Origin of the sequence: Actinomycetospora sp. CA-053990, from assembly GCF_050948445.1 — a bacterium.
Classification (GTDB): Bacteria; Actinomycetota; Actinomycetes; order Mycobacteriales; family Pseudonocardiaceae; genus Actinomycetospora; species Actinomycetospora callitridis.
The window spans coordinates 5,780,939-5,835,802 of record NZ_CP192043.1; the positions used below are offsets into that span (position 1 = coordinate 5,780,939).

Genomic DNA, 54,864 nt, shown 5'->3' on the forward strand with positions numbered 1-54,864 from the left:
GGCCGCCGTGGGCGGGGCGGACCGGGTCGAGGGTGGCGGTCACGGGATCCTCTCCTGCTCCTCGTGGCCCGTCCACGTGTCGGCGACGGGCTCCGGTGCCGTGGCACCGAAGTCGCGGCCGTAGCTGCGGACGCGCTCCTGGTGGGTCTCGAGCTCGCAGAACAGCCACAGGCAGAACGCCACGGCGTCCGGCGCCAGGTCCTCGGGCAGCCGCCCGTGCGGCCGCAGGCGGGCGGCGCGCCCGCCGCGCAGCTGGTCGACCAGCGACGGGACGCCCATCTGCACCAGCCAGGCCGTGCCGTCGGGCTCGAGCAGCGTGCGCCGCGGCACCGCCTGGATGCCCCGCACGTCGCAGGTGAGCCTGCGGCCGTCGAGGTCGATCTCCCAGCGGGCGCGGTAGCGGCCCGGCAGCGTGCGGCGGGTCGCCCGGTGGCGGACGGCCCCGGCGCGGACGCTCGCGGTCAACGTGCCCCGCCCGCTGCGCAGGCGCAGCTCCTCGTCGGCGGTCTCGAGGAACCGGTGACGGTTGCCGTGCGCCGCGCGCTCGACGACCCGCGCGGCGTCCGGCACGTGGTCGACCTCGATGTGCAGGAGGACGTCCTCCGCCGGTCGGAGCCAGGAGGGCGCGTCGGGGTCCGGCGGGGGCGCGGCGCCCCGGACGGCCTGCCCGGTGCCGTAGACCCGGACGTCGTCGGAGACGCGGCGGCGGAGGGCGCCGACGAGCTCGGCGCCCGTCATCCACACCAGGACGGGTGCGAGGAGGCCCACGGCGACCACGACGGTCAGGGCGCCGGCGTCGGTGATGCCCGCGTCCGGCGAGTCGGTGGACCCGACGGCGATCACGACGGCGAGGGCCGCGAGCAGCACGGACCCGGCCCACCACAGGTAGCGGTGGTGACCCAGCCGTGCCGGGGACCACCGCGCGGCGCGGCCGCCGCCGGCCGGCCCGGGCTCGCGCGTCGTCGTCGCGGTCATCGTTCTCCTCCCTCGCCGGCCAGCCTGACGGCTACACAGAGAGACGACAAGTTCGAACAGTAGGCCGAACGGGTGGACGAGGTCCATGGATCACCGGCGGCAGCCACGGTGGGTACCGCTTCGGCCGAACAGCCCCGGCGATCCGACCGGCCGCCCTACCATCCGCGGCGTGGGGGAGATCGTCCGTCGAGCGGTGCGCGGGATGGGGGCGCTCGCCGCTGTGCCCCTCGTCGCGGTGGCGCTCGTCGCGGTGGCCCTCGTCGCGCTCGGCCCGGCCGTCCCGGCCGGCGCCGCCCCGTGCTCCGCGTCGACGCGCCGGTCCCTCCGCCTCCCGACGCGCGGGCGCTCGCCGCCCTCGACCCCGAGCCCCACCCGTTGCCCGGCGTGCGGTCCCGCGTCCCGTGCGTGCGCTCGGCCGCCGACGGCGTCATCCCCGCCGCGCCCTGGAGCCAGCAGCGTCTGCGGTTCACCGACGCGTGGCGCTTCACCCGCGGCGCGGGCCAGACGGTCGCGGTGATCGACACGGGCGTGAGCCCGCACCCGCGGCTGGCGGGACGCCTCGTCGACGGCGGCGACTTCGTCGGCCGCGACGGCGGGCTGCTCGACTGCGACGGTCACGGCACCCTCGTCGCCGGCATCATCGCCGCGGCGCCCGACCCGGCCACCGGGTTCGTCGGCGTCGCCCCCGACGCGCGCGTCCTCTCGATCCGTCAGTCGAGCCTCACGGTGAGCACGACGAGCCCGGACGGCACCACCGGCTCGGGCGGCGGGAACGTCGACACCCTCGCCGAGGCGATCGTGCGCGCGACCCGCCTCGGTGCCACCGTCATCAACGTCTCCGAGGCCGCGTGCGTGCCCGCGGCCTCGGCGGGTCCGGCGCTCGCGCCCTGCGTGCCGCGGTGCGGGCCGCGGTGGACGCCGACGTCGTCGTCGTGGCCGCGGCCGGCAACGCGGGGTCGGGGGCGTGCACCCAGGGCGCCGATGGGCAGGGCGCGGACGGCCGGGGCGCCGGCCAGGTGGTCGCACCGGCGTGGTTCGGCGACGACGTGCTCTCGGTCGGCTACACGCGCCGCGACGGCCTGCCGTCGCCGCTGAGCCTGCGCGGGCCGTGGGTGTCGCTCTCCGCGCCCGGCTCGGAGATCGTGTCGCTCGACCCGGCCGGCCCCGGGGTGGTCGACACCGTGGCCCCGATCGGCGCCGAGCGCAGCGTGCCGATCGAGGGCACGAGCTTCGCGGCGCCCTACGTCAGCGGTGTGGTCGCGCTGGTCCGCGCCCGCTATCCGGGCCTCGACGCCCGCCAGGTGATGGCGCGGGTCACCGCGTCGGCCGACCGTCCCGGCGGCGCGCCCGCCTCCGGCGGGGCCCACGACGACGCGGTGGGCGCGGGCACCGTCGACCCCGTCGCGGCGGTCGCCGACGTCCGTCCGGACGAGTTCACCGGCGACGGTCCGGTGTCGGTGTCGCCCGCAGGGGCGGGCCGGGTCGACCTGAGCGACGGCCGCGATGCACACTCCGGATCGCGCACGGTGGCGCTGGCCGGGTCTGCAGCCGCAATGGCGCTGCTGGGCGGAACCGGTCTGGTCGTCCTCGTCGCGCGACGGGCACGTCGGTCGCGCTGAGGCGACCGGGGGCCCGGGTGGAGTCCCCGTCCCCCACGCCGCGTGCGGCGACGATCCCGAGGAGCCCGCGTGCGCATCACGCTCGCCCAGACCGACGCCACGCTCGGGGACGTCGACGGCAACATCAAGCGCACCGAGCGCGTGGTCGCCGAGGCCGCCGACGCGGGCTCGGACCTCGTGGTGTTCCCCGAGCTCGCGCTCTCGGGCTACCAGGTGGGCGACGTCCCGCACGACCTCTCGATGGCCCCGGACGACCCGCGGCTGCTGCGGATCTCCCAGCGCGCCGGCGGCGCCGGGGTGCTCGTCGGGTTCCCCGAGGCCGGGGGCCACGGCCTGCACACCTACAACAGCGCGGGCTACTACGAGGACGGTCGGCTCGTCCACACCCACCGCAAGCTCTACCTGCCGACCTACTCGACGTTCGAGGAGCGCAAGCACTTCCTGCCCGGGCAGCACTCGCGGGCCTACGGCGTACGGGGCGGGCGGCACCGGGCGGCCACGCTCATCTGCAACGACGCCTGGCAGCCGCAGGTCGCCTTCCTGTCGACCCAGGACGGCGCGCACATCCTGCTCGTCCCGGCCAACTCGGCGCAGTCGATGTCGCCCGAGCGCTACGACTCCAAGGAGTACTGGCGCAACATCACCACGTTCTACGGCCGCATCTACCAGCTGTTCGTGGTGTTCGTGAACCGCGTCGGCGTCGAGGGCGGCCTGACGTTCTGGGGCGGCAGCCACGTCGTCGACCCCTGGGGCGAGGTCGTCGGCGAGTGCGGCGAGGGCGCCGAGGCCGAGGAGACCTGCACGGTCGACATCGACCTCGCCGACGTGCGCAGGCGCCGGCGCGACATCCCGCTCGTGCGCGAGGCCCGCCTCGGCCTGCTGCGCCGCGAGATCGACCGTCTCCTCGACGAGGGCGGCGACCTGTGAGCTCGGCTCACAGCAGTCCGACGACGACCAGCACGATCCCGAGGACGGCGACCGCCGCGCCGCCCCACGCCCACCAGCGCTGAGCGCCGGCTGCGGAGGCCTTGAGCTCCTCCTCGGAGCGCGTGGACACGATGAAGGGCTCCGACGACGACTCCGGCTTGCCGATCACCAGCGGGCCGATGCGGTCGTGGACCTCGCCGAGGACGTAGAGCCGCTGGCCCGGGCGGATGACCCACTCCGTGTAGGTCATGCCGAGGGACTGGCTGCCGCTGGTGAAGAACCCGCCGCCGCTCGGGCCCTGGCCGGGGACGAAGTTCTCGTGGACCTTCTCGGGGCGGTCGGGCGCGACGCCGTTCGGGTCGACGCCGATGATCCCGGAGTCGTCGACCAGCGCGTAGCCCTGGCGCGAGGTGTCGTCGAGGACGGTGTCGTTCTGCTCCCGGCGCCGCCAGTCGCCGTCGGAGTCGCGGTACTGCTCGCTGTACTTGTGGACCACCGTCTGGCGGAACCACACGCACTCGACGCCGCTCTGGGGCGCGCGCAGCGGGCCGTCGGAGTGCGGGTGGGCCGCGCCGACCACCTCACAGACCTTGCGGAAGCCCCCGACCGTTCCGAGGTCGGCCAACGTGCGGCGGTGCTCCTCGAGCTCCGCGATCGGCAGGGTCTCGGCCGCGATCATGGCGTGCCGGCGCGCGCGGGTGCGCTGCGCCATCAGGAAGCCCGCCACCCCGAGGGCGACGAGGATGAGACCGACGATCCACACGGCTGCCACTCCCGCTGTCCCCGGCCGGCGACGCTCGCCGACTCTGCTCACAGAGAGTGACACACGGCCGAGTGGGGCGCCAGTAAGAGACCCCTGAGGGACGAGACGCCTACCCTCGGTGAGGAGTCAGATCTTCGTCGCCTCGGCGAGCAGCTCGCCCCGGCTGACGGTGACCGCGTCGCCGCGCAGGTGGACGCGCTCGCCCGCGAGCTCGACGCCGACCTCGCCGCCGCGCGGGGAGAGCTGGGCGCCGACCAGGCGGTCCCGCCCGAGCCGCGACGACCAATACGGCGCGAGGCAGCAGTGCGCCGAGCCCGTCACCGGGTCCTCGTCGATCCCCACCGCGGGGGCGAAGAACCGGGAGACGAAGTCGGGGGCGCCCGGTGTCGGGTCCTCCTCGGCCCGGGCGGTGACGATCACGCCCCGCCCGCTGGCCGCCCGCAGCACCGAGAGGTCCGGCTCGAGGTCGCGGACCTCCGCCGCCGAGGGGATCTCGACGAGCACGTCGTAGCGGCAGCGGGCGATCTCGACGATCGCGGCGCCCAGCGCGTCGGCGAACTCGTCGGCCAGGTGCCCGTCCGGCAGCGCGGAGACCGGCTCGTCCACGGGGAAGTCGAGCTGGATGCCGCCGCCCGGCAGCGCCTCGGCCCGCAGCACGCCGGACGCGGTGCGGAACGCGATCGGCGACTCGGCGAGGCCCTGCTCGAACAGGACGTGCGCGCTCGCGAGCGTCGCGTGGCCACAGATCTCCACCTCGACCTTCGGGGTGAACCAGCGCAGGCCCACCTCGCCCGTCGTCGCGAGGGTGGAAAGGTCGACGAAGGCCGTCTCGGACACGTTCACCTCGGCGGCCACCGCCTGCATCCACGCGGCGTCGTCGGCGTCGGTGAGACACACCCCGGCCGGGTTGCCGGTGAAGGGCGAGGACGTGAAGGCGTCGACGAGGAGGAGCTGCACGGGCTCCATGGTGCCGTGTGCGGCGCCGCTCGGGCAGTCGGATCGCTCGGCGCCCGCTGACATAGCTCCCCCGCTGGGCCGGCCCGGGGCGTGGGCCGCCCCACCACGCCCCGGACTCGGGTTCCGGCGGGGACGCCGGGGGGTCAGGAGTCCGCTCCGACCTCGAGGGGCTGCGACATCGCGCGCTCCGCTTCCGTGATCGTCACTTGCGTACCGACCGTCACATCCCACCCGCCCGAAGCCAAGCATCTGCACCCCGACGGCCGAAGATCGACACCAGGAGCGACGGGCGGATCACGGCGTGCCGCGGCTCGTGGGGGAGGAGGTCGATCGGGGACTGCCCCGACGGGGTGACGCGGACACGCCGCTACCGTGCCCGTCATGAGCACGGTCTTCCTCGTCACCGGCGCCTCCTCGGGGGTGGGGCGGGCGCTCGCCCAGTTCCTGGGGCGCCACGGGGTGTCCGTCGTCGGGCTCGACCGCCGCGATCCGCCCGACCGCGAGGTCTCGCACATCCCCTGCGACCTCGCGGACCCGTCGTCGATCGACACCGCTGTGGACCGCCTCGACGGCCAGGTCGACGCGCTCGCCAACGTGGCCGGTGTCCCCGGGACGGCCCCGGTCGAGACCGTGCTGTCGGTGAACTTCCTCGGCATGCGCCACCTCACCGAGCGCCTGGTGGGACGCATCCGCCGCGGCGGGTCGGTGGTCAACGTGTCGTCGTCCGAGGGGCGTCACTGGGTGGCCCACCTCGCGGAGCTGCGCCCCCTGCTCGCCACCCGCACGTTCTCCGAGGGCCTGCGGTGGTGCCGGGAGCAGCGTCCCGACCGGCCGATCTACGAGGTCTCCAAGGAGGCCGTCCTCGCCTACACGACGGCCTCGTCGACGCTGACCTGGGCGGACGGCGTGCGGATGAACGCCGTGGCCCCCGGCACCGTGCGGACGCCGTCGCTGCCCGAGGTCGAGCGCTCCACCGACCCGCGGCGTCTCGCGCGCCAGCGCACCGCGGCGGGCCGGGACGCGGAGGCGGCGGAGATCGCGTCGGTGGTCGCGTTCCTGATGTCGAACGAGAGCCGGTGGGTCAACGGCCAGACGCTCGCCGCCGACGGCGGGGTCTCCGCGGCGACCACCTGGGCGGCGCTGCAGTCGCGCTGACGCCTTCTCCGCCAGACCCACGATCGCGCGTCACCCGGTCGTGGGTGGCGGCGTTGGTCCTGGTGGACGCGAGTGGACGCGACGGACGCCCCGGGGAGACCACATGCCTGCACGACGCTCGGCCCGCCGCACCCTCGCCGCGCTGGTGACGGGTGCCGCCGTGGCGGCGGGAGCCTGGCTCGCCGTCGTGCCCGCGGACGCCGCTCCGGGTGACGAGCCGGTGCCCACCGCTCCGGGCGTCCACCCGGGCGTGCAGACCCGCACCGACGGCGCACAGTGCACCTCGAACTTCGTCTTCACCGACGGCGACGACACCTACCTCGGCCAGGCCGCGCACTGCTCGGGCACCGGGGGCTCGGACCAGGTCGACGGCTGCACCGCGGGCTCGCTGCCCCTCGGGACGCCCGTGGAGATCGCCGGCGCGAGCCGTCCGGGCACCCTGACCTACAACTCCTGGCTCGCGATGCAGGACGCCGGCGAGAGCGATCCGGACGCCTGCGCCTACAACGACTTCGCCCTCGTGCGCCTCGACCCCGCCGACGCCGCGACCGTGACCGCCGCCGTCCCGGTCTTCGGCGGCCCGACCGGCGTCGACACCGACGGCACGCGGCCCGGCGAGATCGTGCGCAGCTACGGCAACTCCGAGCTGCGCGGCGGCGTCACGCTGCTGAGCCCGAAGATCGGCACCGTCGTCGCCACGCGCGGCGGCGGCTGGAGCCACGACGTCCTCACCGCCACCCCGGGCATCCCCGGCGACTCGGGCAGCGCCTTCCTCTCGGCCGACGGCACCGCCCTGGGCGTGCTCTCCACGCTGCAGTTCGCGCCGGTGCCCGCGAGCAACGGCGTCAGCGACCTCGCGCGGATGCTCGACTACGCCCGCGACCACGGCGCCGGCGGCGTCCGGCTGGTCACGGGCTGACCGTCAGCCGCTGAGGACCTTGCGGCGCCGCCCGGCGCCGTTGCGCTCCGGCACCGGCGGCGCCGGGTACGCGGACGCCCGGCGCCGCGCCTCGGCGGCCAGACGCTCCGACCGCGTCGTCCACCGTGTCGCCACCAGGTACATCGGCAGGCCGATCACCATCACCGAGATGACCAAGAACGCCCCGACCGCCACGATCCACTCCACGCCGGTCCCCCCCTTCGACTCCACTGCCGCTTTCGCCGACCGTGTCGCTCGATCGGGTGACGGCGTTACGAGCGATTTCTCCGGCGTCGACGAACGTCCGCCCGTCTCGCTGTCCGGCATCGAGCACGGGACGAACGGTCGGCGGGCGCGTCCCGACGGGTCGTTGACGAGCGGGGCGACGCCCGCGACGCTGCCGCGGTGGCGCACCCGAACGAGGTCTTCGTCCGCGAGCTCTACGCGGCGATGGACCGGGGCGACGGCCGCGCGCTGGCGAAGGCGCTCCTGCCGGACACCCGGTGGGTGATCGCCGGTACCGGGGCGCTCGCCGGCACCCACGTCGGCCCGGATGCGATCTTCACGTTCTGGCGCCGGATGGCCGAGGAGACCGGCGGCGGGCTGCGCCTGGCGGTGCGCGACGTCCTGGCCAACGACGACCGCGCGGTCGCCCTGGTCGACGTCACGGGCGTGCGCGGCGACCGGACGTTCACGTCGTCCCAGGTGGTCGTCTTCGAGATCGACGGACGCCAGGTGCGCGAGGCGCGGTTCATCCACGAGGACCAGGCGGCCTACGACGCGTTCATGGCGTCGGGTGGGTGAGCCGGACGTTCCGCTAGCTCCACCGACGGTCCAGATCGACCGGCCGCTCGACGAGCGGCTCGACCGGCGCGCCGGGCCAGTCCGGCTCCGGCTGGGGTGTGGGCGCCGACGGCCTCCGCCGAGCCGCCCGCCGCCGGGCCACGAGCGTGACCACCCCGACGACGAGCCCGACGATCCCGATCACGAGGAACGGCACCAGCAGTCCGACGAGTCCCTCGCCCACGGCCGTCACCCCTGTCCGTCACGTTCCGGCTCGAGACCCTGCCACGGATCGGTCTCGAGGTCCCGACGACGGGGACCGTCCCGCGTGCGGGGGGGACGTTGCTGAAGTAGCCCGTTCTCAGCAAGAAGCCCACCGGGCGTTTCCGCTGGTGGGCAGGGGTGGCCAGGGGCGGGGTCGAACCGCCGACCTATCGCTTTTCAGGTGCCCGGGAAGGCCGTCAGCTCGTCTGGACCAGTGGCCTGAGCAGGGAAAATGTCATCGGCGGACTCTGGCAGACGGCCCTGGATGCGAGCCCGCTGCTGAAGTACTGCTGAAGTGCCTACTGCCTCGGCGGGTTCCAGCCCTGCGCGCTCCGATGCGGCTGCGAGGGCTGCTGCGGCGGGGCCCACTGCTGAGGCGGGGGCGCGTAGTAGATGGGCGGCTGCTGCCCCCGTCGACTGGATCGCACCACGAGGAACACCACGAGCCCGATCCCACCCAGCACGAGCACGAACGGCAACAGAAAGATCATCCAGCCGATCAGCGTCAAGATCACTGCGTCTCCCCCCGGGTTGATTGCTGCCGATGTCGCTCACGCCGGGCACCTCGTTACTTCTCGCTGAGGCTGCTCGGGGTCTCTCCCTCGGCGGCGCGGGGTCGCCTCGGACGGACCGGACGTGCGGGCGCAAGGGCCTGCCCTCGTCTCCCATGGGAACCGTCGTGCTCGAGCTGGGCCCTTGCGGCTGTGCGGCCGGGCTGTCAGACCCCGGAAGCGCCGGCGAGGGAGAGACCACGTCCCGACCACCACCGCACTCCCGACACGCTCGTCATCGGGACAACCTCTCCTGAGGTCGGTGTCCTGGTCCAGGGCGGAGCGCCTGGTCGCCGAAGGCTCCTCGCACCGCTCCCGCATCCGCTGATCCCGACCGCCGCCGTCTCGCCGCCCTGACCGCCAGGGCCGCGAGACGGCCCTTCTGACGCGCCCACCGCAGACCCACGCCGGGTCCTGTGGCGAGGCCGCGCGTCCGCATCCGGTCACACGCGCTGCGAGACGGCCTCTCCGAGAGGCCTCGTCGTGTCCTACTCCCCCGCCTCGAGCAGCCGGTCCCGCTCGTCCTCGTCGCCGTCGCCGGCTCGTTCGTCGCGTCGGTCGCTGCCTGCTCTGCCTGATCCGTGGCGCACGTACACGCCCGCGCCCGCCCCTTCGCTGTCGTCGTGGGCGGCCGGGGCAGGAGTGGCCGGCACGCCGCAGCGGGTCGAAGACAGGAGCGACCGGCGTAAGCCGGTCGCGACGGACCCGGCCGCCGCCCCGGCGTCAGCCGAGGGCCGGCCGCCTGGGCTTGTTCTATGTGCCATATCGGGCCGCAGACCCAGTGATCGCACCGACTCCGAGCCAGGCGAGCTCGCCGAGACGGCGGTTCCGGACTCGGTGGCGGGGCTGTGGGCTCCGGCGTTCCCCTCCCCCGAGCTCGTCGGCGCGGCCGCCGCGATGCTCCCCGCAATCCACGAGCCAGCGGGGACACTTGCGGAGGGACCGCGCTGGGAGCTGACAATCGGACCTGGCATGTTCGCGGTCGCCTGCCATGACTGGGCGCGCCGGGAGCGCACCGAGGAGCGAGCGCGCGAGACGCACGTGAAGGACGTCGACGCCGCGGTCGCCGCGCACATTGCCACCGGCGAGTGGCCCGAGCCGCCGATGCCGCGGACGGCGATCACCTCGTGGTCGCGTAAGAGCAGGGCGAACATGGTGCGTCGGCTCTGCGAGCTGGACTACACCCCGCTCTACGCCTCGGGCCGGCTCCCGGCGATGGTGACGCTGACCTACCCCGGCGACTGGCTCACCGTCGTCCCCGCCGGCCAGGTACTCAAGCGGCACATGAAGGCGCTGCGCAAGCGCTACGCCCGCGCCTGGGGCGAGGACTGGGCGTGCGTCTGGAAGCTGGAGTTCCAACGCCGCGGCGCCCCGCACGTGCACATGCTCTGCACGCCGCCGCACGGTCGGGCACAGACCACGGGCGAGACGTTCGCGGTTTGGCTGTCTGCGGTGTGGGCCGACGTCGTCGACCATCCCGACCCTGAGCAGCGTCGCCGACACGAACTCGCCGGCACAGCCCTCGACTACGCCGAGGGCCTGCGCGCTCGTGATCCCCGGCGGGTCGCGGCGTACTTCACCAAGCATGGCCTCATGGCGTCGAAGGAGTACCAGCACGACGTCCCGCCCGAATGGTCCGAACCCGGCACGGGCCCCGGTCGATTCTGGGGTGTCTGGACCCTCCAGCGTGCCGTTCGCACCGTCCACGTGTCCCCAGAGGACGGCATCCGTGCCGGCCGCATCGCCCGACGCTGGGCCCGTGCACAGCGTCGTACCCAGCAGACGTGGAAACCCCGGACGTCTGCACACACCGGCCGAGTGCGGTTCCGTCGCTCCCGGTCACGCGTCCGCCTCATGACAAACGGCAATCGGGGCTGGATCGCGCTCAACGACGGACCAGGGTTCGCACACAGACTCTCGCAGGACCTCCAAGGTCCGCGGCAACTTCTTGCCGGCTAGCCACAACGCCACGACCTACCGGTGTGTCTCTCGGAGCCGGAATCTTCGTTCCAACCACGTTCCACTGACGTCGTGGCCCCTAACGTGGTTCGGTGGCCCCCGTGGCATGGGGCGACAAGCTGGGACACAACCGGACTCGATGGGAAGTCTGGTCCACGCATGGACGGGCTGAACCTGCCGTCATCGTGGACATCGTCGATACACAGGTAGCGATCACCGCGCACGGCGTGCCCCTCGACGCTGACGCGCTTACCCGATTGATTCAAGGTATCCACGAAGCGGCGCAAACCGTCCAAGAGCCGCCGATGACGGACTCAGACGGGCGATCGTCAAGAGGTGGGACGGGCGCACCACCCGCACTTGTCCGGCTCGGCTCCGTCCCGGTCATCCCGGCCGGTTTGCACGATGCATGGTGCGACTGGCCAGACCGAGTTTCGCGGGCCGACCACCCTGAACTCGCCCACTGCGCCGGCTGCGGCCTGCTAGTTCTGACCGGCCACTTCGCCAGCGACGCTCGCGACGCCGACGAAATCGGCCGAGTGGACGATACTCTCTGGCCGCCGTTCGCAGAGGACCTTGCGAACCTGCCACGGCATCCGACGGAGCCATATTGATGATTGACGAGCTAAGGGCCCACCCCGGTCAACCGCGAACGGCGACGCCGCTACGGCTTTGGTCCGCGGTGTCCCAGCCCTGACCGAAGCGATCAGCGTCGATCCAACCACCTATACTGTTTCCAATACTCCTAGGACATTCATGAGCCGCGCGCGCATTCGCGCACGACGGGCTTCAAAGAAATTCATGAACGCCCCGAAGTCTCCGGGGACATCGATGAGATCGTTATCAACTATGTACTGGCTGCTCTGCTCTGATGTCATTCCGGAGACCTCGTGCAGCCACTCACCCGGCAGGACTGCCTGCTTCTCCATGTTCTGAACTCCTTTCAGAAGCTGGAGGTTCGGAATCATGTCCGCCACCGAGAGATGATCGTCTATTTGGTCCGCGGGAACACCCGCCTGACGCAGCGCCCTACGAGTAAATCGAGACCGCGGGAAGATATGATCCTCGTGGAACTGGCTCGATAAATCGAGTCCAGGATACAGTAGCGTTAGAACTGCAAAAGTCCGCTGTCCTCCCCACTTCAGCTGAAGCAGCTCGTCGATCTCCGTCGGCTCGAACGCCAACGACTTACCCAACGCGGCCATCTCGTGCTCCAATTTGAACACGGGAAACGATTGTGATCCGTGCTCGTCGAGAACCCCACGAATCCGAGCCAGTAGCCCATCCAAGCCTGAACCCCAGATGCCGCGCTTCACTAGTGACCGCGTCACCCATCGCTGAATAGCTCGCCGGTCCTCCGCGTACCTACCTGCGTCAAGATAACTGTCGTCAGCGCTTCGTTTGTACAAGTAGTACGCAATGGGAACCACAACGCTGTGGGCCGTCAAAGTCCGCCCCGAGAATCCGAACCCTGAGAGGAGATTCGCGGCGCGCACCAAGGCACGATGGCTTTCTTCCCAACCCTTCTCGACCCGCGCCATGTTCTGACGGGTAAAGTTCGAAACCTTGAAGCGAAGGTCGACGCCAGAAATCATAAGTGCCGTCTTTAGGACATGGTCCTTATTGAAGGCGAACAGACGCGCGCCCTTCGTGTTCAACTCCTGGACTGCGCTCCGGACTTCCTCCCGAGCATCCAGCGTGTCCCACTGGTTCGTCGCCATCGAAAGCAGGAGGTCCGAATACGACAGCTCGGTCCCGCCACTGTTGACTCGGACAAAAATATCCAGAACCTTGTCCGAGTCTTGAGAAGTTTCAAGGAAGTAGTTGAGTGGGGTCTTTACTCGGATCGCTTGGAAGAGCGCGTGGAGGCGCCGATACGCGCCGCGATCATTAAGATCAATGTGCCGCGCCGCGAGCTCGTCGTGAGCCGCTGGCCCCGAGTCTTCCAGAGTCAAGATGGCGCGTATTGGATACCATTTTGCCGCTTCGCCTTCACCTGGCTTCGCTTCTTCGTCAGTCAAGAACCTTAGATCGTAGTTTAGTCCAAGGTCATCTTGGTCGGAGTCTTCGAGCAAGTTCAGGTAGAGGCGCTTCCTCGGGAACGCTTCCGGGCTTGTCCACCACGCGTACTTCTTCTTCTCGGCATGGCTTCCGTATACGGCGATGTTGAGGGCGGTCAACCGTTGCTGGCCGTCGAGGATAGCTTTAGCGCCGTTTCCGGATGGTACTGTTGCTTTCGTCGCGTAGGGCGTATCGCGCTCGTGATAGTTGGTCACGAAATCATAGAACGTGTACCCGCGAGCCGTATCCGAATCCACATCCCACACTAGGAAGGAACCGATCGGATACCCGCGCATTAGGCTGTCGACAAGGCGTCGAATCTGCGTCGTGTCCCAGACGAACTCACGCTGGATCGCAGGAAGTACATACTCCTGCCTGTGAATTCCTCGAAGCATCTCTTCCACCGTAATTGGCGTCTGGAAGGCCACGGCGAGCGCCCCCTTTCTGTTACTCAATTCTGGATCAGACTCGGTCCAACGATCAGCCGGCCCCGTCTAGCCCGAACCCGCTTCTGGACTTGTGTCGTTGTATCGCTGCCGTCGTCGAGAGCCAGCGCAGGCCCACATTATTGGGGCGTTAGCGCCAACCAACAGATAACATTCACGTCGTCAGACGAAATCTCAGGCATCGGTTCCGGAGCCGGCGGCGCTTCCAAGCCCAGCTCTCTCACTAGGCGGGTGATCCCCGCAACGCGATCAGTAACCGAATCCGTCGCGAGCTCTCTGCGAAAAAGCCTCACGATCCGTTCGCCGTGCGGTGCCTCTAACGCCTCCACTAGGCGGTCGCCCTCCTCGACCGTGAAGTCGTTCGCGGAAGCTCGGATAACATCTGCGGCCCGACGCATCGCCGGGGGAATTGATGGTGCAAGGTTAGCTGGGTCGGCGCCAGCATTCCATCGACTAACGATGTCCGCGCAAGCGTCCTTCCAAGCTTCGAATACACCCTCATACACGTCGCTCGTCAACCTGCGCCTGGTCGCCCAACCATCCGCGGGCCTAGCGAGGTCGAGGCAAGTTAACGTATCGTGTTCCACGACCGTCTCGCCCATCGCAGTCCTCGAAACGTATCGATAAACGGGGCGCTCGTAATCTGCGACGCGCACGCAGAACACGTAGCCAGGGGCATCCCCGCTTACGACTCGGTACGCCATACCGGAGCCGGAGCCCCACGGAAGGCCCTTGATTTGCTCCGCAGTCTCCGGGCTCTCTAGGGCCTGCCGTAGTTCCTGCCGATACTCTTCTCCGGAGAGCGCACCGCGCCCGACGCTCCCCCGTTCGAACAAGCCAGCATCTTCCGCACGGAGCTTCTCGAGCTCCTCCCGAGTCTCGGCGAAGGTAACGTCCACCGCAGCCGAGCCTGGAAGAATCTCGCTCACGCCAACCGCGGCCGCAGCCTGCTTAATCTTGGAATGTAGGCGCTCCTCCAACCCGAGCAGTTCGTCCAACCGGCGGTCCGGAAACACGCACCGGAGAAACACCTCGCGGTGCTCCGACCCGATCCTGTCGATCCTCCCGTGTCTCTGCACGAGACGCATCGGGTTCCACGGTAGATCGTAGTTCATGATATGCCGACATTGCTGAAGGTTCACTCCTTCTGCCAGCACGTCGGTCGTTACCACAAGGTCGTACTTGTCATCACCAGTTGGAGAGTCAGTCGTTCTCGGAGCGAAGCCCCATAGAACGTCGCGCTTGTCGGTATCTGACCCAGTCAATGAGGCAATCCGCCCCCGATAACAAGCTAAGCGGTCATCTGCATGCACGATGGCCTCGAGGTAACTCTTCACCCATTCAACGGTGTCCGCGAAGTAGCTGAATATTAGAACCTTGCGCTTGTCTCGAGTATCCGTTGGGCCGATCCCTTCGGCCTCCGCCTCAGCGGCAATCTCGGCAAGCTCGTCGACCACGGCCGAGAGAGTCGGATCATCCTCCTGCGAAACCCCGGAAGCACGTGTTGCGAAGAGCCTTAGCAGCTCACGGTCATGCTCTACATCGTTCCGTAGCGTGACAACGTCGTAGTCATCTGCGTCTTCAAGCTCTCCGGAGTAGCCACTAAGATACTCATCAACCTCGCTGGGATCGTCCGAGTCAGTCGCCACCCACTGCCTGAGTGCTTTACCAGTCGCGACCTTGCCAATATCGAGAAGACGAAGGAACGCGTCATGGCTCTCGGCCATCTTCTCGCATGTGCGGGCAAAAGCGTATGGCGACGACTCGAACCTTTTCAGGAGCCCGGAGCGCAACAGGCCTGCGAGCTGAATCTCTCTGGCATCCGCGCCGTCCTCCGTGTACCGAGAGGGAGCGTACCGCGCAAGCGTCAATGCTGGCGCGGAGCTCGATACGCTAACCGTCGAATGATCGTCAACGTCGAGCGCCGCCGCAAAGAAGTCGAAGAAGCCTGGCAGGACGCGATCGAGATCGTAGTACACGGCACGGACCCGAGGCGTTGGAAACGTGATCGGCACTTCTCGCCCTGCGACTCGAATCGTGTCCGTCGGGTAGAAGCGCTTCACAAAAGCTCGTGTCCGTCGAACCGCTACTGAATCCAAGATGTCAAAGAGGTACTCCGGCGATAGGTCCTCCGAACCTTTCGATAGCGCCTCCGCGAAGTGACCTCGCATCGAAGGGATGCCAACGTCAGTGAATACGGCATCGTTCCGAAGGAACAAGGTCAGGACGTAGTACAAATCCCATAGACTGTTGTTTACCGGGGTCGCGGTAAGTAGAACAAGATCTTTTCTGTACTGCCCGGAAAGCAAGCGGCGTAGCGCGGCAGCGCGATGAGTGTCCGGATTGCGCACATTATGAGCCTCGTCGATAACCACTAGGGCGTAATCGTCCGGCTCCTGGCTGAGGGTATAGTCACTCGCATCTGGATTCAGCCTGGCATCGTTGACCAATTCATCATACGATCTAAGCTCCACTGGCAAGTTGAAGTCGGAAACAAAGCGTCGCCACGGTCCGTCCCGCAACGTGGCCGGCGCGATAACGAGAACGCGTTGCCTCCGGGCAATCGCGGCTTCCTCGATCAACTTCCCAGCGAGGAACGTCTTGCCTAGCCCGACCTCGTCCGCGATTAGTACTCCGCGGCGCTCCTCAAGAATCCTGCGGGCCCGCCACAGACCGTCTCGCTGGAAGCCGGCAAGATGGACGACGCCGCGCGTGTCGACGCTAGCCTCTCGCTCTAATTCGGCACCATAGCGCTCCCAGAGCATGCGTAGGTAGACCAGGTAGGGAGAGTGAGGCTCGTACCGCTCCTCGTACACCTTCGCGAGATCGTATGGCTCGGCGGCGTCCCACAGCTCGTCGAACCAATCCTTCACAGAGGTAACGACCGATGGCTGGTAATGGCCCAGGTTCAACTCAAGGTTTGTAGCGAGGCCGGCGAACGTGAAGTTCGATGAACCAGCAATCACGCCTTCGTTGTGGTCAGTTACGGTGATGAATGCCTTGCCATGTAGGAACCGATCCGTAAGACGCCTGACCTCGACATGCGACTGGCCCAACCATTCGATAAGACGGACCGCACGCCGGTCGGACTCATGGGTGAAACCTGTTAAGTCGCGTTCGTCCGCTAGCATCTCGTCGTGGGTAGCGAGAGCGTTTCGCAGTCGGCGTGCCTCGGCCCTCTTCGCTGACCGCGGCTCGTCGAGGGCTCGAATTCTACTGACGTTCTCCGGCTCGGCTCCCAACAAGAGACGAACGACTCGCGGGTGATCTAGCTCTTCTGCTAGAAGACCGTAACCTCCCAGATTGAAGTATGCAGTAGCGATCGCAACCTCTGGCGGGCGAACCAACGACGTTCGAAGGTGTCGCAAATGAGCATTGACGCCATCTGCCACTCGCTGGCCGACGCGGTTTGTTACGAACTCGGGCTTTGGGTTCTCATCAGCGCTCATCGCACATCCCTCGGAAGTATCCAAGCACGCTGCCATGGTGCTGTGAGTAGTCGGCGCCGTAGTGGAAGGTTGTGTAGATATTTCTCAGGTCGTCCTCGTTAAGCCCGTATAGAACCGCGACGCACGCATCAAGCTCAGCAGTAAGCGCGCTTCTCTCAGGCTCTTCCACGGCACCGATCACGACTCCGAGTCGGTTCGCCCATTCCTGGAATCTAGAATCTGGAACGCTAAGCCGGGCGCCGATTTCAGCTACTCGCTTACGCACTGGGTCGTCTTCTTCTGGGTCTGGGATAGGTAGCGAGTTCAGGAAGCCGTATGAGACGTGGTTCTCAACCCAGCGACGTGCATACCAATCCAAGGGCATCGAGTTCAGAACCCCGAGCAGATACGCTTCGCTCGCTTCGTCCACTCCGCCCGGCCAAAGTAGATATGGATCGAGGTGTGTCAAGAAGACGTGAGGGGGCGCAAGAGCCGCAATAACAGTACGTGTATCCGTGGAGCGAGAAATGTCACGGAAGGTGATCCTTGGCCGAAGGCACGGCAACGATGTCTGATCAGCCGCCCAAGCCGCGGAGAATTCTGAGAAGGCGGACCTCTTCGTCCGCTGCTGACGCACCCGCTTCTTCTGCAAGTATGGCAAGACGGCATCCGGCTCGGCACGAGCAAGGTAGGCTCCGGTGTCGCCGTCAAAGGTTTCGATTGATTCGCCCTTGTAGACGGGCCAACCTCGATCGCTGTCGATCGGCAAGAAGAATGTCTTGTCGTCACTCGCGTGAAGCTCCCTAGTGGGCCGAACTCTTCTCCTGCGCTCGGTCGCATCGAGCCGTGGGTGGCTCCGAATCTTGAGGAAGAGGTTCGCCGCGTCAGCTGACGGGAGGGCCGGGAATGCTGCCTCGTCAGACCAAGTGAGAAAATCACTGGCCACCACAGAAACACGTTCCTTCAGCACGCCATGCTGGAAGTCAGCGTAGGACGAGAACGGCCCACGGAAGGATACCCTCGAATCCTCCGTCTGAGACTTTCGCAAAGATGTAAGACTCATCGTATATCGTGGGTCGGCGTCATCGAACGCCCATCCCCTTGAATTGAGTAGTAGCGTCGCGTCCTCGAATGCTCCGGAGTTGAGCACCGCAAGACGCCAAAGCTGCGTGCCGCTTGAGGTTAGTGCGGACCGCGGAAGCACGACCCCGATCGTGCCTGTTCCCTGACGGCAAGCCTCCCAGAACCTCCAGCAAAATGCCTTATAGAGGTCCGGGTCGCCGGTACCCATACCTTTGTAAGGGCCGGAAAAGAACAACCGCTTCACGCGATTGACTGTTGACAACTCCGATTGGAACTCGTCCTCGAGGTCCGGTCGGTCGATCCGCAAATTTCGGATCTCTTCCGCCCGTTGTTGCTGAGTTAATGACTTCAGCCCCGGGTACCGCAGACTCCAGAATCCATGCTCCTCGACTTTTACCTTCTCCCATGGTGGGTTGCCGAGAATACAGTCGAAGCCTGGACGTTCCCGGAGGAAGACCTCGGGGAATGCAACGGGAAGATGCAGCGACCTAAGTTCGGATGCTGTCGCAGCGGCGTTCGAAGCCCTCCATCTGTTGAGGACAGTGTCCTCATCGACATCAACCGGGAGGTGCGTATCGCCAACGCGGTGCGAGACGATCAGGTCGAATAGGGCCGTCGCTGTCCCAGCCTTCTCGAGCGCTTCCTGGTGAGCATCCGCGGACGCCTTCACGTCGGCCAGCGTTGCATCGGCGGTGGTGGCGAGACGGCGAAGTGCTGCCGACGTCCGGCTTAGAAATTCTGTGATCTGCTCACGGAAAAGAGTTGGCGCGTCAGGGTCGCCGCCAGTTAGAGCTTGGAGCGCATCGTCAATGCTACCGACTCCGGTAAGGCTATCGCCTTGAACCAGGTTGTGATCGAGGAAGGATAGCGGCAGACCTGGTACGAAGGTATGTATCCAGATTGCGAGTCGCGCTAGCTCAACCGAGATTCGGTTACGGTCTACTCCGTAGATACATCTCCTGGCGACTTGACGGCGAAGCAGAGAAGTCGTCTCCACTTCAACGCTATTCGAGAGGTCGCCGAGGGCAGCCCGTGAGGCATCGCGAAGCTGTTCAAGCTCTGCGGTGACGGCCGGGATCGGTCGCAGGGCCAGGAAGTCTGAGAGGCGGGCCTCGATTCGATCTATCGCGGCGACGAGAAAATGACCGGAGCCCATGGAGATGTCCGCGCATCTAAAGTCGAAGAACGCCGTGGCGGCCGCTGCTTCGTCTCCTTCGTCGAGGAGCACCGACACGCGCGCGATGTGATCTTTAATAGAGCGTTCTAGGCTATTGTCGAGCAGATGCTCAACTGCGAAGGGCTTCGTGAAGTAGCTTCCACTGGACTTGCGCGCACCGGATTTATTGTGCAGGTAGACCTCCCCAGCCCGCACCACCACGTCTCGTTCCGTCCGCGCCTTCTCGAAGTTCCCCTTTGAGTCGACGGTGAGGTCGGTTGGCGCTACCGAGAGTTGTGCCTCAAGGAGCCCCTCGTAGATCGTGCCAAACTCGCGGACGGACAGGCTGCGGAAGTCAACAGGGCCAGCGCCCTCTTCATTGACATCAACGAGCAGAGCCAACAGTGCTGGCCCGAATTCGGAGTCGGTCAGCGTTAGATCAGCGAGTGCCGTACCTGACTCGCTAACGTCAGGATCAGCGGAGAACAGCCCACCGTTGTACGGTGGTACCCCCCAGCTCTTATTCCCCTTATCTACGGCTCTCCAAAGTTGAGCCACGTCTTCCCAGAAGTCAATGGCGTCCGGATCGAACTGCGCGCCAGATTCGCTGTGGGCGTCCTCGCTGAGTCGTCGAGCGATTCGCTTAAGGCTGTGGTCCGCGTATCGACTGTTAGTCCGATACGGAAGAAGGTCCTTGTCCTCGCCGTATGCGACAAAAAGTAGGCGGAATAGAATTACAAGTGTCCGTTCGTACGCGGCAGAAAGGTCATCTTCCGTGGGAACAGCGCTAAGTCGAGTCGCCACCGCCCTTGCAAGGAATGGAATGACCCGCCCGTAGACGCGTTCGCGTAGACGAGTAGCCACGTCAGCTGCGAAGTCGGCTGAACGATCAAGGATTTGCTCGAACGTTCCGCCGTCCGCCAACGCGTCGGCTGAGAAGAGCAGCGGCAAGTAGCCACCAAGCTCCTCAGGCAGGAGGGCGAGATTCGCTTCAATGAAGGTGCTGGCGCGACCCTTGCGTCCTACACCGGTGTCTGTCTTCACGGCATAGAGTCGAATCTCGGCGGCGCGGGTTAGTATGACCCACGACAAGTGTTCACGGTCAGCTACGGCTAACGCGTGGGAAACGGGAGAAACGCCGTCGAATCGTGCACCCGGGGCGTCGAACGCTTCGCCCTCGTCAAGGAGGACCGCCACCGCCCGTCTGTCGTCTCCAACCTTGAGAAGCGATGTGTTGGTTGAGAGATTGTCGATTGAGAAACCAAGAGACTCAATGAGCGGGCGCCCGCGGAACTTCAACTTTGGACGTGCTTGGCGTCGTGACTCCTCCCAGTCTTCCCGGGCTGGAACGCCCTTGCGAAGCTCCTGAGTGGCCAAGAGTCCAGAGTTGACGAGACCCGGAAGCTCGCTGTCTATTTCAGTCAGGAGTCGAAAGAGGCATCTCTGGGCGGCGTGTCGATTCGGCTCGCTTAGCGCAGCGGATGCGATACGCTCGACTTGGTCAAGACCGAGACCAGTGTGCACTGGCGGCTCGTCACCAGCCGGCCCGCACACCGCCAGCTTGGTTGCGCCACGCTCCTCGTAGCCGACTACGAGCAAAACCGGCGCTGGACGTCCACCTTGTCTGGCTTTCCAGAGTGCTCGCAGATTGTTCTTGTTTGGGTGGTTGGCGGAGGTCGCGGTCGCGACCTCGAGCCCGTAGTCAGCCGCCTGGAGGAAGACATCCTGAGGCGCGAAACCCTGCTGGGACACTGACGGCAAGTTCCACCGACGTGGTTCCAGTTCCGGCAGGAAGTCCTCGAACCAGGCTGTCATCTGCGTCCTCTCCCCCGCGCCATGCTCAAACGACTCCCCAGCTTTGCTGGGCTTCGCGAGCGCGCACTCTATGTCACGGTATGGCTGGCTTCGCGCTGGGTGCGCCCGCTGCCCTCCAACGAGGTACTCCGTAACGCAAGAGCAAGGGATGCTGCGCGGACCGATGATCTAGTAGGTAGGTGGCGGCGTTGGGACGCTCTTACGGCTCACAAGAGATTGGTCCCGTCATGTGACCGGCTGGTTGGTTGGAGATCGCTCGACACTGCGTCCTGTACACGGACAGCGAAGGCTGGCAACATCCGCTCGACAGCATCAGCGACGTCCAACCACTCCACACAGGTGCTTTCGTCAGTGGGGCGTGGCTGGCCTGCAAGCGGGCGGCACTTGAAGACGATGGCCACAACTGCCTTGCTAAGATTCTTGTAGATCCCGGTGATTCGCTCGACCTCGACGCGAACGCCCGTCTCTTCGAGAACCTCCCTCGCGACACCCTCCTCTAAGGTCTCCTCGAGCTCGAGCACTCCTCCTGGAGCTTGCCACTGACCATTGTCCCGGCGCTTGACAACTAGTACTCGCCTGCGGTCGTCTACGACTACGCCGGCGACTGAAACTGAGTGCAGCGGGCCCACACTCATAGCGAGGTCACCACAGCGACGGTCTTGTCGTCGTGCCGCTTGAAGCGGGGCAGCTCAGTTGCGGTCGGGTCTTTCTCAATTTCCCACTCGTGAAGTTCGCGCAGAAGGTCGTCGAGGCGCTGACGATCGCGCTGTACGACGTCCTCCGGTGGTATTCCGAGGTGGCGTAACGGCTTGTCGGCGCCGTCAGTGAGCATAAGGAGCCACGGAAGGCCGACCGGTACGGTGCGTGTGATCGCCTCGTGCGCCGCACCCGGTGTGGCCTCTGCTATCCAGTAGCCACCGGGCTCGTTCAGCAGTGGTAGCTGCTCAGCGCGGACGGCGCGAACGAGGTCACGGTGCGTTTCGTCGTAGCCGGCGCCCGCAAGAAGACGCTCGTACGCCTTCGTCCTGCTCGGGAGGTTCAAGCAAGCGAGTCGGTTGTCTGTAAGCAGCTCGCCGGCAGGCCCAACGTAAATGGGGCTGTCACCTAGTACGAGGAGGTCCACCTCCGCGTCACGTCGGCGCGCGATACTTACGGTGGACGAAGGCGATTCCCCCGGCATGAGACGGAGCGCGGCGACGGTTGAGCGGATGGCGTCGGCGAGCGCGTGACGCAGAGGCATATCCGGCTCGGCGTCCAGCACCTCGATGAGGCCCGTAGCCAGGTGGTCGACGTAGTCCGTGACGCTAACTCGGGTGTCACTGCCTGAGGCACCGTCCAGGACCACGACAGCGTTCGTCCCGGTCCGGACCCGGTCTTCGTTAGGTGCGTTGGTGGCCGAGAGCTCGGAGCTGACGACCTGGAGGCCGGCGGGGCTCATTCGTCAGGCTCCTTGTCGGCACTGTCGTTCTCGGCGTTCCACTCGAAGTGCATGATCCACTGGTAGGTCGGGAGCACGTCCTCGCGGTACTCCACGGCGACGCCGTCCTTGAGGTAAGCGATGTGAACGATCTCGTAGACCTGCTGGGTCTCAGAGAGCGCGAAGAAGCGCTCCTCGGCGGGTAACGGGGTTCGGACCCGTACATCTTCGGTGAAGCGCACTGGGCCCTTGCCGATCTCGGCGAGGCGTGAGTAGGTCCCGCCTGGGCCAGTGTCGACGTCGGTCACGCCGGCCTGCTCGGCGAGATCCCACGGGAAGTACGAGGTGGCCAGCAGCACCGGCTCGTCCGACGCGAACATCTCGCGCTTGCGGACGAGCACCATCTCGCCGATCTCGAGGCCGAGGACGCCGCGTGCGGTCTCAGGTGGTGCGATCTGCCCGAGCTGGGCCAGCTTCGTCGACGGCTTGAGTCCAAGGCGTCTGATCTCGAAATCGAAGGCGCCGCGGCTGCCCTCTTCCTCGCGTGAGCTGCGGGCGTAGCGACGGCTGCTGTTGCGCCGGATCGGCGGGATCGCCCGGACGACGGTGCCCCGCCCGCGCAGGACGCGGACGAGCCCTTCGCCGCGGAGCAACTGGACGGCCCGGTTGATCGTCACACGGGAGACGCCGTACTCGGCGGCGAGCTCCGATTCCGCCGGCAGGGTCGATCCCGGGGCGTAGTCCTCGCGCTCGATGCCCTCGCGCAGCAGGTCAGCGACCTGCCGGTACTGCGATTTCGCCGCCTCGAGCGCCACCAGCGTGTCCCTCTCAGTACCCGTGAGTGCCTGTCAGTTCCTCTGACTGCCGCTGGTTCCCACTGTAGTGACAGGACGTCCTACGTCCTACTTGCCTCGCGCCACCTCGATGTGCTTCTCTCAGCACATCGGACGTCGGACGTCCGACGTCGTGTGTCTCGGAAGGCCGTGGTGGACGTGGACGACGCCAAGGCGGCGGCCGGTGGGCTCGTGCCCAGGCGGGGGATCGGAGGACGGACGGACCCCTTGACCGTCGCGCTGGACGATGGTGCGGAGGCAGTGCGCCTCGCCAACCACACGGCTCGTAGTGGCCTCGTCGAGGTGGTCGGTCTCTACGCAGCCTTGGGCTCGCTCGTGACCCTCGTCGACCGGCTCCCACAGTTCGTCCTGTTCGCCCAGCGCTGCGCCGTGGCCAACGGCGCCGCCGGCCTCCTTGATGACACCGGCCGCGATTCCGGCGAGCGCCTCGTCGAGTTCAACGCCTGGCTCGCCGAGGGCCATTCGGGGCTTCTCGGGGCGGGCCGGGCCCTCGGACGAGGCCACGCCGCGCTCTCCCACCTCAGCCACCGACCGGCAGACGCCTGACCCACCCCAGGAGAAGACATGATCCAGAACTTCGCCATCGATCAGGCCGCGACCTTCGAGTCGCTGCTGTTTCTGTCCTGTGAGCCCAAGACGGCGTTCGGGGACTCGTTCCGGCAGGAGACGACCAAGGACGGCACCCCGAAGTGGGAGACGCAGCTCGTGGCCCGGTTCCGTCAGTTCGGGCGGGCGACCAACGAGATCATCAAGGTCGGTCTCGCCTCGGAGCGTCAGCCCGCCGAGGACCTGACTCCGGCCACGCCGGTGGAGCTGGTCGGGTTCGAGATCGGGGTGATGGACAAGAAGGACCGCGACGGCAACGTCACCGGCGCCCAGGTCTGGTACCGCTGCCAGGAGGTCCGCTCCACCGCCTCCACCGCCCCGCGTTCGCGCCGGGGTGAGGCCGCGCAGTCCGAGGCGACGGCGTCATGAGCTGGCAAGCGGCTGCTGCGTGCCGTGACGCCGATCCGGAGCTGTTCTTCCCAGCCTCGGACGACTGGACGACCTGGGCGAACGCTAGGGCGCTCCTCGAGGCCGGTCGGGTGTGCGTCGGCTGCCCCGTCCGCCGCGAGTGCCTGACCTACGCGGTCGTGTCGGGCCAGGCGTTCGGCATCTGGGCCGGGCGCTCGCCGCTCGAGCTCCGGGCGATCCGCCGTGCCCGGGCCGCCGGGGTGCCGGACCCCGAGGTCGACCGGGACGCGATGTGCTCGGCGTGTTCGCTGCTGTTCGCGGTCCCGGCGGTGGACGGGTCGGTGTGCTGGCTGTGCGAGGAGATGGGGCTCGCGCCGTGACCGCCCTCGAGCGCGTCGACCGCGCGCACACCAGCTACCGCTCGGGCGCCCGTGGTCCCGGGTTGCTGTCGCGGATGCGGGAGCGGCGGGCTCAGCGCGAGTACGAGGCCTCAGTCCTGGCCTTCGCGCACGCGCTGCGCGGTGAGTTCCGGGAGGCGTGCACGGGTCTGGGCATCTGTCACTACGTCCAGGTCGCGGTCGGCGTCACCGTCCGCACTCCCCGCGTCGGGGAGGTCCGCCCCGGGCCGCCGCTGACGTTCACCGTCGAGCTGCTGCCCGGCCAGGAACCCGGCGACTTCGTCCGCAAGGAGAACGCACCGCGGCTCGCGCACACCCTCGGCGGGCACGGGCTCCGGGTCGAGCCTCTCGCCGGGCGGTGGGTGCGGCTCGTGGTCCTGCAGCACGACCCGCTGTGCGACGGCTTCGGCCTCCCCTCGCTCACCGTCGCGGCCGGTGCGGAGGCGGTGATCCTCGGGCGGACCGAGGACGGCGTCACCCTCGGCCACGCGATCGCCGACCCGGCCCACCTCGGGGTACAGGGCCAGAACGGGTCCGGGAAGTCCGCGTTCTGCTACGGGCTGCTCTCGCAGCTCGCCGCCGCGCCGGATGTCCTCGTGGCCGGCTCGGACATCACCGGCCTGCTGCTCGGGCGCGCCTGGGACGACACGGCTCACCGACCCCACCAGGTCACGGGCACGGCCGACATCGGTGCACACGCAGTGCTGCTCGAGGACCTCGTCGCCGAGATGGACCGCCGGCTCGAGGCCATCCCGCCACGGCGAGACAAGATCGAGCCCACACTGGCCACCCCAACGGTGCTGGTCGTGCTCGAGGAGTTCCCCGGCCTGCTCCGGGCGGCAGACGGGCTTCCGAAACCCAAGCGGGGTGAGGGTGTCCCGCTCGGGGACCGAATCCGCTCGTCGGTGCTGCGGCTGCTCTCCGAGGGCCGCAAGGCCGCGTTCCGGGTCCTCATGCTCGCCCAGCGCTTCGAAGCAACGGCGGTGGGCGGCGGCTACGCGCGGGATCAGTTCGCCCTGCGCTTGTCCTTCCGTGTGCCGGCGGACTCGCTCGAGATGCTCCACGGCACCGACGCCAGGCACCTCGGGCAGGAGCACGCCAACGCTGCGCCAGGCGTGGCCTACCTGTCCGGGCTCGGCCGCGACTGCGAGCGCATCCGGGTCCCGCACCTCGGGGAGTACGGCGAGTACTGCGACCGGCTCGCCCGGCACGCACGGCGGGTGCACCGATGAACCTGACAGCAATCGTCATCATCGCGGCGCTCGTCACCGTGCTGCTGGTCAAGTGCCACAAGGCCGCGCCCGCGCTGGTCTCCGGCGTCGTCACCCTCGTCCTGCTGTTCGCCGCCTTCCCTGTGCTCGGGCCGGCGGTGAGCAGCTCGGCCGGCGAGTTCGCCCACCAGCTCGGCGCCGCCACAGACCGCGCCGCTGACGTACCGGACGACGGACAGCGGCCATGACCGGCCGCGAGGGCGCCCAGGCGTTGAGCGTCCACCTCAGCGCGCTGGTCCGCCCGCTCGTCGGGCTCGACCTCGGCCACGAGGAGCGCCGCGCGCTGACCGCCGTCGCCTGCCTCGAGGGCCCCACCGCCACCACCGTCGCCGGGCTGCTGTGCCGGGCCCGGCAAGCACGACCCCTCCGCACCACCGACACGAGGAGCTGACACCCATGGACGCCCTGCTCTACACCGCCGAGGAAGCCGCCGAGATTCTCAAGATCAGCCGGTGCAAGGTCTACGACCTGCTCCGCAACCGCGACCTCCGCTCGGTCAAGATCGGCGGCTCGCGCCGCATCCCGCGCGCCGCGCTCGAGGAGTACGTGACCGCGCTGCTCGAGGCGGAGGCCGTCGCCTGATGGCTGACAGGGAGCGCAAGCGCGGCCGGAAGGTCAACGGCGAGGGGAGCATCTACCAGCGCGCCAGCGACGGAATGTGGCTCGGCTCGGCCTACGTCTACACCTCGACCGGCCGCATCGAGCGCAAGTACGTCTCGGCCAAGTCCTTCGACGACGTGAAGGACAAGCTGCTGCGGCTGCAGTCGAACAACGAGCAGGGCATCCCGGTGCCGGACCGCTCGATGACCGTCGCCGAGTACATGGAGCACTGGCTCTCGATCATCAAGGTCGAGCGGCGGCTCACGACGTATCACGGGTACGAGTCGGTGGTCCGGCTCCACATCGTCCCGATCCTCGGCAAGAAGCGCCTCGACCGGCTCATGGGCGCCGACGTCCGCCAGTTCATCAGCACGGTGCGGGCCAAGTGCCTGTGCTGCACCAACGGCCGCCACGCGCGACGGAAGCCGAAGCAACCGGCGTGCTGCCGACCCGGCCTCCCGTGCTGCGAGCGCCGGCCGACGCCGCGTCAGGTCCAGTACGTCCACGCCGTGCTGCGGAACGCGCTGGGCAACGCGGAGCGCGAGGAACTGGTGATGCGCAACGTCGCCAAGCTCGTGAAGGTCCCGACGCCGCGGTACAAGGTCGGGAAGGGCCTGACGGTCACGCAGGCCAAGACGCTGCTCGAGGCGGCCAAGGGGACGCGCTGGTACGCCCTCTACGTCACCGCCGCCACGCTCGGGCTCCGTCACGGTGAGCTGCTCGGCCTGCGCTGGCAGGACATCGACTTCGACCGGGCCACGCTGACCGTCGCTCAGACCGTCGCTCGCGCCGCCGGCCAGCTCTACGTCGGGCCGGCCAAGTCGGACGCCTCGGAGAGCACGATCCCGCTGCCGAAGGTGACCCGCCGCGTGCTCGAGGCGCACCGTCGCCGTCAGGACGAGCAGCGGGCCACCGCGAGCCGCTGGGAGGACCACGACCTCGTGTTCCCCTCGAGCCTCGGTACGCCGATGGAGCCGCGGAACCTCAACCGTCACTTCGAGGGGCTGCGGGTCACTGCCGGGATGCCCGACGTTCGGCTCCACGATCTCCGCCACACCGTGGTGAGCCTGCTGCTCGACCTCGGGACGCCACCGCACGTCGTCCAGGCCATCGCTCGCCACGCGCACATCGACGTGACGATGGCGATCTACGCCCACACCAACCTCGACGCCATGCGCCAGGCGCTCGACGCCATCGAGTGGGAGGACCTGTGAGGGTCGTTGCTGAAGTCGTTGCTGAAGTAGCCCTCTTCAAGCACGAAGCCCACCGGGCGTTTCCGCTGGTGGGCAGGGGTGGCCAGGGGCGGGGTCGAACCGCCGACCTATCGCTTTTCAGGCGATCGCTCGTACCGACTGAGCTACCTGGCCGAGAGGTCGAGGAAGAACCTCGACCGTGGAGCGACCCAGACGGGACTCGAACCCGCGACCTTCGCCGTGACAGGGCGACGCGCTAACCAACTGCGCCACTGGGCCTTGATCGTGCTGACCTACCGTACCCCCAACGGGATTCGAACCCGCGTTGCCGCCTTGAAAGGGCGGAGTCCTAGGCCGCTGAACGATGGGGGCGCGACCCTCTGGCTGAGGACCCTACCCGCCAACGGCGTACCCGTTGGGAGCGCACCAAGCATAGGTGACGGAGCTCAGACGTCCGCCACCCACCCCCTCCCGTCCCGGTGACCGTCCCTGTGGCCGTCCCGCCGGTCGTCGAGGAGATGCGGCCCGAGCACGGCCGCCATGCCGCCCTCGGCCCGGAAGCCCTCGAGCCACTCGGGGACGGCGGCGCAGCCCAGCAGGAGCTCCCAGTTCTCGCACACCCGCCGGCCGAGGTCGGCGAGGTGCGAGACGCCGAGGGAGACGACGAAGGCGCCGGCGCCGGTGTCGACGGCCATCCGGGAGAACGAGGCGGGGTCGACGCCGGGGCGCAGGATTCCTTCGTCGGCGGCCCGGGCGAAGAGGTCGCGGAAGACCTCCTCCCAGTACCGGAAGGGCCACCCGGGCCGGTGGGGCCCGGCGAAGCCCTCGGTGGACAGGCGCTGGCCGGCCCGCATCACGGACCCGCCGAGGGCGTCCTGGACCTCGCGGGTCACGCGGGCCGCGGTGCGCAGGGCGTCGAGGCCGAGCGCATTGCTGCGGTCGACGAGGTCGCGGCACAACAGGTCCATCTCGTCGACCACGGCGAGCGCGATGCTCTCCTTGGAGACGAAGTGGAAGTAGAGGGCGCCCTTGGTGACCTTGCTGCGCTCGAGGATCCGCGATAGCGAGGCCTCGTGGTACGAGGACCCGGCGAACTCCTCCGCGGCCGCGGCGAGGATCGCCCCGCGGGTCGCCAGCGCCCGCGCCTGGCGCGGCACGACCCCGCGCGTCCCGGCGGGATCGCGCGATGCGGCCTCGGCGTGGTCGGACATCGGCGGTCACGCTAGCGCGGGAGCGACCCGGGGAGAGCCGCCCACGCGCAAAGCCGTCTCTGTTCGGACGAATTCCCTCAGCGCCGGACGGGAGGCGGGTCGCCGCCCTCGCCGATGAGTCCGAGCATGTCGAGCAGTTCGCGGCAGTCCTCGGAGTCGAGGGAGTTGCGCGCCACGGCGATGCGAGCGCGGTGCACCTGGTTGTCGCTCACCCCGTAGACATCGGCCGCCGTGCGCTGGGCCGGCACCGTCGGCTCGTCCGGCGCGGTGCGCTCGGGATGCGGTCCGTTCGGTCGTCGGCGAGGTCCTGATGTCGCATTCATGCTGGCTCCCGGTGGCCGCCTGGTCCCGACCCGCTGCCACAGCTCACGCGGCGGGATCACCCGTCACGGCGACGGCACCGGTCACTGGCTGTGCCCGATGCCGTCCCTCGTCCGAGTCGCGACGACGCTACCCAGCCGCCCGCACGGACGCAGCCCCCTTCCCGAGTGACGATCGGAAAGATTTCCGTGCACTCGCTTCGTCCCGATCCGGTCACGCAGCGCAACGATCGGGGCCGGCACGGTGGCTGCGCACCCGGCCATGCGCCTCGGGCGGACGCTCTCAGTCGATCAGTGCCTGGTAGACGAGCCCGCGCAGCTGCGTGCGGATGGGGTGCGCGCTCGAGGGCAGCAACTGGGTGAAGAACATCGCCGAGATGCGCTCGAGGGGGTCGACCCAGAACGCGGTGCTCGCCGCCCCGCCCCACGCCATCTCGCCGGGGCTGGCGGGCGTGCGGTAGCGGACGGGGTCGGTCACCACCGAGAACCCGAGGCCGAACCCGACCCCGTCGAACGGCATCTCGGCGAACAGGGGCCGCCCGACCTGCTCGAGGTCGAGGCCGCCGGGCAGGTGGTTGCGGCCCATGTAGTCGACGGTGCGGCTGCCGAGCAGGCGGACGCCGTCGACCTCCCCGCGGCCCAGCAGCATGCGCGTGAACCGGTGGTAGTCCCCGGCCGTCGAGACGAGCCCGCCCCCGCCGCCGAGCCACGTGGGCTCGAGGGCCTCGCGCGCCATCGCCCCCATCCCGGCCGTCTCGGCGAGCAGGGCACGGCCCGTCGAGGGGTTCTGGAGGTACAGGGCGGCGAGCCGGTCGGGGTCGTCGACGACGAAGCCGGTCGCGTCCATCCCGAGCGGTCCGAGGACGTTCTCCTCGAGGAACGTGTCGAGCGGCTGGCCCGCGACGACCTCGATCAGCCGGCCGAGGACGTCGGTGGCGTGGCTGTAGTTCCACTCCGTGCCGGGCTGGAACACCAGGGGCAGCTTCGCCCACGCCTCGACGCAGCCGGCGAGGTCGAGACCCGCGGGCGCGGACCACTCGAAGCCGGCGGCGCGGTAGAGCTCGTCGACGGGGTGGGCGTGGTGGAAGCCGTAGGTCAGCCCGGCGGTGTGGGTCAGCAGGTGCCACACGCGGATGGGCTCGGTGGCCGCCTCGAGCAGCGGCTTGCCGGACGAGCCCTTGACGTACACCCGGGGCTCGGCGAACTCGGGCAGCCAGCGGCTGATCGGGTCGGTGAGCTCGAAGAGCCCGCGCTCCCAGAGCATCATCGCCGCCACCGAGGTGATCGGCTTGGTCATCGAGTAGAGGCGCCAGCGGGTGTCGTCGGTGACCGGGAGCCCGGCCTCCGCATCCCGGTGGCCGGCGCTCGACGAGTGCACGACCTTCCCGTCGCGGGCGACCACCGCGTGCCAGCCCGCGAGGCGCCCGTCGTCGACGTACCGGGTGAAGTGCTGCTCGATGCGGTTCAGGCGCGCCGGGTCGAAGCCCAGCTCCTCGGGATCGGCCTCGATCTTCAGGGGGCTGCTCACGTCCTCATCCTCCCTGCGCGAGGAAGCCTCGCAACTCCTCCAGGACCTCCGCGGGCCGCTCCTCGGGCACGAAGTGCCCGCAGCGCTCGATCGCCCGGCCCCGCACCTCGTCGGCGTACTCGCGCCACATGTCGAGCAGCGGCAGCGTCGTGCCCATGACCCCGTCGGCACCCCAGAGCGCGAGCAGCGGCTGGGTGACGCGCCGGCCCGCGGCGTGGTCCTCCTCGTCGTGCGCCGAGTCGACGGGGTGGGCGCGGTAGTCGTCGAAGCCGCAACGCAGCGCCCCGGGCTGCGAGAACGCGCGGACGTACTCCGCGATCGCCGACGGCTCGAGGCCCTCGCGCGCGTAGGTCCACTTCTCGAGGAAGTAGCGCAGGTAGCCCTCGACGTCGGCGCCGGCCAACCGTTCGGGCAGGTCGGGCTGCAGGTGGAAGAGCCAGTGCCAGTACTTCGTGCCCAGGTCGCCGTCCATGCGCTGCCACGTGGCGCGGCTCGGGGCGATGTCGAGGACGGCGAGGCGCGTGACCTGCTCGGGCCGGTCGAGCGCCCAGCGGTGCGCGATCCGACCGCCGCGGTCGTGCCCGACGACGGCGACCCGCTCGTGGCCGAGGTGCTCGACGAGCGAGGAGATGTCGCGGGCCATCGTGCGCTTGTCGAAGCCGCCGGTGGGCTTGTCGCTGGCCCCGTAGCCGCGCAGGTCGGGGACGATCACGGTGTGGTCGGCGGCCAGGGGGCCGGCGACGTGGCGCCAGCAGTGACCGGTCTGCGGCCAGCCGTGCAGCAGCACCACGGGAGGGCCGCTGCCCCCGACGCGGTAGTGCAGGCGCAGCCCGTCGAGGGCGGCGGTGTCGGGGGTGAGGACGGCGTCGGTGGAGCTCTCGGTGGGGGTGCTCACGCCGCCGCATCCTCCCGCCCCGGGCGTCACCCGGCCATCGGACCGGCGGGGCCGGAGGGATCCCGGGGTGGCCCCGCCGCGCCGGGACGGCCCGGGCCCGTCCAGCGGCCGTCGGAGGGCCTCGGGCGACCGGCGGGCCCGCCCGTGACCGGACCCCACCCGGTGGCGTCGACGACGGCGGCCGTGGCGTCGATGGCGTCGCTGCGCCAGAGCCGGTCGCGCATGCGGCGCACCAGGCCCTCGGCGTGGCAGAGGGCGGCGAAGTCGTGCGCCCGGACGGCCGTGGCCGCGCGAGGGTTCGCGCGCACGTGGGCGTACTCGTCGAGCGCCGGCACAATCCGGCCGTCCGCGTGGTCGAAGGCGCGCCCGAGCGCCGCCGCGTCGAGGAGATCGACCGCCACGGCCTGCGCCGTGTGCGGCAGCATGGGCTGGGCGGCGGCGCCGACGACGGTCATGCGGTGGCGCGCGCCCGCTGCAGCGGCACGTGGTGGCGCAGCACGCGCGGCGGGCGCGTCCCGACGGCCTCGCCGGCCGCCGCGCGGACGTCCGGCGCCGTGGCGGCCATGAGCCGACCGACGACGGCGGCGACCCCGTCGCGGTGCATCTCGTCGAGGGCGTCGACGCGCACCGTCACCGACACCGATCCGGCGCCGCCCGGGACCCCGGCGTGCGTGACGTGCAGGGACGGGGAGGACCACAGCCGCAGGACGCCGTCGGGCGGCGCCGGCCCGGGCGCGCGGTGCAGGAGGTAGGGCGCGGAGACGGCGTGACCGCCGCCCAAGTGCCCCCGGAGCCGGCTGCCGGGGCCGTCGGCCCCCACCACGGCCTCGGCGCGGTAGCTCCCGCCGGTGTCGTCGGTGACGAGCACGGAGTCGCCGAGGTCCTCGACCGAGGCCGCGGTGCGGCCGTACTCGACGGTGACCATCTCGTCGGCCGCGCAGGCCGCGACGAGCAGGCCGCGGAGCACGGCGTGGGGCGCGAGGACGTAGGGGCGGCCGAACCGGGTGCGGACGGCGCTCCCGAGATCGGCGACCCGCAGCAGCGCGCCCGTCCCGGCGTCCGCGTGCGTGAGCCGGACCGGCTCCCAGGCCTGGGCGCAGACGGCGTCGGCGAGGCCGAGCACGGCCAGCTCCCGCAGCGCGTGCGGGGGCAACACGGCGACGTCCGGGTCGCCGTCGACGGGCGGGTCGCGCTCGAGGACGTGCACGGGGAAGCCCTGGTGGGCGAGGAAGAGCGCCGTGGCGAGGCCGGAGACGCGTGCGCCCAGCACGAGCAGCGGTACGGCAACCACGGCTCACCTCGTTCACCCGAGCGGACGAGGTAAGGGTAGGCAGACCGTCTCGGACGGAGCAATCGGGCGCCGGTTGGTGACCAGTCGAGCCGGTCGCCACTCGGCCGAGTGTCAGTCTTTCGGGGAATCCGTCACGGGATCCCGAAGCCACGGGTTCGGGGCCGGGCTGTCGCCCAGCCGGTCCCGGGCGTCGAGCACCCGGGCCAGGGTGACGCACGTCGTGGCCAGCGCCGCGCCGAGGAGCCAGCCGGCGGTCACGTCGGTGGTCCAGTGGACGCCGAGGTAGACGCGGCTGGCGCCGACCAGCAGCGCGCCGAGGACCGCGAGCACGATCGCGACCGCGCGCACGAGGGCGGCGTGCCGCGTCCCGACGGTCAGGGCGATCACCGCGGCCGCGGTGAGCCCCAGCCCGAGGGCGCTCATCAGCGCGTGGCCCGACGGCAGGGACGCCGTCGTCTCCGGCGCGAGGCGTAGGTACTCGGGCGGCCGCGGACGCTCGACCGCGAGCTTGACCAGCCGGATCGTCACGGAGCCCGCGACGACGCCCAGCACCCAGATCAGCGCCGTGCGCCGGTGGCCGCGCCCGAAGAGCACCACGGCCGAGAGGACGGCGAGCCCGCCCGTGCCCACGGTGCCGCCGACCAGCGAGACGACCTCGGCGGCGGCGGTCAGCCCGGGGGTGCGGTGCTCGACCACCCAGCCCAGGACCGGTGAGTCCGCCGCGGCCAGGGCCTCGTCGGTGGCGACCAGGGCGAAGGGGACGCCGGCGAGGGCGACCAGGACACCGACGATCGCGGTGTCGCGCACCGCGCCGGGGACGGCGGCGAGGGCCCCGCCCGCGAGGCGGTCCGCGAGCGCCGCCAGCACGATGAGCAGTCCGAGGACCACCAGCGACACGGCGGTGGCGTCGAGAGCCACGGATGCTCCTCCTCGAGGGGTCGGGCACCGATCCGGTCGACGAACGATCGGACGCGCCGGTTCGGCGCCGGTGTGGGGCGATCATCCCAAGGCAGACTGGGTGTGTGCTCCTCCTGGGCCTGCTCTTCGCGCTCGCCTCGGCAGGGGCCAACGCGGGCGCGGCGCTGCTGGAGGCGAGCGCCACCCGTCGGGCGACCCGGGTCGCGACGGTGGTGCTGCACCCGATGTACCTCGGGGGGCTCGCCCTCGACATCGGCGGCTGGGTGCTCACGGTGCTCGCCCTGCGCTACATGCCGATCGTGGCCGTGCAGGCGATCGTCGCCGGACAGGTCGGCATCACGGTGATCGCGTCGCACTGGGTGTTCGACACCCCGCTGCGACGCCTCGACCTCTGGGCGGCAGGGGCCAACGTCCTCGGCCTGGCGCTGCTGGTGGCGAGCGCGAGCGTCGACGACGAGCAGGTCACGCCGAGCACGGCCGGGGTCGTCGCGCTGGTGGTCGCGTTCGTGGTCCTGCTGGGGGTGTCGGTACCGATCGCGATCCGCAGCCGCCGCGCGATGCTCGTGTCGTTCCTCGCCGGGCTCGCGTTCGGCGGCACCGCCGTGGCGGTCCGCATGATCGACCTGCGCGGGTCCTTCGGCGAGATCGCCGGCCAGGCGGTGGCGGACCCGGTGATCTGGAGCCTGCTCGGCTTCGCGGTGCTGGGGCTCGCGCTCTACACGGTCGCGCTGGGTCGGGGGTCGGTCGGCCCCGTGGTGGCGGTGCTCGCGGTGACCGAGACGCTGGCGCCGGGCCTGCTCGGCCTCGTGGCGCTGGGCGATTCCGTGCGGCCGGGCTGGACGCCGGCCTTCGTGCTGGGACTGGTGCTCGCGCTCGGCGGCGTCGTGGTGCTGGCCCGCTCGCCGGCGCAGGCGTCCCTGTCGGGCGACGACGGCGCTGCGCCGCCGCCCCTCAAACGACTGTGAGGGACCGACGGCGGGGTGGCCCGGTCCGGGCCGCCCCGCCGTCGGTGTTCGGCATCAGTCGCGGAAGGCGTCCTTGACCTTCTCGCCCGCGTTCTTGAGGCTGCCGGCGGTCTGGTCCTTCTTGCCCTCGGCCTCGAGGCGCTCGTTGCCGACCGCCTTGCCGACGCCCTCCTTGACCTTGCCCTTGAGTTCCTGGGCCTTGTTGTCGACCTTGTCTTCCTGCGCCATGAGAGCCTCCTCACCACGCGCCGCCTACGGCGCGCTGGACGGACGGCTAGGTACCCCCGGGCGGACGGCTCAATCCGCCGCCGGCGAACGGGTGCCCAGCGCGACATCGCGGACGACCTCGCCGGACGCCGGGACCGCGACCCAGCCCACCTCGGGCGGATGACCGTCGGCCCGGGCCACCAGCTGGAACGTGCCCGCCTCGCGCGGCTCGAGGTGGAAGGTCCCGTCCTCGCCCACCGCCGCGACGGCCACCTCGTGGCCATCGGCGCCCACGAGCGTCACCGTCGCACCCCCGAGGCCGTCCCCCAGCCGGTCGGTCACCCGGCCCCGCAGGGTCGACCCGTCGACCGCGACCGGGTGGTGCGGGACGGGGTGTGGGCGGGCGCCTCGTCGTCCGTCGCCGGCCCTTCGGCAGCGGCGGCGCGCCGACGACGGCGGTCGAGGGCGAGGTCGGCGAGCCCGAGCAGCAGCGCGAGGACGACGAACGCGACGGCGCCGATCAGGCCCTGGCTGATGGCCAGCGACCAGTCGCCGCCCGTCGCGGTGAGCTGGCCGAAGAACACCGCGCCGACCGCGGAGATGCCGACCGCCGAGCCGATGCGCTGCCCGGTCTGCAGGACGCCGGCCGCCGTGCCGCCCTCCCTCGGGGGCACCTCCTCGAGCGCGAGGGTCTGGTTCGGCGCGATGACGAAGCCGCTGCCGATGCCGGCGAGCAGGAGCGGCCCGGCGATCGCCCAGCCGACCTGCTGGGGGTCGAGCCGCAGGACCACGTCGACGGCGACCAGCCCGAGGGCGACCGCGAGGAGGCCGAGGACGACCAGCGACTTGCCCAGCCGCGACACGAGGCGGCCGCCGATCGCCGACGTCACGGCGGAGCCCAGCGCGAACGGCGTCAGGGCGAGCCCCGCCTCGAGCGGGGTGTAGCCGCGGCCGTTCTGCAGGAACAGGGTGACGACGAAGAAGATCGCGGTGAAGCCGGCGAAGTAGAGCAGTCCCAGCGAGGTGCCCAACGCGTAGCTGCGGGTGCGCAGGAGGCCGAAGTTCACCAGCGGGTGCCCGTGGGTGCGGCGGGCCCGACGCTCCCAGGCGACGAACGCGAGCAGCAGGACGAGGGCGACCCCCAGGAGCCACCACGGCGCGCTCGCCGGGTCCTGCTCGGAGAGCACGAGCGGGGTCATGAGCGCCACGACCGCGCCACCGAGCAGGACGGCCCCGACGAGGTCCAGCGGCCGCCGCTCCGTCGCCGCGGGCGCGTCCCTCGGGAGCAGGCGGACGCCGAGGACCAGGGCCGCGACGCCGATCGGGACGTTGACGTAGAACACCCAGCGCCAGCCGTCGGCCTCGCCGCCCCACTGCAGCAGCAGGCCGCCGAGCAGCGGCCCGATCGCGGTGGAGATGCCGATCGCGGCGCCGAACAGCCCGAACGCCCGCCCGCGCTCGCGGCCCGTGAACAGCTGCTGAATGAAGCCGATGACCTGCGGGTTCAGCATCCCGCCGGCCGCGCCCTGCAGCAGGCGGGCGGCGACGAGCGTCTCGGCGTTCGGCGCGAGCCCGGCCGCGGCGCTCGTCAGCGTGAACAGCGCGAGCGCGAGCAGGAACATCTTCTTGCGGCCGCGGTCGTCGCCCAGGCGTCCCGAGGCGACGAGCACCAGCCCGAAGGTCAGGGCGTAGCCCGAGACGACCCAGGACAGCTCGGCCGACGACGCGCCGACCCCCCGCTGCATCGCGGGGAGGGCGACGTTGACGATGCTGACGTCGAGCAGCGTCATGAACCCGGCGATCAGGCACACCGCCAGGGCGCGCCAGCGCCTCGGGTCGGGCTCGGGAGAACTCACTCCGCTGAGGTTCCCGCCGGTCACCGGGCCAATCGTGACACGAGACGGAGGGAACGCCCGTGGAGATCCTCTCGAGCCGCATCCTCGTGCGTCCGCGCGACTGGGAGCTCTCCCGGACGTTCTACGCCGAGAACCTCGGCCTCGCCGTGGCCCGGGAGTTCCCTGGCGGCGTGGTGTTCTTCCTGGGCACCGGCTACCTGGAGCTCTCGAAGGCGGGCGCGGTCGCGATCGGGGACGACGCGCTGTGGCTGCAGGTCCGCTCGCTGCCCGACGCCGTCGCGGAGCTCCGGGGTCGGGGCGTGAGGATCACGCGCGAGCCGGTCCGCGAGCCGTGGGGGCTCGACGAGTGCTGGATCGCCGACCCCGACGGCCGCGCGATCGTCCTCGTCGAGATCCCGCCCGGCCACCCGATCCGGACCGACACCCGTACGTGAGCGAAGTTCACGGCTATAGCCGTGAACTTCGCTCACAGACCCAGGGCGCCCGCCAGCTCGCGTAGGGCCGGGCGGGGATCGGACATCGGGTTGTCGCCCAGGGCCTGGACCAGCACGTGGTCCGCGCCGGCGTCGAGGTGCGCGGTCACCGACGCCGCCACGGTCTCGAGGTCGCCCATGCCCACCAGCGCCCGCGCGAGGCGCTCCGAGCCGCCGCGGACCAGGTCGGACTCCTCGAAGCCCTGGCGCAGCCAGGAGTTCCGGTAGTTCGGCAGGCCCGAGTACACCTCGAGGTGCGCGTGGGCGCGGCGCATCGCGTCCTCGGCGTCGTCGCCCACCGCGACGGCCTGCTCGGTGACGACCCACTTGTCCGGCCCCAGGGCCTCGCGGGTCACGCGGCTCTGCTCGGGGAGGACGAGGTAGGGGTGCACGCCGTCGGTCTCGGCGCCCGCGAGCTCGATCATCTTCGGGCCGAGGGCGGCGACGAGACGGGCGGGGCGGCCCACGCCGGGCTCGATCTGCTCGGGGACCGCGGCCATCCGCGCGAGGTAGTCGCGCATCGTGGCCAGCGGCTTCTCGTACGTGCCGCCGCGACCGCGCTCGACGAGCGGCGCGTGGCTGACCCCGAGCCCGAGGACGAAGCGCCCGGGGTGCAGCGCGGTGAGCGTGCGCGCGCCGGACTCGGCGGCGATGGGGTCGCGGGCGTGGATGTTGGCGATGCCGGTGCCGACGACGAGGCGCTCGGTGGCGGCGAGGAACGCGCCCGCCTGGGTCAGCGTCTCCTTGCCGTAGGCCTCGCCGTAGAACAGCGAGCCGTAGCCCATCGCCTCGATATCGCGGGCTGCCTGCTGCGCGTCCGGCATCGACCAGGTGTCGCTGGTCCACCAGACGCCGATGCGGGACGGGAAGTCGATCTGTGCGGCCACGCCCGGACGCTAGCGCTCCCCGCCCGGGGCCACCCGCCGGGCCGACGCCGACTCCTCGGCCATCCCGCGCAGCGCGGCGATGAGCGCGCCCCCGAGGACGATGCCGACGACGACCCTCTCGACCGAGCCCTCCCGCTCGTCGCGGTCGACCACCGCCGCGACCTCGCGGTCGCCGACCGCCTCCATCGCCTCGGCGTAGACGTCGAGCAGCCCGACGACCTGGTCGCCCCCGAGCCGGTCGAGGGTCGCGAGGACGTCGATCGCGGCGCGCCGGCCCGCGTTGTTCTCGGTCACCCGCCACCCGCGCCGGGCGACGAGGTCCGCGACGACCTTCTCCGCCCGCACCGAGGCGTCGTCCTCGACGGGCTGCACGCGCGCCATCACCGCGTCCTGCGCGGTCCCGAGCGCGTGGTGCAGGTCGACCTGCTCGTCGTCGACCGTGGCGAGCACGTCCCGGGCGCCCGCGACCGTGAGCCCGCCGACGTCGAGCAGCGCGCGCACCAGGCGCAGGCGGCGCAGGTGCTCCTCGTCGTAGTGCGCCTGGTTCGGGCTCGTGAGCTCGCCGGGCGGCACCAGACCCTCGCGCAGGTAGTACTTGATCGACGCGACGCTCACGCCCGACCGGCGGCTCAGTTCCGCGACCCGCATCCCGCTCCCCTCTGGACGTCCGACTCGGATAGTTCTACTCTCCGCTCATGGACAGCGCCACTATCCGATCATTCGCACGGGAGTCACGCTCCCTGGCCGTGTTCACCGTCGCCATGGCCGTGCTCGCCGCCGTGTGCCTGGCCGGTGTCGCGCTCGACCCCCGCCTCCTCGGTGGCCAGCCGATCTGGGCCAAGCCCCTGAAGTTCTCGATCAGCTTCGTCCTCTACGGCGCGACGCTGGTGTGGATGATCTCGCTCGTCGCCTCGCCGACGGCACGGCGGTGGGCCCGCCGCGCCGGCGCCGTCGTCGCCACCGCCGGAACGATCGAGATGATCGCCATCGTCGGGCAGGTGGTCCGCGGGCGCGCCAGCCACTTCAACGTCGCCACGGCGTTCGACACGGCCGTCTGGGCAGTGATGGGGACGACCATCGTCGTGCTCTGGATCGCCACCGCCGGGCTCGGCGTGCTGCTGCTGCGCGAACGGACGTTGCCCGTCGACATCGCCTGGGCGGTGCGCCTCGGGCTGGTCGTCACCCTGCTCGGGATGGCCACGGCGTTCTTCATGACGAGCCCGACGGGCGCGCAGATCGCCGCCGCGAGCACGACCGGGTCGATGCCGACGGTCGGGGCGCACGCTGTCGGGGTGCCCGACGGCGGCGCGGCCCTCCCCCTGGTCGGCTGGAGCACCACCGGCGGCGACCTGCGGATCGGCCACTTCATCGGCCTGCACGCGCTGCAGGGCCTGCCGTTGCTCGCCTTCGCGCTGCTCGCCCTCGCGCCGCGCGTGCCGGTGCTGCGCGACGTGTCGGTGCGGGCGCGGCTGGTCGGCATCGCCGGGGGGTTCTGGGCCGGGCTGACGCTGCTCCTGGTCTGGCAGGCCCTGCGCGGCCAGTCGATCATCGCCCCGGACGGCCCGACGATCGCCGTCGGCGCGGCGCTGGTCGTCGTCACCGCCCTGGCCACCGCCGCCGTCCTGCGTCCCCGCACCACCCCGACCGTCCTGGAGACCCAGCGATGAGCACACCGACCACCGTCGCCCCCGCCCGCACCGGGCACCCCGCCCTCGTCGCGGTCTACCTCGTCCTGTCGCTGGTCGGCCTCGTCGGGACGTGGTGGTTCAACCTGAGCTTCTTCGCCACGGGCGGCACCGACTACCTCGGGGGCTGGTTCGCCAACGCCGCGAGCTCCTCGGCGGCCGTCGACATCATCGTCGTGGCCGTCGCGGCCTGTATCGTCATGGTGGTCGAGGGCCGCCGGCTGGGATTCCGCCCGCTGGGCCTGGTGCTGCTCGTGGTGCTCAGTTTCGTGATCGCCGTGGCGTTCACGTTCCCGCTGTTCCTGGCCCTGCGGGAGAGGCGCCTCAGAGCCCGAGGTGACGCGCGATGAGGATCTTCTGGACCTCGCTCGTGCCCTCGCCGATCTCCAGGATCTTCGAGTCGCGGTAGTGCCGGGCCACGGGGTACTCGTTCATGAAGCCGTAGCCGCCGAAGATCTGGGTGGCGTCGCGGGCGTTGTCCATCGCCGCGTTGGAGCTCACGAGCTTCGCGATCGCGGCCTCCTTCTTGAACGGCACCCCGGCGGACATCTTCGCGGCGGCGTCCTGCCAGGCGAGGCGGGCGCAGACGGTGCGCGACTCCATCTCGGCGATCTTGAACTGGATGCCCTGGTAGGTCCCGATCGCGGCGCCGAACGCCTCGCGCTCGCGGGCGTAGCGCAGTGACTCGTCGACGCAGCCCTGGGCGGCGCCGGTGGACAGCGCGGCGATCGCCACGCGGCCCTCGTCGAGGATCGACAGGAACTGCGCGTAGCCCCGGCCCCGGGTGCCGACCAGGTTCTCCTCGGGCACGCGGCAGTCGTCGAAGGCGAGCTCGTGGGTGTCGGAGGCGTTCCAGCCGACCTTCGAGTACGACGGCGCGACGGTGAAGCCGTCGGTCCCCGACGGGACGAGGATCGCCGAGATCTCCTTCTTCCCGTCCTCACCGCGGTCGGTGACGGCGGTGACCGTGACCAGCGAGGTGATGTCGGTGCCCGAGTTGGTGATGAACGCCTTGGTCCCGTTGATCACCCAGTTCCCGCCGTCGAGCTTCGCGGTGGTGCGGGTGGCCCCGGCGTCCGAGCCGCCGCCGGCCTCGGTGAGCCCGAACCCGCCGAGCCTCCGGCCGGCGGCGAGGTCGGGGAGCCAGCGCTCCTTCTGCTCGTCGGAGCCGAACCGCAGCAGCGGCATGATCCCCAGCGACACCCCGGCCTCGAGCGTGATGGCCACCGACTGGTCGACCCGGCCGAGCTCCTCGAGCGCGACGCACAGCGCGACGTAGTCGCCGCCCATGCCGCCGTACTCCTCGCCGACGGGCAGCCCGAACAGGCCCATCTCGCCCATCTTCTTGACCAGCGCGTACGGGAACTTCTCCTTGATGTAGAAGTCGCCGATGACCGGCGCGACCTCCTTCTGCGCGAAGTCCTCCACGGTCGCGCGCAGGGCTTCGTGCTCCTCGGACAACTGCATGATCATTCTCCTGATTCGGGCACGACGGTGACGAGCGGCGCGTCCAGGGCGACCGCCGCGCCGGCCTTCGCGGCCAGGTCCTTGACCACCCCGTCGACCGGGGCGGAGATCACGTGCTCCATCTTCATGGCCTCGACGACGACGAGGCGCTGACCGGTGGTGACGTGGTCGCCCTCGGCGACCTCGACGGCGGTCACGGTGCCGGGCATCGGGGCGGTCAGCGGACCGTCCTGTCCCCCGGCGGCGGTGCGGGCCGCCCGCAGGCGTTCCTGCTCGCGCAGGGCCCAGGCGTCGCCGTCGCGCGCGAGCCAGCGCACCCCGCCGGCGATCGCGGTGCGGTAGCCGCGGGTGGCGCCGTCGAGGGTGACGACGAGGGTGGGGCCGTGTCTCCGGGCCGAGACCCCTCTGGTGGCTCCGTCCTCGCCGATCGTCACGCTCGCGTGGTCCGGCGGACCGGCCACGGCGACGTCGACGGGGTCACCGCTCGCCCCCGCGGCGGGGACGAGACGCCACCGCGCCGGCGCGGGGTCGGCGCCGAGGCGCCACCCGCCCAGGCGGTCGAACGGGGCGTCGCCCGCGGGCAGGTCGAGCAGGCCGGCGAGCGCCGCGGCGGCGAGGACGTCGTCGGGGATGTCGTCGGCGGGCGGGTCGAGGCGGGCGATGAGCCCGGTGTCGAGACGGCCGGCGCGGACGTCCTCGTCGTTCAGCAGCGTGCGCAGCCAGGCGAGGTTGGTGCGGACGCCGAGCACGGTGGTGGCGGCGAGCGCGGCGTCGAGGCGGTCGAGGGTGGCGGCACGGTCCGGACCGCTGGCGATGATCTTGGCGAGCATCGGGTCGTACCGGGACCCGACCTCGGTGCCGATCTCCACCCCGGCGTCGACACGGGTGTGGGGCGGCCACACCAGGTCCAGCACCGTCCCGCCGGTCGGCAGGAAACCGCGGGCGGGGTCCTCGGCGTAGAGGCGGACCTCGACGGCGTGGCCCTCGAGCGTCACGTCGTCCTGGCCGTAGCCCAGCGGCTCGCCGGCGGCGACGCGCAGCTGCTCGGCGACGAGGTCGATCCCCGCGCCGCGCACCCGGACGACCTCCTCGGTGACGGGGTGCTCGACCTGCAGGCGGGTGTTCATCTCGAGGAAGAAGAACTCGCTCGCGTCGGAGTTCGTCACGAACTCGACCGTGCCGGCGCCGACGTAGCCGCAGGCCCGGGCGGCCTCGACGGCGGCCTTCCCCATCTCGAGTCGCTGCGTCTCGTCGAGGACGGCCGACGGGGCCTCCTCGACGACCTTCTGGTGGCGGCGCTGCAGGGAGCACTCGCGCTCGCCGAGGTGCACGACGCCGCCGTGCTGATCGGCCAGCACCTGGATCTCGACGTGGCGGGGGTCGGTGACGTAGCGCTCGACGAGCAGGGTGTCGTCGCCGAAACTCGACCGCGCCTCCCGACGGGCGGCGGCGATGGCGCCCTCGAGCTCGTCGTCGCGCTCGACGACGTGCATGCCCTTGCCGCCGCCGCCCGCGCTGGGCTTGAGCAGCACCGGGAAGCCGACCTCGCGGGCCGCGGCCGCCACGGCGGCGTCGTCGAGCCCGGTGCCGTCGGACCCCGGCACCAGGGGCACGCCCGCGGGGCCGACGGTCGCCTTCGCGCGGATCTTGTCGCCCATGGCCTCGATGGCCTCGGGGGGCGGGCCGATCCACGTCATGCCGGCCTCGCCGACCTGGCGGGCGAAGCCCGCGTTCTCGGCGAGGAAGCCGTAGCCGGGGTGCACGGCGTCGGCGCCGACCGCCGCGCCGGCCGCGAGGATGGCCGCGCCGTCGAGATAGTCGGGCACGCGGACCGCGACGTCGGCGGCGCCCACATGCGGCGCGCCGGCGTCGGGGTCGGTGTAGACGGCCACCGCGCGCAGGCCCCGGGCGTGCAGGGTCCGCGTGATCCGCACGGCGATCTCGCCGCGGTTGGCGATCAGCACGCTGGTGAACACGGTGGCCTCTCTGACGGGGCGAGGATGCGGATTTCCTGGCGTTGAGTGCAAGCGAAGACGCAGGGCTTGCACTACATCCGGAACACGCCGAAGTGCGGCGCGTCGAGGGGGGCGTTCGCGCACGCCGAGAGCGCGAGGCCCAGGACCGTGCGGGTGTCGGCGGGGTCGATGACGCCGTCGTCCCAGAGCCGGGCGGTCGAGTAGTACGGGTGGCCCTGGTGCTCGTACTGCTCGCGCACCCCGTCGGCGTCCGACGAGCCGACCGTGCCCAGCACCGTCGCCGCCTGCTCGGCGCCCATGACGCTGATCCGCGCGTTGGGCCACATCCACAGGAAGCGCGGCGAGTAGGCCCGCCCGCTCATCGCGTAGTTGCCGGCGCCGTACGAGCCGCCGATGACGACGGTGAGCTTGGGGACGCGCGTCGTGGCGACGGCCGTGACCATCTTGGCGCCGTCCTTGGCGATGCCGCCGGCCTCGTACTCGCGCCCGACCATGAAGCCGGTGATGTTCTGCAGGAAGACCAGCGGGATCTTGCGCTGGTCGCACAGCTCCACGAAGTGCGCACCCTTGAGCGCCGACTCCCGGAAGAGCACGCCGTTGTTGGCGACGATGCCGACCGGGTGCCCGTGCAGCCGCGCGAACCCCGTCACGAGCGTCGTCCCGTACTCGGGCTTGAACTCGGTGAACGCGCTCCCGTCCACGAGTCGCGTGATCACCTCGTGCACGTCGTAGGCGGTGCGCCCGTCGACCGGGACGACGTCGTAGAGCTCGCTCTGCTCGTGCGCGGGCTCGACGGTGGGGCGCCGCTCCCACGGTGGCGCCACGCGTGGGCCCAGGGTGTCGACGATGTCGCGCACCATCGACAGGGCGTGCGCGTCGTCCTCGGCGAGGTGGTCGACCACGCCGGAGGTGCGCGCGTGCAGGTCGCCGCCGCCGAGCTCCTCGGCGGTGACCTCCTCGCCCGTCGCGGCCTTCACCAGCGGCGGGCCGCCCAGGAAGATCGTGCCCTGGTTGCGGACGATCACGGCCTCGTCGCTCATCGCCGGGACGTAGGCCCCGCCCGCGGTGCACGAGCCGAGCACGGCGGCGATCTGCGGGATGCCGAGCCCGGACATCGTCGCCTGGTTGTAGAAGATCCGGCCGAAGTGCTCGCGGTCGGGGAACACCTCGTCCTGCTGCGGCAGGAACGCCCCGCCCGAGTCGACGAGGTAGATGCACGGGAGGCGGTTGTGCAGCGCCACCTCCTGCGCGCGCAGGTGCTTCTTCACCGTCATCGGGTAGTAGGTGCCGCCCTTGACGGTGGCGTCGTTGGCGACGACGACGCACTCGCGCCCCGCGATCCGCCCGACGCCGGTGATGATCCCCGCGCCCGGGGCCGCGTCGCCGTACATCCCGGTGGCGGCCAGCGGCGAGAGCTCGAGGAACGGGCTCGACGGGTCCAGCAGGGCGTCCACCCGCTCGCGGGGCAGCAGCTTGCCCCGTTCCACGTGCCGGACGCGGCTGCGCTCGGGGCCGCCGAGACGCGCGACGGCCAGCCGCTCGCGCAGGTCGGCGACGAGGGCGTGGTGCCCGCCCTGTGCGCGATCTCCGGGGCTGTCGCCACGGATTTCGCCCACGTGGTCGGTGCTCGGCGCAGCCACGGGCGACCTCCTCGTCGACGTCGACGTACGGACCGCACGTTAACGCTCGCTCACGTTAGTGACCGTTCACGTCCCCTGGCAAGAGGCCGTAGGGTGCCGAGCGTGCCCGTCACGACGTCACGCCGCGAGCAGATCCTCGTCGAGGCCGCCCGGCTGTTCGCCCGTCACGGGTTCCACGGCGTCTCGATCGACGGGATCGGCGCGGCGGTCGGGGTCAGCGGCCCGGCGCTCTACCGGCACTTCCCGTCGAAGGAGGGCCTGCTCGCCGAGATGCTGGTGGGCATCAGCGAGCACCTGCTCGCCGGCGGTCAGGAACGCGCGGCCGAGACCACCGACCCCGTCGAACTGCTCGAGGCGCTCATCGCGTTCCACACCGACTTCGCGCTGCACCAGCCCGAGCTCATCACCGTCCAGGACCGCGACCTCGCGAACCTCCCCGACGCCGCCCGGCGCCGGGTGCGCGGGCTGCAGCGCGCCTACGTCGAGGTCTGGGTGGACGCGCTGTGCCGGGCCGGGCTCGCGGCGAACGAGGAGGCCGCGCGGGTCGGGGCCCACGCCGCGTTCGGGCTGATGAACTCCACGCCCCGCAGCGCCGGGCACACGCGCCCGGACGTCGCCGCTCCGCTGCTCGTCGCCATGGTGCGCGCCGCCCTGCACGCGCTCGTCTGACGGACGACCGCCCGGGGACGGCACGCCACGCGGCCGGTCGCGTCGCTACGCTCCGCCACATGAACCAGCCGCAGCAGACGGGTCAGTTCCAGGGTCAGCGGTACCCGATCCTGCTCTCGACGATGAACGACCTCCCGGGCTACGAGGTCACGCGCGTGTTCGGCGAGGTCTTCGGGCTCACGGTCCGCAGCCGCAACATGTTCTCGACCATGGGCGCGGGCTTCAAGGCGATGGCCGGCGGCGAGCTCAAGGGCCTGTCGAAGCTGCTCTCGGACTCCCGCCACGAGGCCCTCGGGCGGCTCGCGGAGGAGGCCCAGGCCCACGGCGCGAACGCCGTGCTCGCCCTGCGCTTCGACTGCAACGAGATCGCTCAGACCGCCAGCGAGATCGCGGCCTACGGCACGGCCGTCTACGTCGTGCCGCACACCCAGCGCTGAGTCACTCCGCGCTGGGTCACCGACGCCCGCGGGCCGTCTGCGCGTCCAGGCCCCGGGCGAGGTCCTCCTCGGTCTGCACCAGCCGGTTGCGCCGCAGCGTGGCCTCCTCCAGGCGCGAGCGCACCGCGATGCGCCGCGACAGGAGCTCGCGCACGTAGTCGTACCGCTCGGCCTCGGTGGCCTGGTGGATCTGGGCGGTCAGCTTGGCGTCGAAGCGCTCGAAGACGCCGACCTGCTGGTCGGCCGCGCGCCGGTCCCGGCCCGCCTGCTCGTACTGCGCGGGCGTCACCGAGCCGTACGGCGACGGAGCGGGCCGGGGCACCTGCGCCGGCGGCATCTGCCGGGTCGGCTGGGCCACGGGCGCCGGCGCACCCGGGGCGCCGGGGGGCGGGTCGTAGGGGCGGGGCGCCCCGACCCCGGTGTAGGCGGGCGGCGCGGTGTCGGCCTCCCGCTCGTCATGATCGCGGCCGAAGAGCCGACGCAGTCGTGAGGTCGCCATGGCGCACCCTCCTCACCCGGAGTGACGTCTTCACTGTGCACCCGAGGCGCCCCTCGACGGAAGTGGACACCGCACGCGTCCGCCGGACGGACCGGACTCAGTCGAGGTTCTCGATCGGCACCGGGTCGATGCGCTCCCCGGTCGGCAGCGTGAAGCCGAACAGCCGCGCGTAGAAGGCGAGCTCGGCGTCGAGGGCGCGGCGGATGTTGCCGGCCTGACGGAAGCCGTGCTGCTCGCCGGCGAAGAGCAGGTACGCGACGGGCACGCCGCTCCGCCGCAGCGCCTCGACGATCATCTCCGACTGGTTCGGCGGGACGATCGCGTCCTCGTCGCCCTGCAGCACGATCAGGGGCGTCGTGAGCCGCTCGACGTGCGTGATCGGCGAGCGCTCCCGGTAGACCTCGCGCGCCTCCGGGTACGGGCCGATCAGGCCGTCGAGGTAGCGCGACTCGAACTTGTGCGTCTCGAGGGCGAGGGCCTCGAGGTCGGCGACCCCGAAGTGGTCGGCACCCGCGGCGAACGGGGTGTCGTCGCGGGCCAGCGCGGCGAGCGTCGTGAAGCCGCCCGCGGACCCACCGCGGATGGCGAGACGCTCCGGGTCCACCCGTCCGGCGTCGGCGAGCGCGCCCGCCGCGGCGAGGCAGTCGGCGACGTCGACGACGCCCCAGGCCCACCGGAGCTGCTCGCGGTAGGCGCGGCCGTACCCGCTGGAGCCGCCGTAGTCCACGTCGACGACCCCGAAGCCCCGGCTCGTCCAGTACTGCACCCCGAGGTTGAGCACCGGCGCCGCCGCCCCGGTCGGGCCGCCGTGCAGGACGACGAGCAGCGGCGGGAGCTCGCCGTCGGGGCCGGTGTGGGTCGTGGCCGGCGGGTAGTAGAGCGCGTGGGCGTCCCGCGGGGCGCCGGCGGCGTCGGTCGAGGTGAACGTCATCGGCTCCGGCACCGAGATCGTCGCGGGGTCGAGCCCGAGGTCGCGCGGGGCCCGCAGCGTCTCGACGGTCCCGTCGACGCCGACGCGGTGGACCCCCGGCTCGGAGGTCGGCGACCCGGCGACGCAGACGACGGTCCCGGGCCCGTCGGCGCGCACCGACCGGATCGTCGTGAACGGGGTGTCCAGCTCCGTCACCGTGCCGTCGAGCGCCCGGACGGCGAGGGCGTCGAAGCCGTGGGAGGACCGCGCGACGACGATGCTCCCGTCGGAGAGCGTCGCGTGGCGGGCGCCGGCGAGCTGCCAGGCGGGGAGCCCGATCTCGGCGTCCATGACGACGAGCGGGGTCACGCCGTCGTCGGGGTGCCAGCGATAGAGGTTCCACCACCCGGCCTCCTCCCCCGTCGCTGCGCTCGCCCTGGCGCGGTCGGAGAGGAAGTGCAGGGCACTGTCGGCCTGCCACACCGGCTCCCCGACCGACTCGCCGGGCCCGCCCGCGACGACCGTCTCGGTGCCGGTCGCGAGGTCGCGCACGGTGAGCACCGTGTCGTCCCACGGCATCGACGGGTGGTTCCAGGAGACCCAGGCGAGCCGGGCGGCGTCCGGGGACAGGCGCGGGGCGGCGACGAAGTCCGGCCCGGTGACCAGCACCTCGGGCTCGCTCGGCGCCCGCGCGTCGAGACGGACGATCTCGTTGACGACCTCGGTGGCCGGGGCGCCCTCGCGCGGGTGGTGCTCGCGCACGCAGACGAGCCACGTGCCGTCGGGCGCGACGTCGCCGTCGGCGAACCGGTCGCCCCGCGGGACCGTCGGCTCCGGGGTCAGGACGACGGGTTCGGTGTCCGGGGCGTAGCGACGCAGGCGCTGGTCGGCCCAGTCGACGGCGAAGACGGCGCCGTCGTGCAGCCACCACGCCCCGCCGCCGTACTCGTGGACCCCGGTGCGGGCGTTGGCGTCCGCGGGCAGCAGGTCGGCCACCGTGCTGTCGGCGTCCCGGCGCACCAGCTGGATCCGCCCGCCCTCGCCGGGGCGCCCCTCGCCCCACACGACGCCGCCGCGCCCGTCGGGGCGCACGCCGTCGAGCCGCACCCCGGCGGTGACGACGAGCTCCGAGGTGATCGGTGTCGGCCAGGATCCGTAGGGCAGCGGGGTCACGCCGTCACGGTAGGCGCCATGATCGACGGAAGAATACGGACACCGGGTGTCAGCGACGCGCCGCCGCTGACACCCAGACCGCACTCAACCGCGGTCCCGCAGCACGTTCTTCTGGATCTTCCCCGTCGACGTCTTCGGCAGCTCGCCGAAGACGATGCGCTTCGGTGCCTTGAACCGCGCCAGCTGGGTCCGGACGAGCTCGACCAGCTCGTCGGCCTCGACCTCGGCGGACACGGTCACGTACGCGACCGGCACCTCGCCCCACCGCTCGTCCGGGACGCCGACGACCGCCGACTCGACGACGGAGGGGTGGCTGTCCAGCACGCGCTCGACCTCGACCGACGCGATGTTCTCGCCGCCGGAGATGATCACGTCCTTGCTGCGGTCGCGGATCTCGACGTAGCCGTCGGGGTGGACGACGCCGAGGTCCCCGGTGCGGAACCAGCCGTCCGCGTCCACCTCCGCGGTCGCCTCGGGGTCCCGGTAGTACCCGAGCATCACGTCGTTGCCGCGCAGCACGAGCTCGCCCATCGTCTCGCCGTCCGACGGGACCTCGGCGCCGGTCTGCTCGTCGAGCACCCGCAGGCGCTGCGCGACGACGTTCCCGACGCCCTGGCGCGCCTTGAGCCGCGACTGCTCGTCGGCGTCGAGGTCGTCCCACTCGGGGTGCCAGTCGTTGACGGCGGCCGGACCGTAGGTCTCGGTGAGCCCGTAGAGGTGCGTGACCGACATGCCGAGCTCGTTCATGCGCGCGAGCAGCGTCGGCGTCGGCGGGGCGCCGCCCGTCGCGACGGTGACGCGCTCCGGGGCCGGCCCGTCCTTCGCCGCCTCGGCGTGGGCGATCATCGTCAGCACGGTCGGCGCCGCGCAGTAATGGGTGACGCCCTCGGTGCGGATCAGACGCCAGATCTCCTCGGCGTCGATCACGCGCAGGCACACGTGCAGCCCGCCCGCGGCGGTGACCGCCCAGGGGAAGCACCACCCATCGCAGTGGAACATGGGCAACGTCCACAGATAGCGCGACGCCGGCTCCAGCCGCATGTGGAACGCCATCGCCAGCGCCTGCAGGTTCGCGCCGCGGTGGTGGTACATGACGCCCTTGGGACGTCCGGTCGTGCCCGACGTGTAGTTGATCGCGAGCAGGCCGCGCTCGTCGGTGACCGGCACGACGCGCTCCGGCGAGTCGGCGACGAGCGACTCGTAGCGCTCGCCCTCCTCGACGAGCTGGACGCCCGTGCGCTCGGCGACAGCCCGCGCCTGCTCGACGAGCTCGCGGGTCGCGATCAGCAGCTTCGCACCCGAGTGCTCGACGATGTGGACGATCTCGTCGACCGACAGCCGGGTGTTGAGCGGCACGAGGACGGCGCCGGCGTAGGGCACGCCGTGGTGGCACTCGAGCATCACGTGGCTGTTGGTGGCGAGCGCGGCCACGCGGTCCCCGGGCTCGATGCCCATCTCGTGCAGGGCACCGGCCAGGCGCCGGGACCGTGCGCCGAACTCGGCGTAGGTGAAGCGCTGCTCGCCGTCGACGATCGCGGGCCGCGCGGCGAACGCGTGCTCGGCGCGGTCGAGGAACGCCGTCGGGGTCAGCTCGGTGAAGCTGAACGGGGCGGGGGTGACGTGTTCCATGGCGCCGGTCTACACCACCCCAAGGGCTGTCATCGCCTCCGCGACGCGGAGGAATCCCGCGGCGTTCGCGCCGTTCTCGAGGTCCCCGGGATCGCCGTGATAGAGCTCGGCGGCCTCGCGCACGCGGTCGTAGGCGTCGCTCATGATCGTGGAGAGCCGCCCGTCGACGTCCTCGGCGCTCCAGCGCTCCCGGCCGGCGGCCTGCTGCATCTCGAGTGCCGACACCGCGACGCCGCCGGCGTTGGCGGCCTTGCCCGGACCGAAGCCGATCCCGCCCTCGCGCAGGATCTCGCGCGCCTCCGGGGTCACCGGGCCGTTGGCGCCCTCGGCGATCACCCAGCACCCGTGGTCGACGAGCGCGCGCGCCTCGTCGGGGCCGATCTCGTTCTGCGTCGCGCAGGGCAGCGCGACGTCGCACTCCTGCGTGAACGGCGAGCCCTCCTCGGCCGTCGCCCCCGAGCGCTTCTCCGCGTAGTCGGCCACCGAGCCGCCCTGGCCCTTGATCTCGCGCAGGAGGTCGACGTCGACGCCGTCGGGCTCGGAGACCGACCCGCGCGAGTCCGAGCAGCCGACGACCGTCCCGCCCGACTCGATCACCTTGGCCATCGCGTGGAGCGCGACGCTGCCGCTGCCGGAGACGACGACGCGGGCGCCGTCGAGGTCGCGGCCCTGGTCGTCGAGCATCCGGCGGGTGAAGTAGACGACGCCGTAGCCGGTCGCCTCGGGGCGCAGCGCGGATCCGCCCAGCACCGCGGGCTTGCCGGTGAACGCGCCGGGCTCGTGGTAGCCGATGAGGCGCTGGTACTGCCCGTAGATCCAGCCGATCTCGCGGGAGCCGACGCCCATGTCCCCGGCGGGCACGTCCACGGCGGCCCCGACGTGGCTGGCCAGCTCGGTGGCGAACGACTGGCAGAACCGCATGAGCTCGCCCGTCGACAGCGCCTTCGGGTCGACGTCCGCGCCGCCCTTGCCGCCGCCGATGTCCTGGCCGGTCAGGGCGTTCTTGAACACCTGCTCGAAGCCGAGGAACTTGACGACGTCGAGGTCGACCGACGGCGCAAAGCGCAGGCCGCCCTTGTACGGGCCGAGCGCGGAGTTGAACTGGACCCGGAACCCGCGGTTGACCCGCACCCGTCCGCTGTCGTCGACCCACGGGACCCGGAAGACGATGACCCGCTCGGGCTCGCAGAGCCGGCCGACGACGTCGGTGTACTCGGGGTGCTCGACGAGCACCGGTCCGATGCTGCGGAGCACCCCCCGGACGTCGGAGTGGAAGAACTCCTGGTGCGGGTCACGGCGCAGGACGTCCCGCCAGACCTCCCGCAGCACCGCGTTCTCGGGTTCGTCGTCGCGTGCGCGCGCCATCGCCGTCCCTCCGAAACGTCGTTGTCCCGGTCGGCTGGTACCCCTGAGTGATCGGTCTCAGTCCGATTGCTCGGCCGAGCACCACCACGTCGTCCGGCCACCGACGACGCCTCGCTCCATCGGCGCACCGCACCGGGGACACGTCGCGTCCTTCTTCCGGTAGGGGATGACCTCGCCCGTGTGGACCCCGCCGTGCTCGATCGCGGCGCGGGTGGCCTTGCGCAGGACGCGGCGGAGGTCGTCGAGCTCGTCGGTGGAGAGCTCGCCCGCCGGGCGCGACGGGCGGAGCTTCGCCTGCCAGAGCGTCTCGTCGGCCAGCAGGTTGCCGACCCCGGCGAGCACCGACTGGTCGAGCAGCTTCGCCTTGATCGCGACGATGCCCTTGCCGACGCGGGCCCGGAACTCGTCGCGGGTGATCTCGGCGGCGTCCGGGCCGAGGGCCTCGACGGCGGGTTCGAGGTGCACGCGCCCGAGGCGTCGCTTGTCGAAGAGACGCAGCGCCCCGCCGTCGTCGAAGGTGATCGTGACGCGGTCCCACTCCGGTTTGTCCGGGCGCTCGCCGGGCTTCTTCGGCATCCCGCCGACGTGCGGGTCGCCGCCGGCGTAGAGGCTGCCGGCGTCGCCCGTCGGGCCGGTGACGAAGATCCGGCCACCCATGCCGAGGTGGATGCCGAGGTGCGGGCCCTCGTCCCCGTCGGCGGTCACGGTGTCGCACCACATCGTCTTGCCCCGCCGGTGCGCGGCGACGAGCCGGCCGCCCTTGAGCGCCTGGTCGATCTCGCCGGGGTGGTGCGGGCGGCACACGTACTCGTCGGTGTCGTCGACACCCGAGATGGTGCGGTCGAGGGCCTTCTCGACGACCTGGCGCGCGTTCTCGACCTCGGGCAGTTCGGGCACGGCTCCAGCATGCCCCGCCGGTCGGCCCTTCATCCGCGCGTCGCTGCTGGCACCGTGGACCCGTGATCGAACCCTCCGCCATGCTCGCCGTCGCGCTCGAGGAGGCCCGGGCCGGTGCGGCCGAGGGGGGCGTGCCGGTCGGCGCCGCCCTGTTCGGCCCCGACGGCGAGCTGCTCGGGCGCGGCCACAACCGCCGGGTCCAGGACGGCGACCCCGCCACGCACGGCGAGACCGCCGCCTTCCGGGCCGCCGGGCGCCGCCCGGACTACCGCGGCACGACGATGGTCACGACGCTCTCGCCCTGCTGGTTCTGTGCCGGGCTGATCCGCCAGTTCCGCATCCCGCGCCTGGTGGTCGGCGAGGCCGAGAACTTCGGCGGGCAGCATTCCTGGCTGGCCGAGTACGGCGTCGAGGTGACCGTCCTCGACGACCCGGACTGCGCGGCCCTGATGCAGCGCTTCGCCGTCGAGCACCCGGAGGCGTGGCTCGAGGACATCGGCGGGCCGGAGTAGGTCCCGACGGCGCGGTCAGCCCACGACCACGTCCCGCGCGCACGCCGCAGCGGGGCCGTCGGGGTCCGCGGCCTCCGCGACCGCCGTCTCCGGCACGCCGAGCCCCCGCAGGAGCGTGCGGCAGAACTCCGCGGCGACGGCCTCCGGGGCGAGGCGGCCCTCCGGGTCGAACCAGGTCCACATCCAGTGCAGCGAGCCGAACATCTGCAGGCTCCGCAGCCGGGCGTCGCCGGGGACGAACACCCCCGCCGCCTCGCCGTCGCGCAGGACCCCGACGACGAGGTCGCGGTAGGCGTCGCGCTGGGCGCGGGCCGTCTCCATCCCGGGCTCATCGGTGAGACGGACGACCTCGCGCTGGAACGCGATGGTCGTCGCCGGGTCGTCGGTCTGGTAGCGCACCCCGGCGTGGACGAAGGCGGCGAGCCGGTGCTCCGGGCGGTCGAGCCGGGCGAGGAAGGCGCGCGCCTCGTCGAGCGCGCGGCGCATGTAGCGCTCCTGGACCTCGGCGAGCATGCGGTCCTTGGTGCCGAAGTGGTGGACGATCGTCCCCTTCGACAGGCCCAGCTCCGACGCGACGTCGCCGAAGTTCGCGCGGTCGTACCCGCGCTCCGCGACGTGGCGGGTGAAGGTCACGAGGATCTCGTCGCGCCGCCCACCCCGCGCGCGACCCGGGGCCACCGTCGCCGGCTCCGTCATGACGCCCCCTTGTGAACTGACCGCACGTACGGGCAGAGTAGCCCAGGTCACGTCGGCGTGGGGTGTCCGAGGAGGACGGCGATGGACGGCGGGATCGCCGACTGGATCGCGAGGCGAGCGCAACGCCGGCCCGGCGCGGTGGCGCTCGTGGACGTCGCCACCGATGCCCGCCTGACCTACGCCGACCTCGACCGACGCGTCGGGGCCCGCGCCGCGGCGCTCGACGCCCTCGGGATCGGGGCGGGCGCGCGCGTGGCCCTGCTGGGCGAGAACTCCGCCGCCTATCTGGAGTGGCTCTTCGGCGCGGCCCGCCTGGGCGCGATCGCGGTGCCGATCAACCACCGCCTGTCCCCGGGCGAGGTCGCCCACGTCCTCACCGACTCCGGCGCGGCGGTGCTGGTGCGCTCGACCGCGTTCACGGGTCTCGCCGCGGACGCTCGCGAGGTGGCCGGCGCCCTCCCGGTGGTCGAGCTCGGCGAGGAGCCGGACGACGGGGTCGTCGAGGCGCGTCCCGTCGTGGGCGACGACCCCTGCGTGATCATGTACACCTCGGGCACCACCGGGGCCCCCAAGGGCGCGGTGCTCACGCACGACAACATGCTGTGGAACGCGATCAACATGGCCGTCGCCGGCCCCGGCATCGGCGGCACGGACATCACGGTCGCGGCGGCCCCGCTGTTCCACATCGGCGCGCTCGGTCTCTCCGCGCTCCCCCTGCTCTACGCGGGCGGGACGGTGGTCGTCGTGCCGTCGTTCGACCCGGCGGCCTTCGTCGATCTCCTGGCGCGCGAGGGCGTCACCACCCAGTTCCTCGTCCCGGCGATGTGGGCGGCGCTGACGCGCCTGCCGTCGCTGCCCCCGCTGCCCGCGCTGCGCTGGGCGATCTCGGGCGGGGCGCCGTGCCCCGTGACCGTCATCGAGCACTTCACCGAGCGCGGATGGACGTTCACCGAGGGCTTCGGGATGACCGAGCTCTCGCCCGCCGCGCTCTTCCTCGACGCCGACGACGTGCTCACCCACGCCGGCTCGGTCGGGCGGCCGTTCATGCACGTGGACGCGCGGCTGGTGTCGTCCTCCGGTGAGGACGTCGGCGTGGGCGAGGTGGGCGAGCTGGTCCTGCGCGGGCCGACCGTCTTCGCCGGGTACTGGAACCGCCCCGAGGCGACGGCCGAGGCGCTGCGCGACGGCTGGTTCCGCTCGGGAGACCTCG

Annotated in this window: 56 protein-coding genes, 3 tRNA genes and 1 pseudogene (2 of these 60 only partly in view); 23 read left to right on the forward strand and 37 right to left on the reverse strand. The window is 70.8% G+C overall.

Annotated elements, in window-relative coordinates; all coding sequences use genetic code 11:
• Nucleotides 1–43: the beginning of a hypothetical protein gene (locus ACQPYN_RS29435; protein WP_433030413.1), read on the reverse strand. The gene continues 767 nt to the left of window position 1, outside the view; only the first 43 of its 810 coding nucleotides appear in the window; it begins with the start codon at nucleotides 41–43; the stop codon falls past the left edge of the window.
• Nucleotides 40–975: a hypothetical protein gene (locus ACQPYN_RS29440; protein ID WP_433030415.1), complete on the reverse strand. Its 936-nt coding sequence runs from the start codon at nucleotides 973–975 to the stop codon at nucleotides 40–42. The genes ACQPYN_RS29435 and ACQPYN_RS29440 overlap by 4 nt, the downstream gene beginning before the upstream one ends.
• Nucleotides 976–1,380: 405 nt before the next feature.
• Between ACQPYN_RS29440 and ACQPYN_RS29445 the strand changes: the two are divergent.
• The 3 genes and pseudogenes from ACQPYN_RS29445 to ACQPYN_RS29455 form a co-directional block, all read left to right on the forward strand.
• Nucleotides 1,381–1,806 (forward strand): annotated as a pseudogene (locus ACQPYN_RS29445) (S8 family serine peptidase); the annotation flags it as partial.
• 101 nt (nucleotides 1,807–1,907) lie between these two features.
• Entirely contained in the window at nucleotides 1,908–2,594 is a 687-nt protein-coding gene (locus tag ACQPYN_RS29450) for a S8 family serine peptidase (RefSeq protein ID WP_433030417.1), read from the forward strand.
• A 69-nt stretch (nucleotides 2,595–2,663) separates the two neighbouring features.
• On the forward strand, nucleotides 2,664–3,521 hold the full coding sequence (locus ACQPYN_RS29455) for a nitrilase-related carbon-nitrogen hydrolase (protein WP_433030419.1): 858 nt from the start codon (nucleotides 2,664–2,666) through the stop codon (nucleotides 3,519–3,521).
• Between the two features lie 7 nt (nucleotides 3,522–3,528).
• On the opposite strand, the gene ACQPYN_RS29460 is transcribed toward ACQPYN_RS29455, so the two are convergent.
• Nucleotides 3,529–4,284, reverse strand: a complete 756-nt coding sequence (locus ACQPYN_RS29460; protein ID WP_433030421.1) for an E3 ubiquitin ligase family protein — start codon at nucleotides 4,282–4,284, stop codon at nucleotides 3,529–3,531.
• A gap of 126 nt (nucleotides 4,285–4,410) precedes the next feature.
• Complete coding sequence (locus tag ACQPYN_RS29465; protein ID WP_433030423.1) at nucleotides 4,411–5,250, reverse strand: PhzF family phenazine biosynthesis protein; 840 nt, start codon at nucleotides 5,248–5,250, stop codon at nucleotides 4,411–4,413.
• A 372-nt stretch (nucleotides 5,251–5,622) separates the two neighbouring features.
• On the opposite strand from ACQPYN_RS29465, the gene ACQPYN_RS29470 reads away from it, so the two are divergent.
• The gene (locus tag ACQPYN_RS29470; protein WP_274194542.1) at nucleotides 5,623–6,396 is read left to right on the forward strand and encodes a coniferyl-alcohol dehydrogenase; all 774 of its coding nucleotides are present in this window, start codon (nucleotides 5,623–5,625) and stop codon (nucleotides 6,394–6,396) included.
• 103 nt (nucleotides 6,397–6,499) lie between these two features.
• Nucleotides 6,500–7,315 (forward strand): serine protease, encoded by an 816-nt coding sequence (locus tag ACQPYN_RS29475; protein ID WP_433030425.1) that lies wholly within the window; start codon nucleotides 6,500–6,502, stop codon nucleotides 7,313–7,315.
• Nucleotides 7,316–7,318: 3 nt separating this feature from the next.
• On the opposite strand, the gene ACQPYN_RS29480 is transcribed toward ACQPYN_RS29475, so the two are convergent.
• The gene (locus ACQPYN_RS29480; RefSeq protein ID WP_433030427.1) at nucleotides 7,319–7,522 is read right to left on the reverse strand and encodes a hypothetical protein; all 204 of its coding nucleotides are present in this window, start codon (nucleotides 7,520–7,522) and stop codon (nucleotides 7,319–7,321) included.
• Nucleotides 7,523–7,720: 198 nt separating this feature from the next.
• On the opposite strand from ACQPYN_RS29480, the gene ACQPYN_RS29485 reads away from it, so the two are divergent.
• Entirely contained in the window at nucleotides 7,721–8,119 is a 399-nt protein-coding gene (locus ACQPYN_RS29485; protein WP_433030429.1) for a nuclear transport factor 2 family protein, read from the forward strand.
• Nucleotides 8,120–8,132: 13 nt separating this feature from the next.
• On the opposite strand, the gene ACQPYN_RS29490 is transcribed toward ACQPYN_RS29485, so the two are convergent.
• Complete coding sequence (locus ACQPYN_RS29490; RefSeq protein ID WP_433030431.1) at nucleotides 8,133–8,342, reverse strand: hypothetical protein; 210 nt, start codon at nucleotides 8,340–8,342, stop codon at nucleotides 8,133–8,135.
• A 319-nt stretch (nucleotides 8,343–8,661) separates the two neighbouring features.
• Nucleotides 8,662–8,877 (reverse strand): hypothetical protein, encoded by a 216-nt coding sequence (locus tag ACQPYN_RS29495; protein ID WP_433030433.1) that lies wholly within the window; start codon nucleotides 8,875–8,877, stop codon nucleotides 8,662–8,664.
• A gap of 1,008 nt (nucleotides 8,878–9,885) precedes the next feature.
• Between ACQPYN_RS29495 and ACQPYN_RS29500 the strand changes: the two genes are divergently transcribed.
• Nucleotides 9,886–10,872, forward strand: coding sequence for a rolling circle replication-associated protein (locus ACQPYN_RS29500; RefSeq protein ID WP_433030435.1), 987 nt, complete (start codon nucleotides 9,886–9,888; stop codon nucleotides 10,870–10,872).
• Between the two features lie 725 nt (nucleotides 10,873–11,597).
• On the opposite strand, the gene ACQPYN_RS29505 is transcribed toward ACQPYN_RS29500, so the two are convergent.
• From ACQPYN_RS29505 to ACQPYN_RS29530, 6 genes are all read right to left on the reverse strand, one after another.
• Entirely contained in the window at nucleotides 11,598–13,361 is a 1,764-nt protein-coding gene (locus ACQPYN_RS29505) for a DUF262 domain-containing protein (protein ID WP_433030437.1), read from the reverse strand.
• Between the two features lie 137 nt (nucleotides 13,362–13,498).
• On the reverse strand, nucleotides 13,499–16,828 hold the full coding sequence (locus ACQPYN_RS29510; protein ID WP_433030439.1) for a helicase-related protein: 3,330 nt from the start codon (nucleotides 16,826–16,828) through the stop codon (nucleotides 13,499–13,501).
• Nucleotides 16,818–20,861 (reverse strand): Eco57I restriction-modification methylase domain-containing protein, encoded by a 4,044-nt coding sequence (locus ACQPYN_RS29515; RefSeq protein ID WP_433030441.1) that lies wholly within the window; start codon nucleotides 20,859–20,861, stop codon nucleotides 16,818–16,820. The genes ACQPYN_RS29510 and ACQPYN_RS29515 overlap by 11 nt, the downstream gene beginning before the upstream one ends.
• Nucleotides 20,862–21,067: 206 nt before the next feature.
• Nucleotides 21,068–21,496: an NUDIX domain-containing protein gene (locus ACQPYN_RS29520; protein ID WP_433030443.1), complete on the reverse strand. Its 429-nt coding sequence runs from the start codon at nucleotides 21,494–21,496 to the stop codon at nucleotides 21,068–21,070.
• Nucleotides 21,493–22,299 (reverse strand): hypothetical protein, encoded by an 807-nt coding sequence (locus ACQPYN_RS29525; RefSeq protein WP_433030445.1) that lies wholly within the window; start codon nucleotides 22,297–22,299, stop codon nucleotides 21,493–21,495. The genes ACQPYN_RS29520 and ACQPYN_RS29525 overlap by 4 nt, the downstream gene beginning before the upstream one ends.
• On the reverse strand, nucleotides 22,296–23,093 hold the full coding sequence (locus ACQPYN_RS29530; protein ID WP_433030447.1) for a GntR family transcriptional regulator: 798 nt from the start codon (nucleotides 23,091–23,093) through the stop codon (nucleotides 22,296–22,298). The genes ACQPYN_RS29525 and ACQPYN_RS29530 overlap by 4 nt, the downstream gene beginning before the upstream one ends.
• A gap of 246 nt (nucleotides 23,094–23,339) precedes the next feature.
• On the opposite strand from ACQPYN_RS29530, the gene ACQPYN_RS29535 reads away from it, so the two are divergent.
• Genes ACQPYN_RS29535 through ACQPYN_RS29570 form a run of 8 tightly spaced genes read left to right on the forward strand, consistent with a single transcriptional unit; the run spans nucleotide 23,340 to nucleotide 27,569 of the window.
• A complete protein-coding gene (locus ACQPYN_RS29535) occupies nucleotides 23,340–23,678 on the forward strand; it encodes a hypothetical protein (RefSeq protein WP_433030449.1) in 339 nt (112 codons plus the stop codon).
• A gap of 18 nt (nucleotides 23,679–23,696) precedes the next feature.
• A complete protein-coding gene (locus ACQPYN_RS29540; protein WP_433030451.1) occupies nucleotides 23,697–24,107 on the forward strand; it encodes a hypothetical protein in 411 nt (136 codons plus the stop codon).
• A complete protein-coding gene (locus ACQPYN_RS29545) occupies nucleotides 24,104–24,466 on the forward strand; it encodes a WhiB family transcriptional regulator (protein ID WP_433030453.1) in 363 nt (120 codons plus the stop codon). Before ACQPYN_RS29540 ends, ACQPYN_RS29545 begins: the two co-directional genes overlap by 4 nt.
• The gene (locus ACQPYN_RS29550) at nucleotides 24,463–25,716 is read left to right on the forward strand and encodes a hypothetical protein (RefSeq protein ID WP_433030455.1); all 1,254 of its coding nucleotides are present in this window, start codon (nucleotides 24,463–24,465) and stop codon (nucleotides 25,714–25,716) included. The genes ACQPYN_RS29545 and ACQPYN_RS29550 overlap by 4 nt, the downstream gene beginning before the upstream one ends.
• Nucleotides 25,713–25,943 carry a hypothetical protein gene (locus tag ACQPYN_RS29555; protein WP_433030457.1) on the forward strand — a complete coding sequence of 77 codons (231 nt, stop codon included), beginning with the start codon at nucleotides 25,713–25,715 and terminating at the stop codon, nucleotides 25,941–25,943. The genes ACQPYN_RS29550 and ACQPYN_RS29555 overlap by 4 nt, the downstream gene beginning before the upstream one ends.
• The gene (locus ACQPYN_RS29560; RefSeq protein ID WP_433030459.1) at nucleotides 25,940–26,146 is read left to right on the forward strand and encodes a hypothetical protein; all 207 of its coding nucleotides are present in this window, start codon (nucleotides 25,940–25,942) and stop codon (nucleotides 26,144–26,146) included. Before ACQPYN_RS29555 ends, ACQPYN_RS29560 begins: the two co-directional genes overlap by 4 nt.
• Before the next feature lie 5 nt (nucleotides 26,147–26,151).
• Complete coding sequence (locus ACQPYN_RS29565; RefSeq protein ID WP_433030460.1) at nucleotides 26,152–26,337, forward strand: helix-turn-helix domain-containing protein; 186 nt, start codon at nucleotides 26,152–26,154, stop codon at nucleotides 26,335–26,337.
• A complete protein-coding gene (locus tag ACQPYN_RS29570) occupies nucleotides 26,337–27,569 on the forward strand; it encodes a tyrosine-type recombinase/integrase (protein WP_433030462.1) in 1,233 nt (410 codons plus the stop codon). Before ACQPYN_RS29565 ends, ACQPYN_RS29570 begins: the two co-directional genes overlap by 1 nt.
• A gap of 79 nt (nucleotides 27,570–27,648) precedes the next feature.
• Here ACQPYN_RS29570 and ACQPYN_RS29575 read toward each other — a convergent pair.
• The 10 genes from ACQPYN_RS29575 to ACQPYN_RS29620 all read right to left on the reverse strand — a co-directional run bounded on the left by ACQPYN_RS29575 (nucleotide 27,649) and on the right by ACQPYN_RS29620 (nucleotide 33,711).
• Nucleotides 27,649–27,722 (reverse strand) — tRNA-Phe (locus ACQPYN_RS29575).
• Nucleotides 27,723–27,753: 31 nt separating this feature from the next.
• Nucleotides 27,754–27,827, reverse strand: a tRNA-Asp gene (locus ACQPYN_RS29580).
• Nucleotides 27,828–27,847: 20 nt separating this feature from the next.
• Nucleotides 27,848–27,920: transfer RNA gene (locus ACQPYN_RS29585), tRNA-Glu, on the reverse strand.
• A gap of 74 nt (nucleotides 27,921–27,994) precedes the next feature.
• Nucleotides 27,995–28,759 (reverse strand): TetR family transcriptional regulator, encoded by a 765-nt coding sequence (locus ACQPYN_RS29590; protein ID WP_433030464.1) that lies wholly within the window; start codon nucleotides 28,757–28,759, stop codon nucleotides 27,995–27,997.
• Between the two features lie 77 nt (nucleotides 28,760–28,836).
• Nucleotides 28,837–29,007: a hypothetical protein gene (locus ACQPYN_RS29595; protein WP_433030466.1), complete on the reverse strand. Its 171-nt coding sequence runs from the start codon at nucleotides 29,005–29,007 to the stop codon at nucleotides 28,837–28,839.
• A 355-nt stretch (nucleotides 29,008–29,362) separates the two neighbouring features.
• Complete coding sequence (locus ACQPYN_RS29600; RefSeq protein ID WP_433030468.1) at nucleotides 29,363–30,607, reverse strand: serine hydrolase domain-containing protein; 1,245 nt, start codon at nucleotides 30,605–30,607, stop codon at nucleotides 29,363–29,365.
• Nucleotides 30,608–30,611: 4 nt separating this feature from the next.
• A complete protein-coding gene (locus ACQPYN_RS29605; RefSeq protein WP_433030470.1) occupies nucleotides 30,612–31,502 on the reverse strand; it encodes an alpha/beta fold hydrolase in 891 nt (296 codons plus the stop codon).
• A gap of 26 nt (nucleotides 31,503–31,528) precedes the next feature.
• The gene (locus ACQPYN_RS29610) at nucleotides 31,529–31,957 is read right to left on the reverse strand and encodes a hypothetical protein (RefSeq protein ID WP_433030472.1); all 429 of its coding nucleotides are present in this window, start codon (nucleotides 31,955–31,957) and stop codon (nucleotides 31,529–31,531) included.
• Complete coding sequence (locus tag ACQPYN_RS29615) at nucleotides 31,954–32,793, reverse strand: FAD-dependent monooxygenase (protein ID WP_433030474.1); 840 nt, start codon at nucleotides 32,791–32,793, stop codon at nucleotides 31,954–31,956. The genes ACQPYN_RS29610 and ACQPYN_RS29615 overlap by 4 nt, the downstream gene beginning before the upstream one ends.
• Nucleotides 32,794–32,904: 111 nt before the next feature.
• Entirely contained in the window at nucleotides 32,905–33,711 is an 807-nt protein-coding gene (locus tag ACQPYN_RS29620) for a phosphatase PAP2 family protein (RefSeq protein WP_433030476.1), read from the reverse strand.
• Between the two features lie 104 nt (nucleotides 33,712–33,815).
• Between ACQPYN_RS29620 and ACQPYN_RS29625 the strand changes: the two genes are divergently transcribed.
• Entirely contained in the window at nucleotides 33,816–34,676 is an 861-nt protein-coding gene (locus ACQPYN_RS29625; RefSeq protein WP_433030478.1) for a hypothetical protein, read from the forward strand.
• Between the two features lie 54 nt (nucleotides 34,677–34,730).
• Here ACQPYN_RS29625 and ACQPYN_RS29630 read toward each other — a convergent pair whose 3' ends face one another.
• The 3 genes from ACQPYN_RS29630 to ACQPYN_RS29640 all read right to left on the reverse strand — a co-directional run bounded on the left by ACQPYN_RS29630 (nucleotide 34,731) and on the right by ACQPYN_RS29640 (nucleotide 36,673).
• Nucleotides 34,731–34,904 carry a CsbD family protein gene (locus tag ACQPYN_RS29630; protein ID WP_274190989.1) on the reverse strand — a complete coding sequence of 58 codons (174 nt, stop codon included), beginning with the start codon at nucleotides 34,902–34,904 and terminating at the stop codon, nucleotides 34,731–34,733.
• A 69-nt stretch (nucleotides 34,905–34,973) separates the two neighbouring features.
• Nucleotides 34,974–35,225: a carboxypeptidase-like regulatory domain-containing protein gene (locus ACQPYN_RS29635; protein ID WP_433030480.1), complete on the reverse strand. Its 252-nt coding sequence runs from the start codon at nucleotides 35,223–35,225 to the stop codon at nucleotides 34,974–34,976.
• Complete coding sequence (locus ACQPYN_RS29640; RefSeq protein ID WP_433039119.1) at nucleotides 35,222–36,673, reverse strand: MFS transporter; 1,452 nt, start codon at nucleotides 36,671–36,673, stop codon at nucleotides 35,222–35,224. The genes ACQPYN_RS29635 and ACQPYN_RS29640 overlap by 4 nt, the downstream gene beginning before the upstream one ends.
• A 125-nt stretch (nucleotides 36,674–36,798) precedes the next feature.
• Between ACQPYN_RS29640 and ACQPYN_RS29645 the strand changes: the two genes are divergently transcribed.
• The gene (locus tag ACQPYN_RS29645; RefSeq protein ID WP_433030482.1) at nucleotides 36,799–37,173 is read left to right on the forward strand and encodes a VOC family protein; all 375 of its coding nucleotides are present in this window, start codon (nucleotides 36,799–36,801) and stop codon (nucleotides 37,171–37,173) included.
• A gap of 32 nt (nucleotides 37,174–37,205) precedes the next feature.
• Here the strand turns inward: ACQPYN_RS29645 and ACQPYN_RS29650 are convergent, their stop codons facing one another.
• Nucleotides 37,206–38,099: an LLM class F420-dependent oxidoreductase gene (locus tag ACQPYN_RS29650; protein ID WP_433030484.1), complete on the reverse strand. Its 894-nt coding sequence runs from the start codon at nucleotides 38,097–38,099 to the stop codon at nucleotides 37,206–37,208.
• A 9-nt stretch (nucleotides 38,100–38,108) separates the two neighbouring features.
• On the reverse strand, nucleotides 38,109–38,747 hold the full coding sequence (locus tag ACQPYN_RS29655) for a MerR family transcriptional regulator (protein ID WP_433030486.1): 639 nt from the start codon (nucleotides 38,745–38,747) through the stop codon (nucleotides 38,109–38,111).
• Nucleotides 38,748–38,845: 98 nt separating this feature from the next.
• Here ACQPYN_RS29655 and ACQPYN_RS29660 point away from each other — a divergent pair, with 98 nt between their 5' ends.
• Both ACQPYN_RS29660 and ACQPYN_RS29665 read left to right on the forward strand, forming a co-directional pair.
• Entirely contained in the window at nucleotides 38,846–39,766 is a 921-nt protein-coding gene (locus ACQPYN_RS29660; RefSeq protein ID WP_433030488.1) for a hypothetical protein, read from the forward strand.
• Nucleotides 39,763–40,134, forward strand: a complete 372-nt coding sequence (locus tag ACQPYN_RS29665) for a DUF2834 domain-containing protein (protein WP_433030490.1) — start codon at nucleotides 39,763–39,765, stop codon at nucleotides 40,132–40,134. Before ACQPYN_RS29660 ends, ACQPYN_RS29665 begins: the two co-directional genes overlap by 4 nt.
• On the opposite strand, the gene ACQPYN_RS29670 is transcribed toward ACQPYN_RS29665, so the two are convergent.
• The 3 genes from ACQPYN_RS29670 to ACQPYN_RS29680 form a co-directional block, all read right to left on the reverse strand.
• A complete protein-coding gene (locus ACQPYN_RS29670) occupies nucleotides 40,109–41,257 on the reverse strand; it encodes an acyl-CoA dehydrogenase family protein (protein ID WP_433030492.1) in 1,149 nt (382 codons plus the stop codon). The two genes, ACQPYN_RS29665 and ACQPYN_RS29670, sit on opposite strands and share 26 nt — an antisense overlap.
• Complete coding sequence (locus ACQPYN_RS29675; RefSeq protein ID WP_433030494.1) at nucleotides 41,254–43,227, reverse strand: acetyl/propionyl/methylcrotonyl-CoA carboxylase subunit alpha; 1,974 nt, start codon at nucleotides 43,225–43,227, stop codon at nucleotides 41,254–41,256. Before ACQPYN_RS29675 ends, ACQPYN_RS29670 begins: the two co-directional genes overlap by 4 nt.
• Before the next feature lie 71 nt (nucleotides 43,228–43,298).
• On the reverse strand, nucleotides 43,299–44,843 hold the full coding sequence (locus ACQPYN_RS29680; protein WP_433039121.1) for a carboxyl transferase domain-containing protein: 1,545 nt from the start codon (nucleotides 44,841–44,843) through the stop codon (nucleotides 43,299–43,301).
• Between the two features lie 126 nt (nucleotides 44,844–44,969).
• On the opposite strand from ACQPYN_RS29680, the gene ACQPYN_RS29685 reads away from it, so the two are divergent.
• Together ACQPYN_RS29685 and ACQPYN_RS29690 are read left to right on the forward strand one after the other, a co-directional pair.
• A complete protein-coding gene (locus ACQPYN_RS29685; protein ID WP_433030496.1) occupies nucleotides 44,970–45,536 on the forward strand; it encodes an SACE_7040 family transcriptional regulator in 567 nt (188 codons plus the stop codon).
• A gap of 59 nt (nucleotides 45,537–45,595) precedes the next feature.
• Nucleotides 45,596–45,973 carry a YbjQ family protein gene (locus ACQPYN_RS29690; RefSeq protein ID WP_433030498.1) on the forward strand — a complete coding sequence of 126 codons (378 nt, stop codon included), beginning with the start codon at nucleotides 45,596–45,598 and terminating at the stop codon, nucleotides 45,971–45,973.
• Between the two features lie 16 nt (nucleotides 45,974–45,989).
• On the opposite strand, the gene ACQPYN_RS29695 is transcribed toward ACQPYN_RS29690, so the two are convergent.
• From ACQPYN_RS29695 to ACQPYN_RS29715, 5 genes are all read right to left on the reverse strand, one after another.
• The gene (locus ACQPYN_RS29695) at nucleotides 45,990–46,472 is read right to left on the reverse strand and encodes a hypothetical protein (protein ID WP_433030500.1); all 483 of its coding nucleotides are present in this window, start codon (nucleotides 46,470–46,472) and stop codon (nucleotides 45,990–45,992) included.
• 97 nt (nucleotides 46,473–46,569) lie between these two features.
• Nucleotides 46,570–48,555 carry a prolyl oligopeptidase family serine peptidase gene (locus tag ACQPYN_RS29700; protein ID WP_433030502.1) on the reverse strand — a complete coding sequence of 662 codons (1,986 nt, stop codon included), beginning with the start codon at nucleotides 48,553–48,555 and terminating at the stop codon, nucleotides 46,570–46,572.
• Nucleotides 48,556–48,639: 84 nt separating this feature from the next.
• Nucleotides 48,640–50,184 (reverse strand): acyl--CoA ligase family protein, encoded by a 1,545-nt coding sequence (locus ACQPYN_RS29705; protein WP_433030504.1) that lies wholly within the window; start codon nucleotides 50,182–50,184, stop codon nucleotides 48,640–48,642.
• Nucleotides 50,185–50,193: 9 nt separating this feature from the next.
• Entirely contained in the window at nucleotides 50,194–51,549 is a 1,356-nt protein-coding gene (gene gdhA, locus ACQPYN_RS29710) for an NADP-specific glutamate dehydrogenase (protein ID WP_433030506.1), read from the reverse strand.
• A gap of 57 nt (nucleotides 51,550–51,606) precedes the next feature.
• Entirely contained in the window at nucleotides 51,607–52,446 is an 840-nt protein-coding gene (locus ACQPYN_RS29715) for an Fpg/Nei family DNA glycosylase (RefSeq protein WP_433030508.1), read from the reverse strand.
• Between the two features lie 80 nt (nucleotides 52,447–52,526).
• On the opposite strand from ACQPYN_RS29715, the gene ACQPYN_RS29720 reads away from it, so the two are divergent.
• Entirely contained in the window at nucleotides 52,527–52,958 is a 432-nt protein-coding gene (locus ACQPYN_RS29720) for a nucleoside deaminase (protein ID WP_433039123.1), read from the forward strand.
• Nucleotides 52,959–52,973: 15 nt separating this feature from the next.
• On the opposite strand, the gene ACQPYN_RS29725 is transcribed toward ACQPYN_RS29720, so the two are convergent.
• Entirely contained in the window at nucleotides 52,974–53,654 is a 681-nt protein-coding gene (locus ACQPYN_RS29725; RefSeq protein WP_433030510.1) for a TetR/AcrR family transcriptional regulator, read from the reverse strand.
• An 81-nt stretch (nucleotides 53,655–53,735) separates the two neighbouring features.
• Here ACQPYN_RS29725 and ACQPYN_RS29730 point away from each other — a divergent pair, with 81 nt between their 5' ends.
• Nucleotides 53,736–54,864, forward strand: the 5' portion of a protein-coding gene (locus ACQPYN_RS29730) for an acyl-CoA synthetase (protein ID WP_433030512.1). It continues 368 nt past the right edge of the window; 1,129 of the gene's 1,497 nt are visible here — the first part of the coding sequence; its start codon is at nucleotides 53,736–53,738; its stop codon lies off the right edge, out of view.

Excerpts from the sequence above, each read along its gene's own strand:
- ACQPYN_RS29475 (WP_433030425.1), top strand. The coding sequence starts at position 6,500 with ATGCCTGCACGACGCTCGGCCCGCCGCACCCTCGCCGCGCTGGTGACG.
- gdhA (WP_433030506.1), bottom strand. The coding sequence starts at position 51,549 with ATGGCGCGCGCACGCGACGACGAACCCGAGAACGCGGTGCTGCGGGAG.
- ACQPYN_RS29665 (WP_433030490.1), top strand. The coding sequence starts at position 39,763 with ATGAGCACACCGACCACCGTCGCCCCCGCCCGCACCGGGCACCCCGCC.
- ACQPYN_RS29440 (WP_433030415.1), bottom strand. The coding sequence starts at position 975 with ATGACCGCGACGACGACGCGCGAGCCCGGGCCGGCCGGCGGCGGCCGC.
- ACQPYN_RS29630 (WP_274190989.1), bottom strand. The coding sequence starts at position 34,904 with ATGGCGCAGGAAGACAAGGTCGACAACAAGGCCCAGGAACTCAAGGGC.
- ACQPYN_RS29725 (WP_433030510.1), bottom strand. The coding sequence starts at position 53,654 with ATGACGGAGCCGGCGACGGTGGCCCCGGGTCGCGCGCGGGGTGGGCGG.
- ACQPYN_RS29515 (WP_433030441.1), bottom strand. The coding sequence starts at position 20,861 with ATGACAGCCTGGTTCGAGGACTTCCTGCCGGAACTGGAACCACGTCGG.
- ACQPYN_RS29555 (WP_433030457.1), top strand. The coding sequence starts at position 25,713 with ATGAACCTGACAGCAATCGTCATCATCGCGGCGCTCGTCACCGTGCTG.
- ACQPYN_RS29695 (WP_433030500.1), bottom strand. The coding sequence starts at position 46,472 with ATGGCGACCTCACGACTGCGTCGGCTCTTCGGCCGCGATCATGACGAG.
- ACQPYN_RS29525 (WP_433030445.1), bottom strand. The coding sequence starts at position 22,299 with ATGAGCCCCGCCGGCCTCCAGGTCGTCAGCTCCGAGCTCTCGGCCACC.
- ACQPYN_RS29590 (WP_433030464.1), bottom strand. The coding sequence starts at position 28,759 with ATGTCCGACCACGCCGAGGCCGCATCGCGCGATCCCGCCGGGACGCGC.
- ACQPYN_RS29540 (WP_433030451.1), top strand. The coding sequence starts at position 23,697 with ATGATCCAGAACTTCGCCATCGATCAGGCCGCGACCTTCGAGTCGCTG.
- ACQPYN_RS29690 (WP_433030498.1), top strand. The coding sequence starts at position 45,596 with ATGAACCAGCCGCAGCAGACGGGTCAGTTCCAGGGTCAGCGGTACCCG.
- ACQPYN_RS29655 (WP_433030486.1), bottom strand. The coding sequence starts at position 38,747 with ATGCGGGTCGCGGAACTGAGCCGCCGGTCGGGCGTGAGCGTCGCGTCG.
- ACQPYN_RS29720 (WP_433039123.1), top strand. The coding sequence starts at position 52,527 with ATGCTCGCCGTCGCGCTCGAGGAGGCCCGGGCCGGTGCGGCCGAGGGG.
- ACQPYN_RS29565 (WP_433030460.1), top strand. The coding sequence starts at position 26,152 with ATGGACGCCCTGCTCTACACCGCCGAGGAAGCCGCCGAGATTCTCAAG.
- ACQPYN_RS29705 (WP_433030504.1), bottom strand. The coding sequence starts at position 50,184 with ATGGAACACGTCACCCCCGCCCCGTTCAGCTTCACCGAGCTGACCCCG.
- ACQPYN_RS29510 (WP_433030439.1), bottom strand. The coding sequence starts at position 16,828 with ATGAGCGCTGATGAGAACCCAAAGCCCGAGTTCGTAACAAACCGCGTC.
- ACQPYN_RS29640 (WP_433039119.1), bottom strand. The coding sequence starts at position 36,673 with ATGACGCTGCTCGACGTCAGCATCGTCAACGTCGCCCTCCCCGCGATG.
- ACQPYN_RS29610 (WP_433030472.1), bottom strand. The coding sequence starts at position 31,957 with ATGACCGTCGTCGGCGCCGCCGCCCAGCCCATGCTGCCGCACACGGCG.
- ACQPYN_RS29470 (WP_274194542.1), top strand. The coding sequence starts at position 5,623 with ATGAGCACGGTCTTCCTCGTCACCGGCGCCTCCTCGGGGGTGGGGCGG.
- ACQPYN_RS29465 (WP_433030423.1), bottom strand. The coding sequence starts at position 5,250 with ATGGAGCCCGTGCAGCTCCTCCTCGTCGACGCCTTCACGTCCTCGCCC.
- ACQPYN_RS29520 (WP_433030443.1), bottom strand. The coding sequence starts at position 21,496 with ATGAGTGTGGGCCCGCTGCACTCAGTTTCAGTCGCCGGCGTAGTCGTA.
- ACQPYN_RS29570 (WP_433030462.1), top strand. The coding sequence starts at position 26,337 with ATGGCTGACAGGGAGCGCAAGCGCGGCCGGAAGGTCAACGGCGAGGGG.
- ACQPYN_RS29545 (WP_433030453.1), top strand. The coding sequence starts at position 24,104 with ATGAGCTGGCAAGCGGCTGCTGCGTGCCGTGACGCCGATCCGGAGCTG.
- ACQPYN_RS29560 (WP_433030459.1), top strand. The coding sequence starts at position 25,940 with ATGACCGGCCGCGAGGGCGCCCAGGCGTTGAGCGTCCACCTCAGCGCG.
- ACQPYN_RS29500 (WP_433030435.1), top strand. The coding sequence starts at position 9,886 with ATGTTCGCGGTCGCCTGCCATGACTGGGCGCGCCGGGAGCGCACCGAG.
- ACQPYN_RS29670 (WP_433030492.1), bottom strand. The coding sequence starts at position 41,257 with ATGATCATGCAGTTGTCCGAGGAGCACGAAGCCCTGCGCGCGACCGTG.